Annotated in this window: 59 protein-coding genes, 2 pseudogenes and 1 riboswitch (2 of these 62 running past the window's edge); of the genes and pseudogenes, 30 read left to right on the top strand and 31 right to left on the bottom strand. The window is 69.3% G+C overall.

What is annotated here, in order from left to right; all coding sequences use genetic code 11:
* From AC5592_RS12920 to AC5592_RS12930, 3 genes are all read left to right on the top strand, one after another.
* Window positions 1-468, top strand: partial view of a TetR/AcrR family transcriptional regulator gene (locus AC5592_RS12920; RefSeq protein ID WP_036510773.1) — the 3' portion only. The gene continues 126 nt to the left of window position 1, outside the view; only the last 468 of its 594 coding nucleotides appear in the window; its start codon lies off the left edge, out of view; the stop codon is at window positions 466-468.
* On the top strand, window positions 465-1,298 hold the full coding sequence (locus AC5592_RS12925; RefSeq protein ID WP_063064308.1) for an alpha/beta fold hydrolase: 834 nt from the start codon (window positions 465-467) through the stop codon (window positions 1,296-1,298). The genes AC5592_RS12920 and AC5592_RS12925 overlap by 4 nt, the downstream gene beginning before the upstream one ends.
* A gap of 105 nt (window positions 1,299-1,403) precedes the next feature.
* Entirely contained in the window at window positions 1,404-1,832 is a 429-nt protein-coding gene (locus tag AC5592_RS12930) for a hypothetical protein (RefSeq protein WP_063064309.1), read from the top strand.
* 20 nt (window positions 1,833-1,852) lie between these two features.
* On the opposite strand, the gene AC5592_RS12935 is transcribed toward AC5592_RS12930, so the two are convergent.
* Both AC5592_RS12935 and AC5592_RS12940 read right to left on the bottom strand, forming a co-directional pair.
* Window positions 1,853-2,482, bottom strand: a complete 630-nt coding sequence (locus AC5592_RS12935; RefSeq protein WP_063064310.1) for a VOC family protein — start codon at window positions 2,480-2,482, stop codon at window positions 1,853-1,855.
* Window positions 2,479-3,687, bottom strand: a complete 1,209-nt coding sequence (locus AC5592_RS12940; RefSeq protein WP_084506619.1) for an MFS transporter — start codon at window positions 3,685-3,687, stop codon at window positions 2,479-2,481. The genes AC5592_RS12935 and AC5592_RS12940 overlap by 4 nt, the downstream gene beginning before the upstream one ends.
* An 84-nt stretch (window positions 3,688-3,771) precedes the next feature.
* Here AC5592_RS12940 and AC5592_RS12945 point away from each other — a divergent pair, with 84 nt between their 5' ends.
* From AC5592_RS12945 to AC5592_RS12975, 7 genes are all read left to right on the top strand, one after another.
* Window positions 3,772-4,224 (top strand): winged helix-turn-helix transcriptional regulator, encoded by a 453-nt coding sequence (locus tag AC5592_RS12945; RefSeq protein WP_036510786.1) that lies wholly within the window; start codon window positions 3,772-3,774, stop codon window positions 4,222-4,224.
* Between the two features lie 93 nt (window positions 4,225-4,317).
* On the top strand, window positions 4,318-4,563 hold the full coding sequence (gene mbp1 / locus AC5592_RS12950; protein ID WP_036510789.1) for a microaggregate-binding protein 1: 246 nt from the start codon (window positions 4,318-4,320) through the stop codon (window positions 4,561-4,563).
* A 41-nt stretch (window positions 4,564-4,604) separates the two neighbouring features.
* Entirely contained in the window at window positions 4,605-4,763 is a 159-nt protein-coding gene (locus AC5592_RS12955; protein ID WP_157121807.1) for a hypothetical protein, read from the top strand.
* Between the two features lie 31 nt (window positions 4,764-4,794).
* Entirely contained in the window at window positions 4,795-5,259 is a 465-nt protein-coding gene (locus AC5592_RS12960) for a CinA family protein (protein WP_063064311.1), read from the top strand.
* 152 nt (window positions 5,260-5,411) lie between these two features.
* Window positions 5,412-6,917: a 2-methylcitrate dehydratase PrpD gene (gene prpD, locus AC5592_RS12965; protein WP_063064312.1), complete on the top strand. Its 1,506-nt coding sequence runs from the start codon at window positions 5,412-5,414 to the stop codon at window positions 6,915-6,917.
* Window positions 6,914-7,828 carry a methylisocitrate lyase gene (prpB, locus tag AC5592_RS12970; protein ID WP_063064313.1) on the top strand — a complete coding sequence of 305 codons (915 nt, stop codon included), beginning with the start codon at window positions 6,914-6,916 and terminating at the stop codon, window positions 7,826-7,828. Before prpD ends, prpB begins: the two co-directional genes overlap by 4 nt.
* Window positions 7,828-8,952, top strand: a complete 1,125-nt coding sequence (locus AC5592_RS12975; RefSeq protein WP_063064314.1) for a bifunctional 2-methylcitrate synthase/citrate synthase — start codon at window positions 7,828-7,830, stop codon at window positions 8,950-8,952. The genes prpB and AC5592_RS12975 overlap by 1 nt, the downstream gene beginning before the upstream one ends.
* A 20-nt stretch (window positions 8,953-8,972) precedes the next feature.
* Here the strand turns inward: AC5592_RS12975 and AC5592_RS12980 are convergent, their stop codons facing one another.
* Genes AC5592_RS12980 through AC5592_RS12990 form a run of 3 tightly spaced genes read right to left on the bottom strand, consistent with a single transcriptional unit; the run spans window position 8,973 to window position 11,963 of the window.
* Window positions 8,973-10,418: a lipase maturation factor family protein gene (locus AC5592_RS12980; protein WP_063064315.1), complete on the bottom strand. Its 1,446-nt coding sequence runs from the start codon at window positions 10,416-10,418 to the stop codon at window positions 8,973-8,975.
* 40 nt (window positions 10,419-10,458) lie between these two features.
* A complete protein-coding gene (locus AC5592_RS12985) occupies window positions 10,459-11,283 on the bottom strand; it encodes an acyl-CoA thioesterase (RefSeq protein ID WP_036510806.1) in 825 nt (274 codons plus the stop codon).
* Window positions 11,280-11,963, bottom strand: a complete 684-nt coding sequence (locus AC5592_RS12990; RefSeq protein ID WP_084506621.1) for a TetR/AcrR family transcriptional regulator — start codon at window positions 11,961-11,963, stop codon at window positions 11,280-11,282. Before AC5592_RS12990 ends, AC5592_RS12985 begins: the two co-directional genes overlap by 4 nt.
* A gap of 56 nt (window positions 11,964-12,019) precedes the next feature.
* Between AC5592_RS12990 and AC5592_RS12995 the strand changes: the two genes are divergently transcribed.
* A complete protein-coding gene (locus AC5592_RS12995) occupies window positions 12,020-12,778 on the top strand; it encodes a DUF72 domain-containing protein (protein ID WP_063064316.1) in 759 nt (252 codons plus the stop codon).
* Between the two features lie 12 nt (window positions 12,779-12,790).
* Here AC5592_RS12995 and AC5592_RS13000 read toward each other — a convergent pair whose 3' ends face one another.
* The gene (locus AC5592_RS13000; RefSeq protein WP_232329333.1) at window positions 12,791-16,207 is read right to left on the bottom strand and encodes a serine/threonine-protein kinase; all 3,417 of its coding nucleotides are present in this window, start codon (window positions 16,205-16,207) and stop codon (window positions 12,791-12,793) included.
* A 229-nt stretch (window positions 16,208-16,436) separates the two neighbouring features.
* Here AC5592_RS13000 and AC5592_RS13005 point away from each other — a divergent pair, with 229 nt between their 5' ends.
* The 3 genes from AC5592_RS13005 to AC5592_RS13015 all read left to right on the top strand — a co-directional run bounded on the left by AC5592_RS13005 (window position 16,437) and on the right by AC5592_RS13015 (window position 20,212).
* A complete protein-coding gene (locus tag AC5592_RS13005; protein WP_036510815.1) occupies window positions 16,437-17,282 on the top strand; it encodes a crotonase/enoyl-CoA hydratase family protein in 846 nt (281 codons plus the stop codon).
* Window positions 17,283-17,308: 26 nt separating this feature from the next.
* A complete protein-coding gene (locus AC5592_RS13010; protein WP_063064392.1) occupies window positions 17,309-18,058 on the top strand; it encodes a VOC family protein in 750 nt (249 codons plus the stop codon).
* Window positions 18,059-18,205: 147 nt separating this feature from the next.
* Window positions 18,206-20,212, top strand: coding sequence for an aconitate hydratase (locus AC5592_RS13015; protein WP_063064318.1), 2,007 nt, complete (start codon window positions 18,206-18,208; stop codon window positions 20,210-20,212).
* A 6-nt stretch (window positions 20,213-20,218) separates the two neighbouring features.
* Here AC5592_RS13015 and AC5592_RS13020 read toward each other — a convergent pair whose 3' ends face one another.
* The 6 genes from AC5592_RS13020 to AC5592_RS13045 form a co-directional block, all read right to left on the bottom strand.
* On the bottom strand, window positions 20,219-21,196 hold the full coding sequence (locus AC5592_RS13020; RefSeq protein ID WP_036510821.1) for a glycine betaine ABC transporter substrate-binding protein: 978 nt from the start codon (window positions 21,194-21,196) through the stop codon (window positions 20,219-20,221).
* Window positions 21,193-21,930, bottom strand: a complete 738-nt coding sequence (locus AC5592_RS13025; RefSeq protein ID WP_036510824.1) for an ABC transporter permease — start codon at window positions 21,928-21,930, stop codon at window positions 21,193-21,195. Before AC5592_RS13025 ends, AC5592_RS13020 begins: the two co-directional genes overlap by 4 nt.
* Window positions 21,927-23,213 carry an ATP-binding cassette domain-containing protein gene (locus tag AC5592_RS13030; protein WP_063064319.1) on the bottom strand — a complete coding sequence of 429 codons (1,287 nt, stop codon included), beginning with the start codon at window positions 23,211-23,213 and terminating at the stop codon, window positions 21,927-21,929. The genes AC5592_RS13025 and AC5592_RS13030 overlap by 4 nt, the downstream gene beginning before the upstream one ends.
* Window positions 23,210-23,854, bottom strand: coding sequence for an ABC transporter permease (locus AC5592_RS13035; RefSeq protein WP_036510830.1), 645 nt, complete (start codon window positions 23,852-23,854; stop codon window positions 23,210-23,212). The genes AC5592_RS13030 and AC5592_RS13035 overlap by 4 nt, the downstream gene beginning before the upstream one ends.
* Before the next feature lie 120 nt (window positions 23,855-23,974).
* The gene (locus tag AC5592_RS13040) at window positions 23,975-24,907 is read right to left on the bottom strand and encodes a TauD/TfdA dioxygenase family protein (RefSeq protein WP_063064320.1); all 933 of its coding nucleotides are present in this window, start codon (window positions 24,905-24,907) and stop codon (window positions 23,975-23,977) included.
* 100 nt (window positions 24,908-25,007) lie between these two features.
* Window positions 25,008-25,679 carry a TetR/AcrR family transcriptional regulator gene (locus AC5592_RS13045; protein WP_036510836.1) on the bottom strand — a complete coding sequence of 224 codons (672 nt, stop codon included), beginning with the start codon at window positions 25,677-25,679 and terminating at the stop codon, window positions 25,008-25,010.
* Window positions 25,680-25,888: 209 nt separating this feature from the next.
* Between AC5592_RS13045 and AC5592_RS13050 the strand changes: the two genes are divergently transcribed.
* The gene (locus AC5592_RS13050) at window positions 25,889-26,488 is read left to right on the top strand and encodes a hypothetical protein (RefSeq protein ID WP_157121809.1); all 600 of its coding nucleotides are present in this window, start codon (window positions 25,889-25,891) and stop codon (window positions 26,486-26,488) included.
* Between the two features lie 6 nt (window positions 26,489-26,494).
* Here AC5592_RS13050 and AC5592_RS13055 read toward each other — a convergent pair whose 3' ends face one another.
* Window positions 26,495-27,256 (bottom strand): 1-acyl-sn-glycerol-3-phosphate acyltransferase, encoded by a 762-nt coding sequence (locus tag AC5592_RS13055; protein WP_063064321.1) that lies wholly within the window; start codon window positions 27,254-27,256, stop codon window positions 26,495-26,497.
* A gap of 170 nt (window positions 27,257-27,426) precedes the next feature.
* Here AC5592_RS13055 and AC5592_RS13060 point away from each other — a divergent pair, with 170 nt between their 5' ends.
* Window positions 27,427-27,807, top strand: a complete 381-nt coding sequence (locus AC5592_RS13060; protein WP_063064322.1) for a DUF488 domain-containing protein — start codon at window positions 27,427-27,429, stop codon at window positions 27,805-27,807.
* A 30-nt stretch (window positions 27,808-27,837) separates the two neighbouring features.
* On the opposite strand, the gene AC5592_RS13065 is transcribed toward AC5592_RS13060, so the two are convergent.
* Genes AC5592_RS13065 through AC5592_RS13075 form a run of 3 tightly spaced genes read right to left on the bottom strand, consistent with a single transcriptional unit; the run spans window position 27,838 to window position 29,483 of the window.
* Window positions 27,838-28,395: a histidine phosphatase family protein gene (locus tag AC5592_RS13065; RefSeq protein ID WP_063064323.1), complete on the bottom strand. Its 558-nt coding sequence runs from the start codon at window positions 28,393-28,395 to the stop codon at window positions 27,838-27,840.
* Complete coding sequence (locus AC5592_RS13070; protein ID WP_063064324.1) at window positions 28,392-29,246, bottom strand: CbtA family protein; 855 nt, start codon at window positions 29,244-29,246, stop codon at window positions 28,392-28,394. Before AC5592_RS13070 ends, AC5592_RS13065 begins: the two co-directional genes overlap by 4 nt.
* 21 nt (window positions 29,247-29,267) lie before the next feature.
* Window positions 29,268-29,483, bottom strand: coding sequence for a CbtB domain-containing protein (locus AC5592_RS13075; RefSeq protein ID WP_063064325.1), 216 nt, complete (start codon window positions 29,481-29,483; stop codon window positions 29,268-29,270).
* A 36-nt stretch (window positions 29,484-29,519) separates the two neighbouring features.
* Window positions 29,520-29,660, bottom strand: a riboswitch (cobalamin riboswitch).
* Window positions 29,661-29,774: 114 nt separating this feature from the next.
* On the opposite strand from AC5592_RS13075, the gene ligD reads away from it, so the two are divergent.
* On the top strand, window positions 29,775-30,719 hold the full coding sequence (gene ligD, locus AC5592_RS13080; protein WP_036510851.1) for a non-homologous end-joining DNA ligase: 945 nt from the start codon (window positions 29,775-29,777) through the stop codon (window positions 30,717-30,719).
* A 218-nt stretch (window positions 30,720-30,937) separates the two neighbouring features.
* Here ligD and AC5592_RS13085 read toward each other — a convergent pair whose 3' ends face one another.
* Window positions 30,938-32,017, bottom strand: a complete 1,080-nt coding sequence (locus tag AC5592_RS13085; RefSeq protein WP_036510960.1) for an NAD-dependent epimerase/dehydratase family protein — start codon at window positions 32,015-32,017, stop codon at window positions 30,938-30,940.
* A 5-nt stretch (window positions 32,018-32,022) separates the two neighbouring features.
* The gene (locus AC5592_RS13090; RefSeq protein WP_063064393.1) at window positions 32,023-33,375 is read right to left on the bottom strand and encodes a cytochrome P450; all 1,353 of its coding nucleotides are present in this window, start codon (window positions 33,373-33,375) and stop codon (window positions 32,023-32,025) included.
* Window positions 33,376-33,611: 236 nt separating this feature from the next.
* Between AC5592_RS13090 and AC5592_RS13095 the strand changes: the two genes are divergently transcribed.
* Complete coding sequence (locus AC5592_RS13095; protein ID WP_036510966.1) at window positions 33,612-33,962, top strand: hypothetical protein; 351 nt, start codon at window positions 33,612-33,614, stop codon at window positions 33,960-33,962.
* 93 nt (window positions 33,963-34,055) lie between these two features.
* Window positions 34,056-34,547: a Dps family protein gene (locus AC5592_RS13100; protein ID WP_036510855.1), complete on the top strand. Its 492-nt coding sequence runs from the start codon at window positions 34,056-34,058 to the stop codon at window positions 34,545-34,547.
* Between the two features lie 165 nt (window positions 34,548-34,712).
* Here the strand turns inward: AC5592_RS13100 and AC5592_RS13105 are convergent, their stop codons facing one another.
* Both AC5592_RS13105 and AC5592_RS13110 read right to left on the bottom strand, forming a co-directional pair.
* Entirely contained in the window at window positions 34,713-34,907 is a 195-nt protein-coding gene (locus AC5592_RS13105; protein ID WP_063064326.1) for a hypothetical protein, read from the bottom strand.
* A 65-nt stretch (window positions 34,908-34,972) separates the two neighbouring features.
* A pseudogene (locus AC5592_RS13110) lies at window positions 34,973-35,050 on the bottom strand (hypothetical protein); the annotation flags it as partial.
* 177 nt (window positions 35,051-35,227) lie between these two features.
* On the opposite strand from AC5592_RS13110, the gene AC5592_RS13115 reads away from it, so the two are divergent.
* Entirely contained in the window at window positions 35,228-35,458 is a 231-nt protein-coding gene (locus AC5592_RS13115; protein WP_036510863.1) for a DUF6480 family protein, read from the top strand.
* 668 nt (window positions 35,459-36,126) lie between these two features.
* Here AC5592_RS13115 and AC5592_RS13120 read toward each other — a convergent pair.
* A complete protein-coding gene (locus tag AC5592_RS13120) occupies window positions 36,127-36,333 on the bottom strand; it encodes a hypothetical protein (protein WP_063064394.1) in 207 nt (68 codons plus the stop codon).
* A gap of 19 nt (window positions 36,334-36,352) precedes the next feature.
* Entirely contained in the window at window positions 36,353-37,423 is a 1,071-nt protein-coding gene (locus AC5592_RS13125) for an Rv2629 family ribosome hibernation factor (protein WP_063064328.1), read from the bottom strand.
* A gap of 113 nt (window positions 37,424-37,536) precedes the next feature.
* Between AC5592_RS13125 and AC5592_RS13130 the strand changes: the two genes are divergently transcribed.
* Both AC5592_RS13130 and AC5592_RS13135 read left to right on the top strand, forming a co-directional pair.
* Window positions 37,537-38,643: a glutamate--cysteine ligase 2 gene (locus tag AC5592_RS13130; RefSeq protein WP_036510879.1), complete on the top strand. Its 1,107-nt coding sequence runs from the start codon at window positions 37,537-37,539 to the stop codon at window positions 38,641-38,643.
* Window positions 38,644-38,654: 11 nt separating this feature from the next.
* The gene (locus AC5592_RS13135) at window positions 38,655-39,719 is read left to right on the top strand and encodes an NAD-dependent epimerase/dehydratase family protein (RefSeq protein ID WP_063064329.1); all 1,065 of its coding nucleotides are present in this window, start codon (window positions 38,655-38,657) and stop codon (window positions 39,717-39,719) included.
* A 36-nt stretch (window positions 39,720-39,755) separates the two neighbouring features.
* Here the strand turns inward: AC5592_RS13135 and AC5592_RS13140 are convergent, their stop codons facing one another.
* The 8 genes from AC5592_RS13140 to AC5592_RS13175 all read right to left on the bottom strand — a co-directional run bounded on the left by AC5592_RS13140 (window position 39,756) and on the right by AC5592_RS13175 (window position 45,980).
* Window positions 39,756-40,211, bottom strand: a complete 456-nt coding sequence (locus AC5592_RS13140) for an SRPBCC family protein (RefSeq protein ID WP_036510969.1) — start codon at window positions 40,209-40,211, stop codon at window positions 39,756-39,758.
* The gene (locus AC5592_RS13145) at window positions 40,211-40,735 is read right to left on the bottom strand and encodes a DUF4142 domain-containing protein (protein ID WP_198163821.1); all 525 of its coding nucleotides are present in this window, start codon (window positions 40,733-40,735) and stop codon (window positions 40,211-40,213) included. The genes AC5592_RS13140 and AC5592_RS13145 overlap by 1 nt, the downstream gene beginning before the upstream one ends.
* 73 nt (window positions 40,736-40,808) lie before the next feature.
* A complete protein-coding gene (locus AC5592_RS13150) occupies window positions 40,809-41,027 on the bottom strand; it encodes a hypothetical protein (protein ID WP_198163822.1) in 219 nt (72 codons plus the stop codon).
* Window positions 41,028-41,044: 17 nt separating this feature from the next.
* The gene (locus tag AC5592_RS13155; RefSeq protein ID WP_036510885.1) at window positions 41,045-42,685 is read right to left on the bottom strand and encodes a phytoene desaturase family protein; all 1,641 of its coding nucleotides are present in this window, start codon (window positions 42,683-42,685) and stop codon (window positions 41,045-41,047) included.
* A gap of 3 nt (window positions 42,686-42,688) precedes the next feature.
* Window positions 42,689-43,150 carry an SRPBCC family protein gene (locus AC5592_RS13160; protein WP_036510888.1) on the bottom strand — a complete coding sequence of 154 codons (462 nt, stop codon included), beginning with the start codon at window positions 43,148-43,150 and terminating at the stop codon, window positions 42,689-42,691.
* Window positions 43,151-43,219: 69 nt separating this feature from the next.
* Window positions 43,220-44,221, bottom strand: a complete 1,002-nt coding sequence (locus AC5592_RS13165; RefSeq protein ID WP_157121811.1) for an FUSC family protein — start codon at window positions 44,219-44,221, stop codon at window positions 43,220-43,222.
* Between the two features lie 199 nt (window positions 44,222-44,420).
* Window positions 44,421-45,509 (bottom strand): NAD(P)-dependent alcohol dehydrogenase, encoded by a 1,089-nt coding sequence (locus AC5592_RS13170; protein ID WP_063064331.1) that lies wholly within the window; start codon window positions 45,507-45,509, stop codon window positions 44,421-44,423.
* A 3-nt stretch (window positions 45,510-45,512) separates the two neighbouring features.
* Entirely contained in the window at window positions 45,513-45,980 is a 468-nt protein-coding gene (locus AC5592_RS13175; protein WP_063064396.1) for a DUF4334 domain-containing protein, read from the bottom strand.
* Window positions 45,981-46,062: 82 nt separating this feature from the next.
* Between AC5592_RS13175 and AC5592_RS13180 the strand changes: the two genes are divergently transcribed.
* Both AC5592_RS13180 and AC5592_RS13185 read left to right on the top strand, forming a co-directional pair.
* On the top strand, window positions 46,063-46,611 hold the full coding sequence (locus AC5592_RS13180; RefSeq protein ID WP_036501193.1) for a TetR/AcrR family transcriptional regulator: 549 nt from the start codon (window positions 46,063-46,065) through the stop codon (window positions 46,609-46,611).
* Window positions 46,612-46,721: 110 nt separating this feature from the next.
* On the top strand, window positions 46,722-47,561 hold the full coding sequence (locus tag AC5592_RS13185) for an SDR family oxidoreductase (protein WP_036501191.1): 840 nt from the start codon (window positions 46,722-46,724) through the stop codon (window positions 47,559-47,561).
* 8 nt (window positions 47,562-47,569) lie between these two features.
* Here AC5592_RS13185 and AC5592_RS13190 read toward each other — a convergent pair whose 3' ends face one another.
* Window positions 47,570-48,094 carry a DUF4383 domain-containing protein gene (locus tag AC5592_RS13190; protein ID WP_063064332.1) on the bottom strand — a complete coding sequence of 175 codons (525 nt, stop codon included), beginning with the start codon at window positions 48,092-48,094 and terminating at the stop codon, window positions 47,570-47,572.
* 176 nt (window positions 48,095-48,270) lie between these two features.
* Here AC5592_RS13190 and AC5592_RS13195 point away from each other — a divergent pair.
* The 6 genes and pseudogenes from AC5592_RS13195 to AC5592_RS13220 form a co-directional block, all read left to right on the top strand.
* Window positions 48,271-50,696, top strand: a pseudogene (locus tag AC5592_RS13195) (molybdopterin oxidoreductase family protein).
* On the top strand, window positions 50,693-51,280 hold the full coding sequence (locus tag AC5592_RS13200) for a hypothetical protein (protein ID WP_063820367.1): 588 nt from the start codon (window positions 50,693-50,695) through the stop codon (window positions 51,278-51,280). The pseudogene AC5592_RS13195 and the gene AC5592_RS13200 overlap by 4 nt, the downstream one beginning before the upstream one ends.
* Window positions 51,213-52,037: a BON domain-containing protein gene (locus AC5592_RS13205; protein ID WP_036501189.1), complete on the top strand. Its 825-nt coding sequence runs from the start codon at window positions 51,213-51,215 to the stop codon at window positions 52,035-52,037. Before AC5592_RS13200 ends, AC5592_RS13205 begins: the two co-directional genes overlap by 68 nt.
* A 29-nt stretch (window positions 52,038-52,066) precedes the next feature.
* Entirely contained in the window at window positions 52,067-52,846 is a 780-nt protein-coding gene (locus AC5592_RS13210) for a metallophosphoesterase family protein (protein ID WP_063064397.1), read from the top strand.
* A gap of 574 nt (window positions 52,847-53,420) precedes the next feature.
* Complete coding sequence (locus AC5592_RS13215; protein ID WP_036505417.1) at window positions 53,421-54,578, top strand: AMP-binding protein; 1,158 nt, start codon at window positions 53,421-53,423, stop codon at window positions 54,576-54,578.
* A 170-nt stretch (window positions 54,579-54,748) separates the two neighbouring features.
* Window positions 54,749-55,118, top strand: partial view of a rhomboid-like protein gene (locus AC5592_RS13220; RefSeq protein WP_063064333.1) — the 5' portion only. Its footprint extends 296 nt past the window's final position; the window shows 370 of its 666 coding nt (coding positions 1-370); the start codon lies at window positions 54,749-54,751; its stop codon lies beyond the right edge, outside the window.

Here is a 55,118-nt window from a genome sequence, read left to right on the forward strand (position 1 = left end):
AGTCTCTACACCCACGTGCGCAACCTGCGGGACCTGCAGGTGCAGGTGGGATTGCTGGCGGGGGCGGAGATGAACGAGCGGATCGGCGCGGCGGTGGCCGGTCGGTCCGGACGCGACGCGCTGTTCGCCTTCGCCGACGCGTATCGCTCCTACGCCCTCGACCATCCGGGCCGGTACGCGGCAACGCAGATCCGCATGAATCCCGACGAGGTCGCCGGAGAGCCGGCCCTGCTGCGTGGGATCGAGCTCACCGCGGCGCTGCTGCGCGGTTACGGGTTGAGTGAACCCGGCTCGACCGACGCAGGACGCCTGCTGCGCAGCACATTTCACGGTTTCGCCACCCTGGAGGCGGCCGGCGGATTCGCTCACTCCAGGCCGGTCGACGCCAGCTGGCACCACATTCTCGACGCCCTGCATCGCACCCTGACGCAGTGGCCGAGCCCCACCGAAGAGAAAGCAGCGCAATGAGATCCGACACTCTGGCCGTCCCCGGCGCCACCCTGTACTACGAAATGCGCGGCGACGGGCCACTACTGCTGTCAATTCCCGGTGGCGGCGGTGACGCGGGCGTCTTCGACGAGATGGCCGAGGTCCTGCAGCGCCACTTCACCGTCGTGGCGCTCGACCCGCGCGGATATTCGCGCAGCGTTCTCGACAACGGGCCCGAGCGGCAACATGTGGCGGTGCAGTCCGGCGACGTGGCCCGGCTGCTCGCGCATCTGACCGACGAGCCGGCCTTCGTCTTCGGCACGAGCAACGGCGCGATCGTCGGACTCGACCTGCTGGCGAGACACCCAGGCCGGGTGCGCGCACTGGTAGCCCACGAACCACCGTGCTTCGCGGTCCTACCGGACGCCGACCGGCACCTCGCGATGGTCGAGGAGGTGCATGCGCTGCTGCACACCGAGGGAGTCGCCGCGGCCGGGGCGAGATTCCTGGCGGGTATCGGTCCCGCGATGAAACCGGCGCCCGAGGTGTCGCAGCTGTCGGAGCGTGCCGCGCAGACGTGGGCTCGCCTCGCGGCCAACGGCCCGCTCATGATCGAACACGAGTTACGTGAATTCACCTCGTACACACCGGATTACAGTGCGCTGGACCCGGTGTCCGAGCGGCTGGTGCTCGCGGTCGGCCGGGAGACCCGAGGGTGCCTGCCCTATCGTCCGGCGGTCGAGATCGCGGCCCGGCTCGGACTCGCGGTGGTCGAGTTCCCCGGGGCGCACAACGGCATACGCACCGAGGCGAAGGAATTCGCGAACCAGCTGATGGAGGTTCTGTCGGCGGAGATTACGTCAACGTAGCGTCATCCGACGGATTCGTAGCGGCACCGGTGGCGGCCATGCTCGATGAGTGTCCGGCACCGCGAACCCGCGGGCCGGCGGCCCCACCGGTTTCGAGGAGTTCTCATGACCACAGTCCGTTTTCATCTCATCTCCGCGCTGACTCCCGCCGAGGTCGTGGGTGTCCTCACCGATTTCGGCCCGTCCCGAGCGGAGGTGTGGCCGACGATCGATGCCGAGCACTTCGTCGTGCACGAGCAGGGCGAGGGCTGGGCCGAGGTGACCGAGGGTACGGAGGCCGCCTGGGAGCGTGCCCGCTACGAGTGGGATCCGGCGGGTGACACGGTGACCGTCACCACCCGGGATTCCAAACTCTTCGGCGCCGGTGGTGGCTGGGTGTTCCGTGCCACGCCCGCACCGGAGGGCAGCCGCGTCGAGGTCGAACTGACTCGGACGCCGCGGGCCTTCAAGGGGAAGCTCCTCGCCGCGCTGCTTCCCCTGGTCGGCCCGTCGTCGCTGCGCAAATCCTTCCGAGTTCCGTTGCGGGCGGCCTGATTTCGGCCGCGCCACCCGGCTCAGCCCTCGACCTCCCACACGAATCCGTCGGGATCGGTGAAGGAACCGAGCGGGCTGGTGACGGCGATCCGATGCGACCCGGAGCCTTCGGCCGGGACGCCGGCGTCCTTCGCGGCGGCCTTGCGCCCGTAGAGCGCGAGCTTGACCGACCCGGCCGGCGACTCGAATTCGGCGTACTTGCCGCCGAAGCTCTTCGCCACGGTCAAGCCGCGTTCGACGTAGAACTGCTTGGTGGCCTTGACGCTGTCGACCCCGAGCAGCAGGACGAAATCGTCGACGTCGCGGGTGGCCGGTCCGGTGTCCTTCTTCGCGGAGGTCGCGATCTTCCAGACCGCGCCGTCGGGAGCCTGCACGACGCCGCCGTAGCCCCAGAAACTCTTCTTGGCCGGCTTCACCGTCGTCGCGCCCGCCGCGACCGCGGAACCGATGAAGCTGTCCACGGTGCTCGGCTGGGATACCACGAGGGAGAGGATGTATCCGCGGAAGCCGGTGGTCTCCGCGTCCGACTTACGGACCCGCAGCCGGTCGCCGAGACCGAACGCGGATTCGTAGAAGGCCGCGGCGGCAGCCGGGTCCGGGGTCTCGACGACGACCGATGCGATGGTGCTCTGAGCAGTGGTGATGTTCATGTCGAAGACGTTATCGGCGATCGCGGGTCGGTCGCTTCTCGATTCCTGATCACTCCGGGAGCTCTCGCGATCGCCCAGACCGCGACGCCGCCGACCGCGAAGGCGGCGCCGAGAATGCTCGACCCGGTCCATCCGGCGGCGGAGTACGCGGCGGTCGTGCCCGCCGCGCCGAGGGCCGAACCGACCGAATAGAAGAGCATGTAGTTGCCGATGATGCTGCTGGTCCGGTCGGGGTGGGCGGCGGTGAGCAGATGCTGATTGCCGACATGCACGGCCTGGACGGCGAAATCGAGGACGACCACGCCTGCGACGAGCAGCCACAGCGACCACGATCCTTGTGCCGTGGCCAGCCATGAGACGGCCAGCAGTACCAGTGCCGCCCCGGTGACCGGGTGCGCGAAACCGCGGTCGGCCCAGCGTCCGGCCCGGCCCGCACCCAGGGCGCCCGCCAGCCCCGCGAGCCCGAACAAGCCGATCCGCGCGGTGTCGAGCTGCCACGGCGAGGCCGCGAGCGGGAGTGCCAGGCCGCTCCAGAGTGTGCCGAAGGAGGCGAACAGGAAGAAGGCGATCAGGCCGCGCGAGAGGAGGAGTCGGTCACCGAACAGCGTGCGCGAGGTGTGCAGCACCTGCCGGTAGCGAGTGCGGCCGGTGCGGGTGTCGGCAGGTAGGAGCATGAGGACGAGGCATGTCAGCGCGACGAGGAGGACGGCCCAGGCGGCGTATACGCTGCGCCAGCCCCAGGCGGTGGCCAGAGCGCCCGCGACGATGCGCGCACCGAGAATGCCGACGACGACGCCGGAGGTCACCATGCCCAGGGTGCGTCCGCGCTGCTGCGGTGCCGACACGGCCGCCGCGTAGGCGACCGTCGTCTGCACCACGACCGCGAACAGGCCGGCCAGCGCCAGTCCGGTGAGCAGCACCCACGTGCGCGTGGCGGTCGCGGCGATAGCGACCCCCACCGCGGTGAGCGACAGATGTGCGGCGATGAGCTTGCGCCGGTCGATCGTGTCGCCCAGGGGAACGAGGAAGACCAATCCGGCCAGGTACCCGAGCTGCCCGACCGTGACGATCCAGCCCAGGTCGCCGGCCGGCACGCCCAGGTCGTCGCCGATCTGCGTGAGTATCGGCTGGGCGGAGTAGACGGTCGCGACCGACACCGCGCAGATCGCGGCGAACAGTAGGCGCCGCCCGAGAGGTAGGAACACCGAGACTCCAAATCAGTAGCGTTTTGCAACTGTTCGAACGGTACGTCACAATGGTTTCAATCAGCAACCGTTGAGGAGGGCGTGATGACGCAGCCGGTACTCGCCGACACCGAGTGGACCGATCCGGCGTGTCCGGTCGCGCGCACGCTCGACCTGGTCGGCGATCGGTGGAGCCTGCTGATCGTTCGCGACGCGATGGACGGCGCCCGGGCATTCCGAGATTTCCAGCAGGCCACCGGAATTGCGCGCAACATCCTCACCGACCGGCTCCGGAGACTGGTCGCGCGTGGCATCCTCGAACGCGCGCCGGGTCCGTCGGGCCGGCGGCACATCTACACCCTCACTCCGGCCGGCCGGGACCTGTTCACCGTCGTCGTCGCCTTGCGGCAGTGGGGTGAGCGGCACGCGTTCGGCCCGGCCGAGGAACACTCCGTGCTCGTCGACGAACGCGGTGTCCCGATTCCCGAGCTGCGGCCCGCGAGTTCGGGCGGCGGCGCCGTGGACTCGGAAACGACCTTCGTGCGCAAGGCGGGCTGAGCGCGTCGACTCCGTCACAGGTAATCGTCCGATTGAGCACCGCTGCGCTGGGTAGGCGTTGCATGTCAGGAAATTGCGACGGAAGGGGACTCCGTGTCCGACCACAACAGTGGCCCGCGTGAGGGCATCAAGGGCGTCGTCGAGGATGTGAAGGGTAAGGCCAAGGAGGCGGCCGGCATCGTCACCGGCAACAACGACCTCGAGTCGGAGGGCCGCGCGCAGCAGGACAAGGCCGAATCGCAACGCGAGGCGGCCGAGAAGGAGGCGCAGGCCGAAAGGGCCCGGGCCGAGGCCAAGGTGGACGAGGCGCGTCAGCAGTCCCACCAGCAGGGAAGCTAGTTTCCCGACCGCTCACCCGTTCCGTGCCGGAGGAGGTTCTCGTGGTTTCACACGACGTCATCGCCCAGCTTCGCCAGGACATCACCACTGCGTCCGATGCCGGAGACGAGGCCGAAGTGCAACGGCTGCAACGTGAACTCGACACCGCGCTGCAGGCGTACCGCGAAAACGGAGACGACGCGGAACGGGAAGCGGAATGAACGACACCGTGGCCGCCCGGGAGGCGGGGCGATGACCGAGGATGCCGCCGAGCGGATCGCCGAACTGGCCGCAGCGGCCGGTTCGACGATCGCGGTCGCGGAATCACTGACCTCGGGCAAGATCGCCGCCGCCCTCGGCGCGGCACCGGATGCGGGACAGTGGTTTCGCGGCGGGGTCGTCGCCTACAGTCCGGAGGTCAAACGCTCCGTCCTGGACATGCCCGATGTCCCCGTGGTGTCGCGGCCGGCCGCGGAGGCGTTGGCGGCGAATGTGCGGAAACTGCTCGGCGCGAGCTATTCGGTCGCGGTCACCGGTGTCGGTGGCCCCGAACCGAGTGACGGCGAAGCGCCCGGCACGGTGTGGTTCGCTACCGCCTCCGAGACCGCGGTCACCGCGTGCCGAGCCGAATTCGACGGTGAACCGGAAGAGGTCCTCGAGCAGACGGTGCGCTTCGCGCTGAGCTGTCTGCTGGACCGTCTGACCGCGGATCGATAAACGGTCCGAGGACGACGACACCGTCCGCAAGGTTCGCAACTTCGCCGGATCGCTTACGCAGAACTAGGCAGTTGCAACGTATTTCGACGGGTATCCGTCCTGAGTAGCGTCCGAATCATGCGATTCGACGATGTACTCGGGAGGTCCCGGCTGTGAAGAATCACCTCGTTCGCACGCACCGCTCGGCGGAGGTGTTTCCGCGGACGGAACATCTCGCGTGGCGGATCGCGGAGGTCGCCACGGATCCGGTCGCGGTGGCGCCGGACACCGAAGAGATGATCGTCAACCGGATCATCGACAACGCCGCGGTCGCCGCCGCGTCGATCACCCGGCGCCCGGTGGCGCACGCCCGGGCGCAGGCCTTGGCGCACCCGTATCGACCGGGCTCCTCGGTGTTCGGTGTGCCCGGCACGTATTCGCCGGAGTGGGCGGCCTGGGCCAACGGTGTCGCGGTGCGCGAACTGGATTTCCACGACACATTTCTCGCCGCCGAATACTCCCATCCGGGCGACAACATCCCGCCGATTCTGGCCGCCGCCCAACATGCCGGACGCAGCGGCCGCGACCTCGTTCGCGGTCTGGCCACCGGCTACGAGATCCAGATCGATCTGGTGCGGGCGATCTGCCTGCACGAACACAAGATCGACCACGTCGCCCATCTGGGCCCTTCGGCCGCCGCCGGCATCGGTACGGCGCTCGGCCTCGACACCGAAACCATCTATCAGGCCATCGGTCAGGCATTGCACACCACGACCGCGACCCGGCAGTCCCGCAAGGGGGAGATCTCCAGCTGGAAGGCCTATGCGCCGGCCTTCGCGGGAAAGATGGCCATCGAAGCCGTCGACCGGGCCATGCGCGGCGAGGGTGCGCCCGCCCCCATCTGGGAGGGCGAGGACGGGGTGATCGCCCGATTGCTGTCCGGCCCCGACGCCGAATATTCGGTGCCGCTGCCGGGTCCGGGCGAACCGAAGCGAGCGATCCTCGACTCCTACACCAAGGAGCATTCGGCCGAATATCAGAGCCAGGCGCCGATCGATCTGGCCCGGCGCATGCGCGCCCGCATCGGCGACCTCGAGGAAGTGGCCTCGATCGTGTTGCACACCAGTCACCACACTCACGTGGTGATCGGCACCGGCTCCGGCGATCCACAGAAATTCGACCCCGAGGCCTCGCGGGAAACGCTCGACCACTCGGTCATGTACATCTTCGCGGTCGCGCTGCAGGACGGGACCTGGCATCACGAGCGGTCCTACGCACCCGAGCGTGCCCGCCGGCCCGACACGGTCGCGCTGTGGCACAAGATCTCCACCGCCGAGGACCCGGAATGGACCCGGCGCTACCACTCCACCGATCCCGCCGAGAAGGCGTTCGGTGCGCGCGCGGAGGTGACGCTGACCAGCGGTGAGGTGATCGTCGACGAACTCGCGCTCGCCGATGCCCATCCGCTCGGCGCGCGGCCGTTCGCCCGCGAGCAGTACATCGCCAAATTCCGCACCCTCGCCGAAGGAGTCGTCGACGCGGCCGAGCAGGACCGCTTCCTCGACGCCGCGCAGCGGGCGAGCTCGCTCGCGCCGGGTGAACTGGCGCAGCTGACCTTCGCGGTGTCCGACGAGGTGCTCGCCCGCGCCCCGAAATCGCCGAAGGGATTGTTCCGATGACCGGATTGCTCGCCGCTACCACCTCCGCCGCCGACAAACGCGTCGCCTTCCGCGCCGGACTCGCCTCGGGGACGATCCAGCGGTTTCCCGGTGCCTTCAATCCGTTGGTGGCCACGCTGATTCAGGAAATCGGTTTCGAAGGCGTCTACGTCTCGGGTGCGGTGGTGTCGGCGGAACTGGGGCTGCCCGATATCGGGCTGACCACGCTGACCGAGGTCGCGGGCCGCGGTGGACAGGTCGCCCGGGTGACCGATCTGCCGGTGCTCATCGACGCCGACACCGGCTTCGGGGAGCCGATGAACGCGGCCCGCACCGTGGCGCTGCTCGAGGACGCCGGACTCGCGGGCTGCCACCTGGAGGATCAGGTGAATCCCAAGCGCTGCGGTCACCTCGACGGCAAGGCCGTCGTACCTGCCGACGAGATGGTGCGTCGCCTGCGCGCGGCCGTCTCTGCCCGGCGCGACCCGAATTTCGTGATCTGCGCCCGCACCGACGCCGCCGGAATCGAGGGCATCGACGCGGCGATCGACCGCGCCCGCGCCTACGCCGACGCGGGGGCCGACCTGATCTTCACCGAAGCACTCGGCGGCGCAGCCGATTTCGAGAAATTCCGGGCCGCGGTCTCGATTCCGCTGCTGGCCAATATGACCGAGTTCGGCAAATCCGACTTGTTGCCGGCGCGGACACTGGAATCCATCGGCTACAACGCGGTGATCTATCCGGTGTCCACCCTGCGCCTGGCGATGTGGGCGGCCGAGACCGGGCTGCGCGAAATCCACGAGACCGGAACCCAGGCGGGACTGCTGGATCGGATGCAACATCGCAGCCGCCTCTACGACCTGTTGCAGTACGAGCGCTACAACGAATTCGATTCCGACATCTTCACATTCACCCTGGGAAGGAACCAGTGATGACGATGGCCGCGACTCCGGCGATCAACAAGGGCCTGGCGGGCGTCGTCGTCGACACCACCGCGATTTCGAAGGTGGTGCCGGAAACGAATTCGCTGACCTACCGGGGCTATGCCGTCCAGGATCTGGCGGCGCACTGCACGTTCGAGCAGGTCGCCTACCTGCTGTGGTACGGCGAACTGCCGAACGACGCCCAGCTGGAACGGTTCTGCCAGCAGGAACGCGCGGCCCGGCGAGTCGATCGGTCGCTGCTGTCGCTGGTGGCGAAACTGCCCGACACCTGCCATCCGATGGATGTGGTCCGCACCGCGATCAGCTATCTCGGCGCCGAGGATCCGCTCGAGGAGGACAATTCGCCGAAAGCCAACCGCGCCAAGGCGTTACGCATGCTGGCGGTGCTGCCGACCATCGTGGCCGCCGACCATCGCCGCCGGCACGGGCTGGACCCGACCGCCCCGCATTCGCACCTGGGATACGCGCAGAACTTCCTGAACATGTGTTTCGGGACGGTGCCGGCGCCGGAACTGGTGCGGGCCTTCGAAGTCTCGCTGATTCTCTACGCGGAGCACAGTTTCAACGCCTCCACGTTCGCCGCGCGAGTGGTGACGTCGACGCAGTCGGATATCTACAGCGCGGTCACCGCCGCCATCGGCGCGCTGAAGGGACCGCTGCACGGTGGGGCGAACGAGGCGGTCATGCGTGACATGCTCGACATCGGCGAGCCCGAGCGAGCCGAGGAGTGGTTGCGGAAGAAACTGGCGGACAAGCAGAAAGTGATGGGCTTCGGCCACCGGGTCTACAAGAACGGCGATTCCCGGGTGCCGACGATGAAGCGGGCGTTGCTCGATATCGCCGCCGCCACCGACGGCGGCCGGTGGGTGCGGATGTACGAGATACTCGAACGCACGATGTCCGAGGCCACCGGGATCGCGCCGAATCTCGACTTCCCCACCGGCCCCGCGTATTACCTGCTCGGCTTCGACATCGAAACCTTCACCCCGATCTTCGTCATGAGCCGGATCACCGGCTGGGCCGCCCACATCATCGAACAGGGCGCCTCGAACGCGCTGATCCGCCCGCTCAGCGAATACGTCGGCGTCGAGCAGCGGTCGGTCCTGGCGTGACCGGCTCCAGGCCGGGCGGATCAGCCGTGCCGGATGCGAGGGGAGGCGAGGGCGGTCGGTGGGACGTAATCGCCGACCGCGTCGCGGTGCCACCACACGTGGTCGCGGCGGAGTTCTTCGCGGGTGCTGAATCGGTAGAGGTAGTGCCGGACTCGCACGTGGGCGGGCGGGGTGTCCGGAAAAGGGTTGTGCCGCAACAGATGCAGGGTGGCCGGGTCGTTGGTCAGCAGTCGCCGCAGGAACGGGCCCAGCCAGGAGCGGGCGTAGACCGGGGAGATGGCGGCGAACCACATCAGCCAGTCCAGGCGCAGATGGTAGGGCGCCCACTGGCGCGGCAGCCGGTGCGGATCACCGGGCTTGCCCTTGAAATCGTATTCCTCCCAGTGGGTTTGCTCGGTGATGTGCCGGTCGCGGGTGCCCTCCACCACCAGTTCCCAGCGCCGGCGCTCGATCCGCCCGAACGCGCCGTAGGTGTTCACCAGGTGGTACCGATTGAAGCTGGCGTTCATCTGCTGGTGCCCGGACAACAGGTTCCGGACCGGCCAATAGCTGAGCACGACCACCGCGGCGGTGAAGGCGAGGACCACCGCGACGAACCACGTGGGCGGGTCCGTGAACGCGGGCCGGTCGGGCAGCGGCAGGACGGTCGCGGCCGAGCGGGCGTCGATCGCGGTGCAGGCCAGCAGGATCGTCAACCAGTTGAGCCAGGCGAAATTGCCGGACAGGACCAGCCACAGCTGGGTGACGACGACGACCGCGGCGGCGATGCTCGCGACCGGCTGCGGAGTGAACAGCGCGAACGGCACGACCAGCTGCGCGATATGGTTCGCTGCTACCTCCACCCGGTGCAGCGGTCTGGGCAGGTGGTGGAACAGCCAGCTCAGCGGGCCGGGCATGGGCTGGGTTTCGTGGTGGTAGTACAGGCAGGTCAGATCGCGCCAGCAAGGGTCGCCGCGCAGTTTGATCAACCCCGCGCCGAACTCCACCCGGAACAGCAGCCAGCGCGCCAGCCACAGCACGAGAATCGGTGGCGCGATGTCGTCGTTGCCGAGAAAGATCGCCAGGAATCCCGTCTCCAGCAGCAGCGATTCCCAGCCGAACGAATACCAGGCCTGGCCCACGTTGACGATCGACAGATACAGCACCCACGCCGCGAACCACAGCAGCATCGCCGCCCACAGCGGCACTCGATCGTCGGCCCCGGCTGCCAGGGCCACCGCCAGCGCCGCCCCGGCCCAGGCGACACCGGCGAAGAACCGGTCCGAATAGTGCAGATGGAACAGGCTCGGCGAACCCCGGAACGAGGAGCGGGCCAGGAACGCGGGCACCGGCAGCATGCCGTCGGCGCCGATGAGCGCGCGGAACTGCCGCGCGGCGCCCACGAACGCGATCAGATAGACGACCGCGAGGCCGCGTTGGAACACCTCGCGCGCGAACCAGTAGCCGGGCGCCGTGAACCACTGCATGTTCGGGGCATACCCGCTGCGGCCGGTCGCGATGCCGGGTTCAGTCCTTGAAGTACACCAGTTGATGGGAGGTGGCCAGCGGCCTGCCGTCGGCGCCCCACAGCTGTGCGGACTGATCGAAGTAGCCGCCGCCGAAATGCTGGCCCCGGGCGGTGGCGAGCAGCGGACGGTCGCCCTGGGCGGCGAGCGCGGCGGCATCGGCGTGGAAGTAGACGGTGAGCGAGACGGTACCGGCGGCGACCATCCGGCCCTGCCGCACCATCACCCGCGGAATGAACACATCCGCCAGGGCCGTCAGCGCGGGAAAATCCAGCGGGCGAGCCGGGAGGTCCCGCACCCACAGCGTGGTCGTGGAGGTCGGCTGTTCCCGCGGCTCCGGAGTGATCGGCCCGCCGCCCTCGACGAACCGCATCTCGTAGTTGCGCATCCACACCGGGAATTCCGGCGGTTGTGCCACGGGCACCGACTCGGCGGGCGGTGCGGCGGGCGGTTCGATCTCGGTATCGGACCAGGTGGGCCGCCGGGCACCGCAGACGACGGTGGCGGTGGTGGTCACCGCGTCGTCCTGACTCAGCGTCAGCATCCAGTGCTGGGTGCTGCGATTGGTGCGCACCGGCCGGCTGTCGATCGTGAACGGGCCGTCGGCGATCGGGCCCGCGTAGTTGACGGTGATCGACACCGGTTCTGCCGCGCACCGCGGATCGTCGAGGACAGCGCGCACGGCGGTGGCCGCGGTGACGCCGCCGAAGGGGCCCACCATATTCGAATACGACGCCGCGGTACGGGCCAGGTAGCGGCCCGCGCCGGCGGGCTCCGGCGCGGTGGCGAGATCGAACGGGTGGGTGCCGAGATCGGTCCGATTCACGAGCGGGTACTCCTTGTCCGGGACGGTGGGGTCGTGGCGGGGGCCGGGATCGCGGCCTTCAGCAACGATTCGAGCTGGTCGCCGATGCGGTCCAGGGCGGTGGTGCTGCGTTCGGCCCGGCACATCGCCACGCTGCCCTCGAACGCAGCGATGATCAGGGTGGCGGTGCGTTCGGCCACCGCCTGCTCGGCGCCGTCGTCGCGCAGGGATTGCGCCAGCAGATCGGTCCATCGGGCGAAGGCGGCCGCCGCCGCCTCGCGGGGGTTGCCCTCGGCATCCGGCACGTCCTCCACCGATACCGCCAGCACGGGACATCCGGCGCGAAAATCGCTGTCCAGCAAATTTTTTCGCCAGCGACGCAGGAACGAGTGCAGGCCCTCGGCCGAGCCCTTGCGCAATTCGCGCGACAGCGTCGCCGCGGTCAGATCGCCGGCGAGGGCGACGGCTTCGGTGGCGAGTTCGGCCTTGCCGCCGGGGAAGTAGTGGTAGGTCGAGCCGAGCGGAGCGTCCGCGAATTTGGCGAGATCGCGCACACTCGTGGCGGCGAGACCGCGCCGGCGAATCATCTCGGCCGCGCCCGCCACCAATTTCGCGCGCGAATCATCCGGTGTGCCGCTCAGATCTTCCACCTCCCTATAACGGTCGTCATAGCGTAGCTCGCCGCTTATAACGACCGTCATAGGGGTGTCCGGCGAGGTCCCAGCGGAGCCGGGGCGAGTCTGGTTCGATGGACGATGTGACCCTGTTCGTCGGGACTTCCGGCTGGCAGTACCGGGACTGGCGCGCCGTGCTCTATCCGCCGGGCGTACCGCAGCGGCTGTGGCTGGAACGGTATGCGGCCGCCTTCGCGACCGTCGAGAGCAACAACGCCTTCTATCGGCTGCCCAGTCGCGAGGTCTTCGCCGCCTGGCGGGAACGCACGCCGGACGATTTCGTCGTGGCGGTGAAGGCCAGCCGCTTCCTCACCCATGTCAAACGACTACGCGAGCCGGCCGAGCCGGTGCAGCGGCTGCTCGAGCACGCCGCCGGCCTGGGCGACCGGCTGGGTCCGATCCTGGTACAGCTGCCGCCGACCCTGCGGGCGGACGCGACGCTGCTCGACGACTGTCTGCGACAGTTCCCCTCGACGGTGCGCGTGGCCGTCGAACCACGCCACGAATCGTGGTGGACACCGCGCATCCGCGCCGTGCTGGAGGAACGCGGCGCCGCGCTGTGCTGGGCGGATGCGCGCTCGCGCCCGGTGACGCCGTTGTGGCGCACCACCGACTGGTCGTATCTGCGTCTGCATTCCGGGCTGGCGCGACCGCAACCTCGGTACGGCCGGCGCGCGCTGACCGCATGGGCGCATCGGCTGGCGGACACCTTCGGTCCCGCCGACGGGTACGTGTACTTCAACAACGACCCGGGCGGCGCGGCCGTCCACGACGCCGTGGTGTTCGCCGGGCTGGCGCGAGACGCCGGGCTGACGGTGACCCGCACCGACGTGTCCTCCTGACGGACCGGCGGATCACCCGAGCTGGTCGAGGAAGGTCCGCGGAAGCGCGATGGCGGGAGTGCCCGCGGAATGTCGCCCCGCCTCGCCCGAGAGCCGCCTGACGACGGCGATCAGTGCCGGACCCTCGTCGATCAGCGGGCGTACCAGTCCCGCTTCGACGCAGCGGCGCAGCGCCGGCGCGAGCACCGCCTCGGCCTCCGCCGACCGGCCCACGGTCTCGAGGCAATGCGCGAACAACAGCGCGGCGCACAGGGCGGCGCGCGGGCGCGCGGCGGCGTCGATCGACTCACGCAGAGCGCGGGCGCGGGGGAGCGCCCGTTCGGGATCCGCGCGCAACAGCCACCGGACCGCCGCTTCCTCGGTGAGGTCGTGAATCGTGGTCGCCACGCCGTCCCGTGCCCCGCGGGGCGCGGGCGGCTCATCGGGGCCGGATTCGATGAACCCCAGCCGGATTCGCTCGAGTTCGATGCGCGCCGACAGCCGCGGCAGGGTGTGTGCGGTGGCGACCGCGGTGCCGTCGGCGAGTAGTCGCCGCGCTGCCTCACGGTCCCCGCGCAGCGCCTCGATGCGCGCACCCGTGCCGTAGACCGCGGTCAGGAAATCGACTGTGCCGCCGTCGAATCCGAATTCCACCGCCACGCCGAGCAGATGGTGCGCCTCCGCGATCTCGCCGCGGTCGTAGAGGAAATCGCCGAGTGCGGCCGAGGCCAGGCGAGCGGTGAGGGAACTTTCCCCGGTCGTGGTGCGCGCCAGATGCAGCGCCGTGCGGAAGTGTTCCTCGGCCGCCTCGCTGTCGAGTTGTTCACGCGCAGCCATCCCCGCGAAACAGTGGCTGTACATGATGCTCAGCGCCCCGGTGATGTGCCGGAAATAGGTCCGGCCCCATCGGTGCCATTCGTGGACGCGGTCGAAGTCGAACCGGTGCAGGGCGGTGAAGGCGCCCAGGTTGGCCGCCGCCGACAGCACGAACGGCGCCAGCGAATCCGCGCGGGCGCAACCCTGTTCGACGATGTCCTCCAGTCCGCCGAGGTGATCGGCGAGCGCCGCCTCCACCCCGCACAGAATCGACGCCTCGACCGCGAGATCGGATTTCCGGTGTCCCGGAGGCTGTTTCGCCGAATCGGCGGCCAGCGCCAGCTGCAGCGCGGTGTGCATGCGGCTCGGCCGCCGCAACAACACCGCCGCCCAGGCCAGCGCGATCTGCAGGGTCGGATCGGCCGCGGCGTCGGTGACGGGCAGTTTCGCCGCCAGCGCCGCCAGGGTGGCCAGATGCGAATGCTGCACGAGTTCGCGGGCGTGCGCGGAGACCAGCGCCACCGCGCGTCCGGGGTCGCCCGCCGCCATCGCGTGGTCGATCGCCTCGCTGAGCATGTCGTGGGCGGCGAACCATTCGGCGGCGCGGCGGTGCAGGTGCGGTACGCGTTCGGGGTGGTCGCGCTCGAGCCGCTGGCGCAGGAAATCCGAGAACAGCGTGTGATAGCGGAACCATTCGCCGTCGTCGTCGAGGCGGCGCAGGAACAGGTCCCGCCGCTCGATGTCCTCGAGCAGCGCGCGCCCCTGCGGCCGTCCGGTCAGTTCCGAGGCGAGCGAGCCGCACACCTTGTCCGTGACAGCGGTGTCCAGCAGTGCGGTCAGCACATCGGGTTCGAGTGCGTCGAGCACGTTGTCGGTCAGATATTCGCTGATCGCCTGATGCCGCCCGGACATGGTGGCGATGGCGCTGCCCGGATCCTCGCGCCCGCGCAGCGAGATCGATGCCAGTTGCAGCCCGGCGACCCAGCCGTCGGTGCCGGTCCGCAGCCGGTCGATTTCGGCCGCGTCCAATGTCAGCCCGCCCACCCGGGTCAGGAAGTCCGCGGTCTCGTCCTGGTCGAATCGCAAGGCGCCGGAGTCTATTTCGATCAGATCGTCGCGAACGCGGATGGCCGAGAGCGGAAGTCCGATCATCTCGCGGCTGGTGATCAGCAGTTGCAGATGGTGGCAGGCGTTGTCGAGCAGGAAACGCAGTGCGGCGGTGGTATCGGCGTCGGTGACGCGATGCCAGTCCTCGATGATCATCACGATCCGTTCGCGGTCGGCGTGGATGCGGTTGATCAGTGTGGTCAGCACATAGCGCATCACATCGTTGCCGTGTTCCTCGACGACGCGCAGCAGTTCGGTGGTCAGGGCGGGCCGTGCCCGGCCGACGGCTTCGATGAGGTGCAGCAGGAACCACACCGGATTGTTGTCGTCGTCATCGATGTTGAGCCAGCAGGTGGCGACCCCACGGCCCACCATCCGCTGCCCCCACTGGGCGGCGAGCGTGCTCTTGCCGAAACCGGCCGGCGCGTGGACGACGATCAGGCGCGGCCAGCGATCGCGATCCATCGAATCCAGCAGGCGGGGACGGCGCACCAGCGGGCGCGCGGGGAGCGCGGGATGGAATTTCGTCTCGGCGGTCGGCGGTGTCGTCACCGGGTCGGCCGGGGGAAGCAGGCCGAGCCGGGTCGGTTCGCCGACGCGATCGGCGGCGGCTGCCGGTTCGGCCGCGGGAGGTTCCGGCGCCGGGATCGCCATCTCGTCCACGCGGAGACCGCGGTGACGCTGCAACTGCTGCGCCCGCTCGCCGAACTCCACCGCGGAGACCGGGCGCTGCGCCGGGTCGGCGGCCATACTGTCCTCGATCAGCGCGCAGATGTCGTCGGGAATGCCGCCGGGACGCAGATCGGGAATCGGTTCCTCGGTGATGCGCACGAATTGGGCGACCAGCCGCTCACCGGAGCGGCGCTGGAAGGCGGCGTGGCCGGTGAGCATGCAGAACAGGGTGGCGCCCAGGCTGTAGATGTCGGAGGCGACCGTCGGGGTGCCGTCACGCAGCACCTCGGGAGCGGTGAACGCCGGTGACGCCGTCACCACGCCGGTGGTGGTGCGGAAACCGCCCTCCACCCGGGCGATACCGAAATCGGTCAGCTGCGGTTCGCCGTAGTCGCTGAGAAGTACGTTGCCCGGCTTGATGTCTCGATGCAGGATGCCGGCGCGATGCACGGTTTCCAGCGCACCGGACAGCTTCACCGACATGCGCAGCGCGGCAGTGACATCCAGGGGCCCGCCGTGCTGGATCCGCTGTTCCAGCGAGCCCTTCGGGTGATACGGCATCACCAGATAGGGCCGCCCGTCGCCGGTCGTGCCGACCTGCAGGATCGCGACGATGTTCGGATGTTCCGGGAGCCCGCCCATGGCCCGCTGCTCGCGCAGGAATCGTTCGAGATTCTCATCGCCGAATTCGGATGTGGCGGTGAGTACCTTCACCGCGACGGTGCGTCCCAGTGCGAGTTCGCGGCAGCGATAGACGACGCCGAATCCGCCCCGCCCGATGATGTGCGCATCGGCGAACCCGGCCGCCCGCAGATCGTCATCGATCACCAGGGAGCGGTCGCGCTGGATTGCCATGGAATCCTTGTCGGCCATCGGCACCGTTTCCGTCTGTACTGCTTTCGCGGAGCCCGTCGCGCTGGCATGTCAAGTATAGGCGCGGCCTGCGCGTATGCCGTGGCCGCGACCCGTTCGCCGACCCGGCGGCCGAACCCGCGGGCGACGCAACGGGATTCGCGTGCCGGGCCGGGGCGGGATCGGCCACGGGGGATGGTCACCGTCGGGAGGCTGCTGGCATGCTGTCGATATGTCCGACATCCGCTGGGAAATCTCCGACTCCATCGCCACCGTCACGCTCGATCGTCCGCAGCAGCTCAACGCCTTCACCACCGCGATGGGTGCGGAACTGATCGCCGCCTTCGAGGAGTTCGACCGCGACGACCGGGTGCGCGCGATCATCGTCACCGGGGCGGGCCGTGCGTTCTGCGCGGGCGCGGATCTGTCGGCCGGAGCCGAAACCTTCGCCGCCGAGTCGACCGATACCTTCCGCGACGGCGGTGGTGAGGTGGCGCTGCGGATGTTCGAATCGCAGAAGCCGATCATCGCCGCGATCAACGGCCCCGCCGTCGGCGTCGGCATCACCATGACCCTGGCCGCGGACTTCCGGCTCGCCGCCGACACCGCGCGCATCGGATTCGTGTTCAATCGGCGCGGCATCGTGCCGGAATCGTGCTCCAGCTGGTTCCTGCCCCGCCTGGTGCCCTTGCAGACCGCGCTGGACTGGGTGTACTCCGGCCGGCTGGTCGAGGCCGAGGAGGCGTTGGACGCGGGCCTGTTCTACGCCCTGCATCCGGCCGGCGATCTGCTGGACCAGGCCCGGGCGCTGGCGCGACGGCTCACCGAACACTCGGCGCCGGTGTCGGTGGCGTTGTCGCGGCAGATGCTGTGGCGCGGCCTCGGCGCCGACCATCCGATGATCTCGCATCGCGTCGAATCGCGCGGTATCAACCAGCGCGGCGCCAGTGCCGACGCCCGCGAAGGCGTGTCGGCCTTCCTCGAGAAGCGGCCCGCGCGATTCCCCGACAGCGTCGAGCGCGACCTGCCCGATGTGTTCGCCGGCGACCTCGCGACTCCGCCCTTCCGACCCGCCTGAACCGACCGGTGCCCCTGGAGGAACGCATGATTCGCTGGAGCTGGATGTACATCGACCGGCCCGCCGCACGTTTCGACGACGCCTTCGCCTTCTGGACGGCGGTGACCGGCACCGGGCTGTCGGCCCGCCGGGGTGAACACGGCGAGTTCGCGACTCTCGACCCGGCGACGGGTGACGCCTACCAGGCGGCGCAGGCGGTCGGCGGGGACGGTGGCGCCCATCTCGACATCGATGTCGCCGATCTCGACCGCGCCCGCCGCGTGGCGCGTGATCTCGGCGCGACCCTGGTCGCCGATCACGACACCTGGTCGCTCGCGCGGTCCCCGCACGGCCTGCCGTTCTGCCTGACCACCGGCAACGGGCGGCATATCCCCGCGCCGGTGACCGGACCCGACGGCAGCCTCAGCCGGGTCGATCAGCTCTGTTTCGACATCCCGCCGTCCGGCTACGACGGCGAGGTCGAATTCTGGGCCGCGCTCACCGGCTGGCCCGTGCGGCGCACCGGTCGCGCCGAGTTCACCCGGCTGCTCGTCCCCGCACACCTGCCGGTCCGGATACTGATTCAGCGCCTGGACAGCGAACAGGAGCCGGGCGCCCATATCGATATCGCCTGCGCCGATGTCGAGGCGGTGGCGACCTGGCACGAATCGCTGGGCGCCCGGCGCGCGCACCGCGGCGCACAGTGGCTGGTGATGAACGATCCGGTGGGCGGGGTGTACTGCCTCACCGAACGAGACCCGTTGACCGGCAAGGTGTTTCGGCGCGGCTCGCGCTGAGCGGGTCCGCTGCGGGCGGGCGGCGGGGTGCCGGTCCCCGGACCGGTTGCGGCGCGCCGGCGTGGATCGGCGCATCCTGGAAGGGACTGGCGCACCGACGACGCGCCCGGCCCCGGCGAGCCCGCGGACTCGGGCAGAGGAGGGCAGATGACCGGCCAGCAGCCGCACACGGACGGCCCGCGCACTGTCGCCCAGAAGTTGATCGAGTCCCATCTGGTGTCGGGCCGGATGCGCCCGGGGGAGGAGATCGCGTTGCGCATCGACCAGACGCTGACCCAGGACGCCACCGGCACCCTGGTGATGCAGGAACTCGAGGCGCTCGGGCTCGACCGGGTGCGCACCGAACTCAGCGCGCAATATGTCGACCACAATCTGTTGCAGACCGACGACAAGAACGCCCAGGACCACGAATTCTTGCTGTCGGCCTGCCGCCGGTACGGGCTGTGGTTCTCGAAACCGGGCAACGGGGTCTCGCACCCGACCCATATGCAGCGTTTCGGCAGACCCGGTGTGACGATGGTCGGCTCGGATTCGCATACGCCGGCCGGCGGATCGCTGGGCATGCTCGCGATCGGCGTCGGCGGTCTCGAGGTGGCGCTCGCCATGGCCGGTGAGCCGCTCTACATCACCATGCCGCAGATCTGGGGCGTCGAACTGACCGGTGAACTGCCGCCCTGGTGTTCGGCCAAGGATGTGATCCTGGAGATGTTGCGCCGCCACGGCGTCAAGGGCGGCGTGAACCGGATCATCGAATATCACGGTCCCGGCCTGGCGGGACTCACGGCGATGGATCGGCACGTGATCGCCAATATGGGCGCCGAACTCGGCGCCACCACCACGGTCTTTCCGGCCGACGACGCGGTGCGCGAATTTTTGCGCGCCGAGGATCGCGTCGCCGACTTCACCGAACTGCGGGCCGACCAGGGCGCGACCTACGACCTCGACGAGCACATCGACCTGTCCGCGATCGAGCCGCTGATCGCCCGGCCGTCCTCACCCGGGGACGTGGTTCCGGTGCGGGAGGTCGCCGGGGAACCGGTCGCGCAGGTGGTGATCGGGTCGTCGGCCAACCCCGGGCTGCGGGATTTCGCGATGGCCGCTGCCATCGTCTCCGGCCGGCAGACCCACAGCGACGTCAGCTTCGACGTCAATCCGTCCTCGCGGGAAATTCTCGAGGATCTGACCAGGATGGGCGCCACGTTCGAACTGATCCGCGCCGGGGCTCGCCTCCACCAGTCCGGATGTATGGGCTGTATCGGCATGGGGCAGGCGCCGGCCGTCGGCCGCAATTCCCTGCGCACCATGCCGCGCAATTTTCCGGGACGCTCGGGCACCGACGAGGACTCGGTGTGGTTGTGTTCGCCGGAGACCGCCGCCGCGTCCGCGCTGACCGCGACGATCACCGATCCGCGCGATCTCGCCGACGAGCTGGGCCTCGATTATCCGGTGCTGGAGCTGCCCGCGCACGCGTCGGTCAACACGGCGATGCTGGTGCCGCCGCTGCCGGTGGCCGAGGCGCGCACGGTGGAATTGGTGAAGGGCCCCAACATCTCCGGCCTGCCGGATTTCGATCCGCTGCCGGATGTGATCGAGGCGCCGGTCCTGCTCGTGGTCGGCGACAACATCTCCACCGACGACATCTCCCCGGCCGGAGCGCGGGCACTGCCGTTCCGCTCGAACATCCCCAAACTCGCCGAATTCGCTTTCACCCGAATCGATCCGGACTATCCCCGGCACGCGGCCGAGATCTCCGGCACCACCGGACATGTCGTCGTGGGCGGAGACAACTACGGACAGGGCTCCTCGCGCGAACATGCCGCGATCGCACCGCGATATCTGGGGCTGCGGGCGGTGATCGCGAAATCGTATGCGCGCATCCACTGGCAGAATCTGGCCAATTTCGGCATCGTCGCCCTCGAATTCGCCGATCCCGCCGATTACGGCCGCATCGGGGTGGGTGACGTACTGCGCATCGAGGGGCTGCGGGCCGCCCTCGCCGCCGGTCCTACGATCACTGCCCACAATGTCACCGCGAACGTGGATATTCGCCTGCGCCACCGGCTTTCGGAGCGTCAGGTGGAAACGGTACTGGCCGGCGGCATCATTCCGCGGCTCGCGGCAGCGCAGGCGGCGCGTGAGATGTCGGATCGCTGAGCGTTTCTACTCGATGAGTTTTTCGCTCTTCAACCAGTCGTAGGCGACGTCGGCGGGATCCTCGCCGTCGATATCGACACGGCCGTTGAGTTCCTGCATCAGATCATTGGTCAGCCGCTCGGAAATCGTGCCCAGCAGCTGACGCAACTGCGGATAGCGGTCCAGGATCTCCCCGCGCACGACGGCGGCGCCGCTGTAGGGCAGGAAGAATTTCTTGTCGTCGTCGAGCACGACGAGATTCAGATTCTTCACCCGGCCGTCGGTGGTGTAGATCATGCCGAAATTGCACGGCGCGCTCTTGGCCGTCGCGGTGTAGACGACGCCGGCGTCCATCCGGGTGACGTTGCCGGTGGGCACGCCGTTCGGATCGTTGTAGGGGATACCGTACTTCTGCAGCATCGGAATGAAACCGTCGGCGCGGCTGAAGAATTCGTCGTCGACGCAGAACGTGCGATCGCGCACCGGCAACGCCGCCACATCCGACAGCGACTTCACCCCGAGCCGTTGCGCGGTCGGCGTCGACACACCGAAGGCGTAGGTGTCGTTGAAATTCGCCGGCGGCAGCCACTCCAGGTTGTGCTCACGCTTCTCGATATCGTGCACACGCTGCCAGAGTTCCTGCGGATCGGAGATGGTCTCGGTTTCGTTGTGGTAGTTGACCCATCCGGTACCGGTGTACTCCCACAGGATGTCGGCGTCACCGTTGAGCTGAGCCTGCCGCGACGACGCCGAACCCGGTGCGCCGGTCAGATCGGTGATCTTCGCGCCGGCCGCGGCCAGATAGGTCGCGGTGATCTTGCCCAGCAGTACGCCCTCGGTGAAACTCTTCGACGTCACCACGAGTTTCGCGCCGTCGAGCGGTCGCTGCCCGCCGGGCAGGCTCGCATCGTGGAAGGTGCCCGACGAGCTGACCAGCCCGCAGCCGGCGAGCATCGATACCGTGAGGACGACCGCGCACAGTGCCAGGGCCCGAACCGACCTCATGACACACCTCGCGGAGTCGCGGCCAGTTCGACGAGTCTGCCCAGCCAGTCGATGATCAACGCCAGCAGTCCGACCAGAATCGCCCCGGACACGAGCAGTTTCGGCAGGAACAGCGTGACGCCCGTCGTGATCAGGGTGCCGAGACTGGTAGCGCCGATGAAGGTGCTCAGGGTGGCGGTGCCGACCAGGATCACCAGGGCGGTGCGCACCCCGTTGAGGATCACCGGCACCGCGAGCGGCAGCTCCACCCGTACCAGGGTGCGGGTGGCGGAGAACCCGATCCCGCGCGAGGCCTCGATGGTGCGCTGATCCACCTGCCGCAGGCCGACGATGGTGTTCTGCAGGATCGGCAGAATCGCGTACACCACCAGACCGACGACCGCCGTGCGGAATCCGGTGCCCAGCCAGAAGGTGAACAACACCAGCAGCCCGACCGCCGGCGCTGCCTGGCCGATATTGGCGATGTTGACCGCGAGCGGCTCCAGACGTTTCAGCGCCGGCCGGGTCAGCGCGATACCCAGCGGAATCGCGACCACGACCACGATCACGGTGGCCACCACGGTCAGTTCGATATGCGACCAGATCGTGGTCTGCAGGTTGGACCAGGCCAGCGAGGCCTGCTCGGTCGGGGTGAACGTCGTCGACCGATACCAGACGATGTAGCCGATGCCGATGACGAGGATAATCAACGGCTCGAACCAGACGTCCATCGGCAGGCGGCGCAGGCGGGTCATGACTGCCCGGCCGATTCGTGCTCGTCGTCGTCGGCCGCGACCACCGGGGTGGGCGCGGGATCGGTTCCGTCGACGTAGGTTTCATAGGAGGTGTCGTGTTCCTCGGAGCGTACGTCGGCGAGTGCGGCCTGGATGGTCTCGGTCACCGCGCCGATGCCGATCGAGCCGACGACCGCACCGCGCCCGTCGGTCACCAGGGCCGCACCCTGACTGGCCGCCAGCATCGCGTCGAGGGCGTCGTTGAGCGTCGAGGAGCGCGCGACGACCGGCAACCGCCGATCGAGGTAGTCCGACACCTCCGGTTTGCTCGCCAGTTCGGAGAGCGAGGGCCACGACCGCGGCCGCCCGGCGGCGTCGACGACCACCACCCAGGTCTGGCCGGCGGCCCGCGCGCGCTGGATCACCGCCTGTGACGGCTCACCGATGCGGGCGGTGACCACGTCGTCGAACTCCACATCGCGCACCCGCTGCACGGTCAGATAGGCGAGTTTGGCGCCGGAGCCGACGAATTCCTCCACGAAGGGGGTGGCCGGTGCGGTGAGGATTTCCTCGGGCCGCGCGTACTGTTCGACATGCCCGCCCTCGGACAGGATCAGCACCTTGTCGCCGAGTTTGGTGGCCTCCTCGAAATCGTGGGTGACGACGACGATCGTCTTGCCGAGTTCGTGCTGAATCCCGATCAGGCTGTCCTGCAGGCGAACTCGGGTGATCGGGTCGACGGCGCCGAACGGCTCGTCCATCAGCAGCACCGGGGGATCGGCGGCCAGCGCCCGCGCGACTCCGACGCGCTGCTGCTGGCCGCCGGACATGTCCTTGGGCAGCCGGTCGGCGAATATTCCGGGATCCAGACCGACGAGTTCGAGCAGATATTCGGTGCGTTCGGCGATCCGCTTCTTGTCCCAGCCGAGCACCCGCGGGATCGCGCCCACGTTCTTGCGCACCGACCAGTGCGGGAACAGACCACCGGATTGGATGACGTACCCGATCGACTGCCGCAGTTTGTCCGGGTCCTCGCGGGTGACGTCGCGCCCGCCGATGAAGATGCGGCCCTCGGTCGGCTCGATCAGGCGGTTGATCATCTTGAGGGTGGTCGTCTTCCCGCACCCGGAAGGGCCGACGAAGGCGACGATCTGTCCCGCCTCGATCTCGAGGTCGAGGCGGGCGACGGCCGGCTTGTCCTGGCCCTTGTACCTCTTGACGACCGAGTCGAGGACGATGGACGCCCCGGTGACATTGCGTTCCGGCGTCGCCGGTCCGGGCCGGTCGGTCACAGCGTCGGTCATGAGAGTCCTTCGGCGATGGTGAGGCGGCCCAGCAGAACGAGTAGCGCGTCGAACACCAGCGCCACGATGACGATGAGGATGGTGCCCGTGGCCGCGGTCTCCAGCGCGTTCGCGCCGCCCAGTCGCGACAGGCCGTTGAAGATCAGCGATCCCAGGCCCGGCCCGAGAACATAGGCGACGATGGCGGCGACACCGACGATCATCTGGGTGGAGACCCGGATACCGGTCAGGATCACCGGCCACGCGATCGGCAACTCGACGGTGAGCAGGATGCGGGTGCGGGAAAATCCGATTCCGCGTGCGGATTCCACCACCGAGGCCGGTACCGAGCGCAACCCTACGATCGCGTTGCCGATCACCGGCAGGGCCGCGAAGAACGCCAGCATGATGAACGACGGGACCACACCCAGCCCGAACGGGACCAGCAGCAGGGCCAGCAGCGCCAGCGACGGGATGGTCAGCGCGACCCGGCTCGAGGTGAGCGAGAGCTGGGACAGCAGCGGCAGCCGGTAGACCGCCATCGCGATGAGGACGGCGACGATCGTGCCGACCAGAACCGTCTGAAACGCCAGTGACGCATGCTGATAGGTGAGGAAGGCCAGAGTGTCACCCCGCCCTCGGATGTAGTTCCACAGGTTCACGGGACTCCCATCGTCAGCCCTCTGCCGGCACCTGTCCGCGCGCCGCCACCGGGCGCAGGTTGGTCAAAGACTAAATGACAGTACGGCTCCGGTTCCGCACGCCGCGCTGGCCACTAGCCTTCATGCCGCCCGCGGCAGCGACTGCGGGCGGGCATAGGCCGCGGCGTCACCGGAGATCACCGTACTCGGGCGGCCGTCGACGCCGACGGGTACGGCACCGGCCAGCGTGATGCGGGTGAGCCGGCGGTGTTCGGCGCCGTCGTAGTCGTCGATCGCGTAGTGCTGGGTGGCGTGGTTGTCCCAGATCGCCACATCGCCGGGCGCCCAATCCCAGCGCGTGGTGTGCTCGAGCCGGGTCACCCGATCCTGGAACAGGCGGAACAGGGCCCGTGATTCGGCGGTGGAGAGGCCGACGATCTCGGAGACGAAGCAGCCCAGCAGCAGCGCGCGTTCCCCGGTCTCCGGATGGACGTGCACCACCGGATGTTCGGTCTCGAAGTAGCGGGACTCGAATTCGGTTCGGTACGAACGGGTTCCGGCATCGGGCCGGTCGTCGGCCTCGGCGGCGTAGTCGTAGCGGTTGGTGTGGCGGGCGCGCAGATTCTCGGCCAGCACGCGCAGTGGTTGCGGCAGCGAGTCGTAGGCGGCGACGGTGGAGGCCCAGGTGGTGGATCCGCCGTAGGACGGCAGGGACACCGCACGCAGGATCGAGGTTTTCGGCACGCGGTCGACGAAGGTGACGTCGGTGTGCCAGACGTTGGAGCGGCCGTGCTGCGAATCGATGGCCAGACTCTTCACCCCGGCGGAGGTGAGTGTCGGATGCGGCGTGGTGGGCGTGCCGAGCAGTTGCGCGAACTCGTACTGTCCGTCTTCGGTGAGGTGGTCCTGGCCGCGGAAGAAGATCACCTTGTGCCGGTGCAGGGCCGCGCGGATCGTGGCGATTGTGCCGGTGTCCAGCGAGCCGCCGAGGCGAACCCCCTCGATCCGGGCTCCGATGTGGTTACCCAGCCGGACCACTCGCACCGCGGTATCGGTTGCCTCGTCGACGGACATCGCACGACCTCTCTTCTGGCCTGTCGGACGTGCGGTAGGTAACCACCCGCCGACCGGGGCCGGCCAGCGTTACGGTCACCGGGATCGAAATCCGGTGGTCTCAGGCCCGGCCGCGGGCCTCGAGCTTGCGTTCCAGCCCGGCGATCACGAGGTCGACGTCGAATTCGAACTGCTCGCCGACCCGCCCGGCGCTCTCGCGTGTGGTCGCCACCTGCCGCAGAAGTGGGAACTCTTCTCCCACTTCCGAATTCAGTGTCCGCGCGACGTGTTCGGCCTGCAGGTCCACATGGCCCCGGTTCGCCTCCGCGGATTCGCGCGCCGCCGAGTACGCGATATCGGCGAGCAGCCGCAGGGTGCGCCCGGCCTCCATCGGCTCGAATCCGGCGGAAACCAGCGATTGGAAGATCCGCTCGATCTCCGCCAGCGTCGACAGTCCGCCTCGGCCGCGGAATCGCACATGGTAGATCAGCACCCCGACCTGGGTGAGGGCTTCGGCGACCGCGGCGGCGAACAGGTGCAGCAGCTGCCGCCAGTCACCGTCGGCGGACAGGTCGAGGCGGCGGATCTCGGTTTCGAAGGCGTCGAGTGCGACCAGTTCCAGTAACCCGTCGCGGTCGCTGACGTAGTAGTTCAGTGATTTGCGATCCACGCCCAGCGCGTCGGCGACCGCCTTCATGGTGAGTGTTTCCGGCGGCAGCGCGCGTGCGGCGGCGACGATGCCATCCCGGCTCAGCCGGGGCGGCCGCCCGCGCCCGCGCCGCGATGTCCGCACGATTCCAGTCCCGGATTCGGTTGTATTCCCGCCGCTCACCCCTCTCAGGCTACGGATGTCGTCGGCGGGTCCGGACAACCCGCCCGCTGGATGGATGCGAGTTTGGCCAATATTTTCTCCCGTTGGGGGAAAATAAACTAGTCTCTGCTCGGGCGATGTGGGCCGTCCGAGGGGAAGGCAGTGGTGGTTGTGATCGGAACGGAAGTGCTATGTCTGCTGTGTCGCACCGGTATCCAACGAACGTCCACGCGGCGGAATCTCCGCGCGAATGCGCCGTCGCCGAATCCGGCCGGCGCTCGCTTCGATATCAGCTGATCGTGATCGCGGACAACCCGGTCGAGGTCGTCTCGCGTGCCGGCGGGTGGCTGTTCGACCGCGCCGTCGCCGGCTGGGAGGTCGCCGTCGCGGTCGATTCACCCGGCGATATCCGGCCACTGACCATCCTTGGGCTGGGCGTGCTCGACCTCGGCTGTGTGCTGCGCTGCCGGCGGCAGGTGCCCATACCGCACGCCTTCGCCGTTGCCGGGGACCTGTCCGCACTGGGCGCACCAGCGCGCGAATGGGCCCACCGGTATATCGGCAGCGCGCGCACCGACGTCCGGTTCTGGGGCGAAACCGATGGCGGCGAGACATCTTTCGCGCAGGCCTCGCCGACGCCGTATGTGCCGAGCCGGGCGGCGCGAGCCTTCAAGGCCTATGCGCTGGAGGCCGTGGGCATGCGGCCACCGGCCCGTGATGTCGAATCCTTTCGCGCGGTGGTCGGTGCGGTGGCCGCCGGGTCGGGTGTGCGCACGTTGCCCGCCGGTTGACGCGCGTTACCGGACGGCCGCGATCGCCCCGTCGAGGGCGCGCTGCATCCGGGTGCCGACGACCCGGGTGATCTGGGCCGGTCGCTCCGGGAAATCCGGCAGCGGCTCGTCGAGGTAGAACGTGGCGCGGCCATCGGGGCCGTAGGTCAGGCCGAGGAAGACGAAAACCGGTGCCGCCCCGGCGTTCCGGGCGCGCGCGGCGATGTGGCCGATGCCGGTGCCGATGGTCTGCACCCGGGCCGGATCGGTCTCGTTGCAGGTCCCTTCGGGGAACAGCGCGAGGTCGTCGCCGTCGACCATGCGCCCGACGCAGACGTCCATCAGCTGCTGACCGGCGGCGTAGGCGGCGCGCGCGCCGTGATCCTTGCCGCGGAACACCGGGATGGCGCCCATGACGTCGATGCGCGAGCGCTGTCCCGGCTCGATGAACAGTTCGTCCTTGGCCAGCACCCGGATGTGGCCGATCCGCGGCCGGAACACGCTGCGCCAGGCGAAGGCGGCGACGGTGCGCGGATCTTCCACGCTCACATGGTTGATCGCGATGATCATGCGGCGGTCGTCCCGGATCAACTGCCGGATCGCCGCGCGGGCGCCGTCCGCATAGCGGACCGCCGGGCGTTTGCGATAGGCCGTGATCGCGTAGAACAGGCGCGCGCGGGTGCGGGGCGCCCGGTGGGTGCGGTAGTACTCGTAGACGGCGTCGCGATTGTCGAATTCGACCGACGGGGGTAGGGCTACGGGATCGGCGGTCGAGATCGGGGCGTTCATTCAACCTACGCTACCGTAACCTACGGCTACGTAGGTAGGGGTGCGCGGACGCGTTCTCGGCGAGCGGGCGAAAGCGGTCGCGCGCGTGATTACCCTCGGATGCGGGAAGGGGACCGGCCATCCCGCGTTGTGGGTGCCGGGCGAGAGGGCCGACCGAAGGGAGCAGCGCGATGGTGAGGACACGACCGCGAGTCCAGGTCCGGCGGATCTGCGACGATCCCGATCCCGACGACGGGATGCGCGTGCTGGTCGATCGCCTGTGGCCGCGCGGGATGAGCAAGGAGAATGCCCACCTCGACGAATGGTGCAAAACGATCGCGCCCTCCACCGAACTGCGCACCTGGTACGGCCATGACCCCGCCAAATTCGACGAATTCGGTCGCCGCTACCGGGAGGAACTGCACGATCCGGAACGCGCCGCCGACCTGGATCATCTTCGCGAACTCGCCGGGCGCGGCATGCTCACTCTGCTGTCGGCCACCAAGCGGATCGACATCAGCGAGGCAGCGGTGCTCGCCGATCTGGTCGAGAAGAAGTCGGCGCCCCATTGAGGCGGACCCGCATGGCCGGGCCGCACGATCTCACAGCGGATTCGCGGTGTGCCGCACGGTCCAGGCCGGGCCGCGGCTGTGCAGTGTGGTGGCGCTGAGCGGCGGAATGTCGATGCGCCAGAACGATTCCGGTGGCGCGGCGAGGGCGAGCAGGACGCTCGCGCGGACGACGGCGGGATGGGTGATCGCGACGATGCGGCGTCGGTCCGCGACCACCGTGCCGAGCCAGTCGCGTACCCGGTCGAGCAGGTCGATGAGCGCTTCACCGCCGTGGCCGCGGTAGGCGGGATTCGTCATCCAGGCCATGAGGTCGGCCGGGGCCAGGGTGTCCATCGGCCTGCCCGCCCAGTCGCCGCAGTCGAGGTCGCGCAGGGCGGGCTCGGTGGTTGCGCGCAGGGACAGCAGGGTGGCGGTCGCGGTCGCCCGCAGTTCCGGAGCCGCCACTACCCGGTCGGCCCGCGGCACCGCCGGGGAGGCGGTGCCGCGGTGCGGCTCGTCGAGCGGTTCGTCGACCGGGAAACGGGCCGACCGCATCGCCGCGGTCATGCCGTGGCTGATCAGCGTGAGCCGGGTGACGGTCGTGCTCATACCGCCGCTGCCGGCGCGGCCGCGGCGGAGTCGTCCGCGCGCCGGAACAGCCGCGGCGCCAGCGTCGCGAAACCCACACCGATGACCGACCACAGAATGACCTGTGCGGCAAGGGAATAGAAGCGGAAGTAGTACAGATCGTCGGCGGGGAAGCCCGGATAAACGATCCGGCCGCTCGAATCGGTCAGCGGCCGCGGCGTTTCGGTGGCCGCGTCGCCCAGGGCCCGGTTGGCGGCCAGATGCCCGAGTGAGGGCAGCAGCGCCGCGATCGCGGTCACCACCACGACGAAGGCCAGGCCCGCGGCGATGGTCGCCGTCCAATTGCCCAGGCGCGCTTGCAGCGTGCGGCCCAGCCATACGGCGCCCACCGCGCAGGCCGCGGCGATCGCCACCATCAGCAGGTACAGGCCGGTGCGTTGCCCGATCGTGTCGGGGTTGCCGATCGAGGGCGGATTGGCCGGATACTTGAAGAACGGCACGGCGTACAGCACGGCGAACATGCCGCCCGCCACGCACAGCGCGAGATTGCGCGGGCTCAACGAGCCGACGCGGCCCACGAACAGGCAGTACACGACCGCGAACAGCGCACCCATCGCGGCGCCGAACACGATCATGCCGAAGCCGACGCCGATACTCGCCTGCACCGACCGGGTGAACAGTTCGCCCGCTTCCATGCCGGCCATCGTGTGACCGGCGGCCTGTTCCAGTGTCGTATGCGCCTCGTCGCGTCCGCCCTCGTAGGCGATGGCGCGATCGATGATCGGTTCGGCGAGGATCCGGGCGAACACGAAGGCAAGCAGCCCGCCGATGGCGCCGACCAGTACGCCGCGGGCGATGATTCGTTTTTCCATTGTGGGGGCTCGATCCTGCGGTCAGTGGCAGGGGTAGCCGAGGAAATGCCGTGCGTCGTGGACGAATTCGTGCACGTGCATATCGTCGCCGAAGATCGAGACCGCGCCCTGATCGAAACCGATGAAATAGAGGGCGAGCAGCGCCAGGACGGTGGTGCCGCCCAGCCACAGGGCCGTCGTGGGAATGGAGAGTCGCATCGACTCCAGGCCGGACCGGGGAACGTAGGACGTCGCCATGTGACTCTCCTCCGGGGATTGCGCGTCCCCGCTCGATGGTGGTTACCACGCGATCCGAGTGTCTGACTCGCTTTCCGCCCGGCGGAAGGCTCACAGTGGCGCGACCGTCCCGGATTTTCGCCGGGTTCCTCGAATCGTCGCTCGCACAACCATACGAAATCGCGGTCCGGCCGGTCAATCGGGCGGTTGCGAGATCGGGTCGTGACCGAAATGTCAGCGTCGTCATCGCTGTAAGAGGAGGATTCCAGGGTAGTAACCGAAAAATAGCCATCGATCGAAGGGTGGGCTCTCATGAGCGGATTGCCGCGGTATGCGGCGATGCTGGCGACGGCCGGCGCTCTGCCCGCCGACAGCGCGGCGTGGGCGTACGAGGTGAAATTCGACGGTATCCGCGCCATCGGTTACGTGGATCGGGACCTGCGGCTGATCTCGCGCAACGGCAACGACGTGACCGCTGCCTGGCCGGAACTCGCCGACCTCGCCCCGGCGGCGCCGCCGATCGTCGTCGACGGTGAAATCGTCGCCTTCGCCGCGGACGGGCGTACCTCCTTCGCCGCACTGCAACCGCGCATGCACCAGCGCAATCCGGCCATGATCCGCGCACTGACCCGCTCGGTTCCCGCCACCTACCTCATCTTCGATCTGCTGCACATCGGCGACCGGCCGCTGATCGATCTGCCCTACGAGCAACGCCGCCGATTGCTGGAACAACTCGGCCTGCGCGGCCCGAACTGGCGCATCCCACCCCGGCTGACCGGCACCGGTGCCGACGTCCTCGCCGAATCGGCGCGGCTGGGACTCGAGGGCATCGTGTGCAAGCGGCTGGACAGCCCGTATCTGCCCGGCCGGCGCAGTCCGCTGTGGACGAAGGTCAAGAACGTCAACGATCAGGAGATCGTCATCGTCGGGTGGCGGCCCGGCGCGGGCCGGCGCGCGGGACGCATCGGCTCACTGCTCATGGGCGTGCACGACGAGGCCGGGGAATTGGTCTACATCGGCAATGTGGGCACCGGCTTCACCCAGGCCATGCTCGATGATCTCCAAGCCAAGCTGCGGCCGCTGCGGCGGCAGACCCCCACGGTCACGGCGCCGGTGAAGGACGCGATCTGGGTGGAACCGGAACTGGTGGGCGAGGTGTCGTTCACAGAGCGGACCGGGGACGGGCGCTTGCGTCACCCGTCCTGGCGCGGGTTGCGGCCGGACAAGACGCCGGACGAGGTCAACGCTCCCGGGTAGCACGACGCCGACGACGATCCGGCGTGGTTCGATCTCTCGTCGTCCGGATTACATGGGCATCATCGGGAACATCATGTTCCACATGTTGCGCAGCATCCCCATCATCTGCATGCACATCGTCGCTCACCTCCTGCCCTGCCCGCGGTGTGAAACCCCCACAGATCTCACGCGGTGGGGAAACGCGTGGTTCAGCATGCGGCAGGGGCGACCGGGGACACTCACAGGTCCGCGCCCCAGCGGTCGACCGGGTCGCTGCCACCGACACCGGAGGCGAACTCCCGCACCCGCAGACGCCCACCGGCGTCGGACGCCAACGGCGGTGTGGCACCGCCGGATCCGTGACTCATACCGGTCAGGACCTCGCGCAGGGCGGAGACGGCGTCGACGCGTGGTGCCCAGCCGAGATCGCGCCTGGCGCGGGTGGTGTCCATGATCGGCAGGCGCATCATCGCGTCGAACAGTTCGGGCGGGGCGGGGACCAGGCGCAGGCGCCAGCCGACGGCCAACGCGGCGCGCACGGCCCCGGGCGGTACGGAAACCGTCGGCGCATCGAACAATGCGCCGAGTTTCGCGCGATCGATCACCGGGTCGGCGGCCAGGTTGAACGCGCCGTGCACGCTCGGGTCGACGACGGCGAGACTGTAGGCGCTGCCGATGTCGTCGGCGTGCACCGCCTGCAGCCGCAGACCCGCCGGCACGGGCAGCACCGGGATCAGGGGAGGGCGCAGCACACTGCCGGGCACCAGCGGGCCCGCGAACAGGCGGCGCTGCTGGCTGGCGGAGGCCTCCTGGAAGGTGAAGGCGGGGCGCATCCGCACCACCCGCCGGTCCGGATGTTCGTTCTCGAACAGGTCGAGCAATCGCTCGACATAGGCCTTCTCACGCATGTACCCGGCCGGCGGCCAGCCTTCCGTGGACCAGTCCTCGCCGACCGGATCATCATGGTGCACAGGGGAATACGCGCCGACCGACGACGCGTACACCAGCGACGGAACGCCGGCCTGCGCGACCGCGCGCAAGACCCGTTCGGTTCCCTGGACGTTCGCACGCCAGGTTTCGAGCGGGCGATGCGTCGGCTGAAACACCCACGCGAGATGAACCACCACATCGGCGCCGCGGAATTCGGTGAGCAGATCGTCGCAGCGCATATCGGCGCGCGCCCACCGCACTCCCTCGGCCGGCTGCCGCGGCAGCCGCCGGGCCAGTCCGACGATCGCGTCGATCTCCGGGCGCCGGGCCAGTGCGGACACGACCGCGGTGCCGACGTTCCCGGTGGCTCCGACCACGACCACGCGCATGTCCGTCACCTCCCCGCCGGCGAAGGCGACTGTGCGGCTTGGAGTGCGCGCGCCCGCGCGGTGAAGTCGATGCGGAAGTTGTCGAAGGTGATCGGCAGCGCCGCCCCGGGGGTGGGCCGCGGGTGCGAGCGCAGCTCCAGATCCAGTTCGTCGATCAGATGCGCCAGCACGCTCGTGGTGAGAAACAGGACCAGATCGCGACCGGGACACCGGGCCGGCCCGGCGCTGAACGGCACCAGCTGCGGGTACCGCTCGGCGCGTCCGTCGAGCCAGATATCGGGTTCGAAGGTGTGCGCGAACGGCAGGGTGTCGGGGTCGCGGTGGAAGGCCGGTACCGGGATGAGCAGGGCCGCGCCCGCCGCCATGGTGAACCGGTCGTCGCCGCGGCCCCATGCGGTGTCCTCGGTGGTGTCGCGCAATATTGCCGGGGTGGTGGGCCACAGCCGCAGCGACTCCAGAATGCAGGCACGCAGATACGGCCGCGGCATGGCGCGCTCGGGCTCCTGCGCGTCCAGCCGTGCGCGGGCGAGCTGCTCGGGATGCGTGGACAGTACGGCGAGGGCGCGGATGGTCGCCGTACCGGCGGCGTCGAAGGCGAACAGCCAATGCGGGATCTGGCCGACCGGATCGACCGTGCCCGCGGCCGGCAGTTGCGTCAATGCGCCTGCGAGACTGTCGGTTTCGGCCGACTGCACGTAATCGTAGAGTTGCTCGTAGAAGCGCTCGCGCAGCCGTCGATGCGGCCGCGCGAAGTAGGACCAGTTGCCCGCCGCGCGCAGCCGCCACAGCCGATCCGTGATCGAGTCGTCCTCGCGGGCGCGGCGGCCCAGCACGATCCGGCGCACGAGTCGCCACCAATCGGTGGTGAAGTGCGCCGCGTCCAGCCCGCCGCGCTGCATCGCGGTGCGGATCTGCTCGCGGGCGGCATCGGCGACCACCCCGGCGAACGGATCGGCCAGATGGTGCAGCGGCCGGTCGGTGTCGAGCGCCTGTTCGTTCAGGCGGCGGCGCTGTTCGCGGGCCGCGCCCTCGGAGATGAGCACCCCGTGCGGCTGGAAGGTACGCAGTGCGGCGATCTTCTCCCGATTGGCGGGATGGAACGGAGTCGGCGCGCCGTCGAGTATCCGCGAGACGTCGGCGGGATCCAGCGGCACCAGCACCCGCCGCCCCGGCAGCGCCAGTTCGACCGGCCCGCTGCCGAATTCGCGGCGCAGCCGGTGCATCCGGCGGACCGCGCGGTCGTCGGCGCCGAGGCGTTCCAGCACCGCCATCATGCCGCGGCGCCGGGCGATCACCCCGGCGGCGACCGGTGTCAGGCCCAGATCGGCCAGTGCCGCCGCGGCGCGCGCTCCGGTCAGCCGGTGGGCGGCTCGGCCGGGGGCCGGTGTGGGGTCGGCAGGGTCGGCTGGGCTGCGCGAATCGGTGTCGCCGTGCGGGTCGGGTTCGCGGTGCACATCGGCCTCCTTCGGTCCTCAGCGACCGCCTACCCGGGAGGGATCGGGCGAAACGAGCGCCTGGGCACCGATCGAATATTCGCGGAGGGGCCGGGTAGTGCCGGGGTGACGAGTGCACGACGAACGGGCCGGAGGTGACGATGGCACGCGAGGTCAATCCCCGCTGGAGTGACCCGCCGAGTTTCCGGCGGGCCGTGCGGTACGTGGTCGGTGTGCTGGTGGTGGCGGCGATCGTCGCCGGGGTGGCGCTGGGCTGGGCGGCCTCGCGGGAGCAGTGCGCCGACGCCGATCACGTGGCCTGCGATACCGCGTCGCGGCTGGCCGTCGGTCTGGTGCCCGGAATCGTGTTGCTACTGGGCGGCATCGGCGCGTTCGTCATCACCGTGCGGCAGTGGCGTGGCGGGCGGCCGTGGCCGGTATGGCAGGGCGCGGGCTGGTTCCTGTTCGCGGTGATGGTGGTGTATCTGGCGATGGCGATGGCCGCCGGCTGAACCGCGCCGCTCGTTTGGAGTCGCCGGCAGCGGGTAGGTCGTGCACGCAAGCAGTCGCCTAGGTGATGACTGTCAGCGAGGAAGGAGACCATCGTGGCCAAGACCTCCACGACCACCGATCCGATCGCGACGGTGCTGGAGCCGGAACAGCAACGGATCGCCGGTGACGCACTGCGCGCCACCGTCGTCGATCTGATCGATCTGAGCCTGATCGGCAAGCAGGCGCACTGGAATGTGATCGGCCCCCGGTTCCGCACCGTCCATCTGGCATTGGACGAACTGGTCGAGACCGCGCGCGGCTTCACCGACGCGGCGGCCGAACGGGCCACCGCCATCGGTGTCAGCCCGGACGGGCGCGCCCGCACGGTCGCGGAGAGTTCCAGCGCCGAATCGTTCCCCTCGGGGTGGCAGCAGGACGGTGACGTGATCGCGGCGATCGTCGCCTCCCTGGCCGCGGTCGTGCGCCGGCTGCGTGAGCGGATCGATGCCTCCGAGAAGGCCGATCCGGTCACTCAGGATCTGCTCATCGATATCGCCGGCCGGTTGGAGCAACTGCATTGGATGTGGCAGGCCCAGGCCGCCTGACGCGCGCCCCGCGCCGATATCTGGTTCCGGCGGCGGCCGTTCCGGCCGTCGCCGGTTGCTCCGCGCCGGGGTTGCGACTGGAAGCGCCCGGTGGGCGCTGGTCAGCGCCACGGATCGGCAGGCCGTGGCCTCGGGGAGGGTCGACAGCGGCGTAACGGTCCACGATCAGCGGCCCGAGATGATCTGTCCCGCTTTGGCTTTCAGCGCATCGGGGACGACCCGGCCAACCAGGCCCAGCACCTTCGTGGGCAGCGAGGCGGCGACGACCTTCTGCTCGCCCGCCAGCAGCGCGTCGACCCCCTGGCGGGCGACCTCGGCCGGATCGTCCTTGGGGCCGCGGCCGATGCGGGTGTCCAGCATCTTCGCGCGCCGGAAGAAATCGGTGTCGTGCCCTCGGCGGCGATGACCACCTCGTAACCGCGTTCGGCGAATTGTCTGGCGAGCTCGAACCCGATACCGCTGGACGCGCCGGTCACCAGGGCCAGGGGAGGTGTGTCGGTCATACCTCCCGCCTACCCGGACAGTGCGAACACATACCTGCGCGTGGTCGACGCGCCACCGACGTAGGTTTCGCCCGATTTCCCCGTACCGGCGTGGTTGCCCCCGCCGGTGCGGGGTAGGGCTGCAGTGAGAAGCCGACGACGATCAGGGGCGCGCTCGCCCCGGACAGGACGCCCGACATGTCTGCAATGGATCCGGACCCGGCCAAGACTCCGGACCTGGAACCCGGTGGTGGTGTAGCCCCCGGTTCCACTCCGCCCGATACCGCACAGACCTCGGGTCTCTCGGCGCCCGAGCCGAGCACCCGGCATCACTTCCCGGCCAGCGGGGCGTTGCTGATCGTCATCGTGGCGGCGATCGTGGTGGTGTTCGTCGTCGTCGCGATCGCGCTGATCGTCTCCATGGCCTGACAAGATGGCCTGACAAGCTCGCGGCCCGACGGTTCTCGCCCCGGCGTTCGGCCGTAACCGAAACTATATCCGGCTCAATCGAATTCGCGGTTTCGCTGCGCTCGTGCGCGGGTACTCGTGCTGGTATCGCGTGGGCGCGCGCCGGTGGGAGGTCGCGAGATGTCGGTCGAGCAGAGGGAATACGACGACGACCCGGTGATCGAGAACCCGCGGCCCGATGGCTCGGAAGCCGATGACCGGCCCGGCCGGGAGCGGATCGTGGGGCTCTCACAGGGCGGATCATGCGGGGCGGCCGGATGTCGTGAGCGCGGCTATCGACCGTATGCGACGCATCGCCCGACACATGCGGCGCCACCCGGTTCCGGTGGGATGACATCCCGAAAAATCTTCTGGCACAACATCATCGGAGAAATCGGCCGGCACCGGCCGTGAAGCCGGTACCGGCCGCGCGGCAGTCGGCCGGTCGTGCTGGAACTACCGCCCCGTCCGGAGAGACGATTCGTCGTAGGCCTCGCACCGGCGCACTCCGTTGTGCGGGACCGAAATTGCGGGTATCCGTCGCCGTTGACGGATAGGGCGCTACGTCGAATCGTTCTCGGTACGGGAGAGATACCCCGCCTGCTCGACCGTAACCGGCGCGGAATCGCCGATTCGCGAATCGGATGCGATCAGTCGACTTCGCCGGTCCGGTCGTGTTCGGCGCCCTCCGGCGTCGTGGTTCGCGGGGGTGTCAGCTGCGGGTCGTCGTCGGCGGGTGGTTCGGGATCCCGCCACTCCTCGGCGCGGCTGGAGCGGTTGCCACGCAGGGTCCCCTGGAGGTCGTGACGTAATTGATCATCTTCGCGCGCACCGTGTTTGGTGTTTCCTCGGTCCATCGTCCTCTCCTTTCGCGGATCAGCGGTGCCGGAGCAGAGCGGCGACACCGTCGGTCGGAGCCGGATCCCGATCGATGGTCACGATGTCGGCCCCCGCGGCGAGCGCGGCCAGCGGCAGCGCCTCGTCGGCGCGGCGTACGACGCCGGAGCCCGAGGGCAGATTCGACGCCTGCACCGCGGTCGGATCCTGCCCCACGTGCACGGCCCGGTCGCCGATGACGGCGGGGTCGATCAGCAGGGTCTCGACATTGCGTTCGGTGAGCGCCGCGGCGACACCGGGCAGGCCCTGCACGGCGAGTTCGTGCGCGCGGCGTTGCTCGAATCCGTCGAGCACGTCGCGAACTCGGGTCCGCTCCCGGTCCCGCAGCAGTTGGCCGACCCGCCGGTCGAGGTCGGCCCGGTCGTCGCTCGGCTGCCGGGTGAAGCCGTCGATCTGCGCGACTCGGCGGTGATGCGAGGCCAGCGCGCCGACCAGCGCGGTGCGCGCGCTGATCTCACCGGCCACCACGATCAGGCCCGCGCCCGCCTCGTCGGCCAGGCGCACCACCTCCTCCGCGGTGGCATCGATGGTCCGGCGCACCGTCTCCTCGACCCGGCTCTGCATCGAGCGATGCGACCATCCGCCCCCGTGCGCCTTGTGCACCGGATGCCGTGCGCCCTCGGTCCGGTGATCGGTGCGGTGACCGTCGCCGTCGACCGTGTACAGGTCGGCGCCGCGATCGTCGACCACCGCGACCACGTGGGCCAGGGCCGGTGAACGCAACTGCAGCAACGGCAGCAGATAAGGCATCGACGAGAGCCGGACCGTGGTGCGGGCGGGCGGTTCCGGCAGGGCCTCGGTGAGCAGGACGCCGTCGGCATCGGCGATGACGGCCTGTCCCGCATGCCCCGGCGGCGGATCGGACAGCCCTCGCTCGACAGCGTCGAGGACGGCGCTGTCCGCGCCGTCCCCGTCCAGGGCCTCCCGCACGGCACGGCTGCGCAGTCGTCGCTGGTGCCCGGCGTCCTCGGTATCGCTGACGGTCTCGATGTAGACCGAGGCGAAAGGTCCCGGATGCTCGGTCAACTCGCGTAGTCCTGAGATGGTCACATGCGGCGGCTACCCGCACCCGGCAAGTGAAACCTCGATCCGCACCGGAATGCGTTTGCCGTTCCGGCCGCCGGGCATCACCGAGCCATGGACTGTGCCGGGCGGGTGAGCCGATGGATGCCGCCGATGTGACGTTCGGGGTCGAGGAGGAATTCCTGCTGGTCGATCCGGTCTCCGGCGCGCCGGTCCCGAAGAATTGTGAGGTCGCGCGGTCGGCCGGCGATGCCGGTATCGATCTGCAGCTGGAACTGACCAGCTGTCAGGTGGAGACCAGCAGCTCCGTGCACACGCACGTGGACGACCTGCTGCGGGAGCTGCGGCAGTTGCGCGGCGCCGTGGTCCGTGCCGCGGCCGACAACTCCGCCCGGCTGCTCGCCACCGGGGTGCCGCCGACGGTGCCCGACGCCTATCCGGTCACCGACACGCCGCGCTACCGCCGCATCGAGGAGCAATTCGGGATGCTCGCGCACGAACAGGGGCTGTGCGGCTGCCATGTCCACGTCTCGGTGGACGATCCGGAGACCGCGGTGCAGATCAGCAATCATCTGCGGCCGTGGTTGCCGGTATTCCTTTCGCTCACAGCCAATTCCGCGGTCTACCGCGGAATCGACACCGGCTACGCGAGCTGGCGCAACGTGTTGTGGCGGCGCTGGCCGAGTGCCGGCCCGCCGCCGTATTTCGACTCCCGCGCCGACTACGACGCCGCGGTCGAGCTGATGCTGACCTGCGGCAGCATCCTCGACACCGGGATGGTCTATTGGGATATCCGCCGCTCGGTGCATTTCCCGACGCTGGAGATCCGGATCAGCGACGTCCCCGTCACGGCCGAGGAATCGGCATTGCTGGCCAGTCTGGTGCGCGCCGCCGCGGTGGTCGGCCGTGCGGAGGTACGTCGTGGTCGACGGGCGCCCGCGGTGCCGGCCGCCACCCTGCGCGCCGCCTACTGGAAGGCCGCGCGCGAAGGACTCGACGGCGACGGAATCGATCCGCTGGTCGGGCGGGTGGAACCGGCGCGCATCCGGCTGGCCCGGCTCGTCGAGCACGTCACCCCGGCCTTGCGAGAACTCGAGGAGGAGCAGTTCGTGACCGAGACGATCGCCGCGGTGACGGCCCGCGGCAACGGCGCCCGGCGGCAGGCGGCGGCATTGCACCGGCGCGGAGCGATCGCCGACGTGGTGGACGAACTGGCCGAGGCGACCGCGGCGGGCTGTTCGCTGTAGGGGAGGGGCGCATGCGCATCGCGATCACGGGCGCGAGCGGCAATGTCGGCACGGCGCTGTTGCGGGCGCTGCCCGATGCCGAGGTGGTCGCCGTCGCCCGGCGGCCGCCGCCCACCGACCGGGCACCGTACGCGCGGGCACGATGGGTCGCCTGCGATATCGGGCACCCCGCGGCCCGTCCCACGCTGGCGGCGGCCTTCGACGGGGTGGACGCGGTGGTGCACCTGGCCTGGGCCGTGCATCCGCGACGTACCGATCCGCCGCTGGAACGCACGAACCGGATCGGCACCGACCACGTGCTGGGCGCGGTGGCCGACTGCGGCGTCGCGCATCTGACGGTCGCGTCGTCGGTGGCCGCCTATTCTCCCGCGCCACGCTGGACCCGCGTCGATGAGCAGCAGTCCCGCGACGGCGTACCCGGTGGTGCCTACAGTCTGGGCAAGGCCGAACTGGAACGGCGGCTCGACGCCTTCGCCGGCGAACACCCGGCGGTGGGCCTCGCTCGGATCCGGCCGTGCGGCATCGCCCAATCCGATGCGGCCGCCGAACTCGGCGACTGGCTACTCGGGCCCTGGCTGCCGCGTTCGCCGGTCGGCCGCGTGTGGCTGCCGGTACCGCTGTGGCCGCGGCTTCGCCTGCAACTCGTGCACGCCGAGGATGTGGCCGCGGCGATCCGGGCCATTCTGGTGCGCCGGGCCACCGGCGCGTTCGACCTGGCCGCCGAACCGGTACTCACCGCGCCCGCGCTGACCGAGATCTTCGGCGGATTCCGGGTTCCCGTCCCGCGCCCTGCGCTGGCCGCCGCGGCCTTGGCGGGCTGGCGACTCGGACTGCTGCCGTTGCACCCGGCCTGGCTCGAGCTGGCCGATCGGGCATGTCTGGTGCGGGCGGAGCGAGCGCGGCGTGAACTCGATTGGCGGCCCGCCCATTCCGCGGTCGACGTGGCGACGGAGCTGGCCGCCGGACTGCGCGCACGAACGTCCGGCGGCAGCGCCGTGCTGCACCCGGAGCCGATACGCCTTCGGCCGGGACGCCCGACGCACCAGGATCAGCGGCCGGAGCACCGCAGGCGATGAACGCCGACGACCGATGCCCGCGGCCGATACCGAGCACTAGGGTTTGCGGGTCTCGACGTAGTGTGCGGCCACCAGATCGCAGAGCCGGGTCAGCGATTGTTTGTTGCGGGGCTTGAGGGCCATGGTCTGCACCACGCCGGGGATGAGCCGGCCCGGTCCGCGGATGATCTCCTCGCTCATGCTCACCTCGGTGGTGTCGGCGTCGATGGGCGTCATCGCCAGCCGGATCCACGCCACCCCCACCGGCCACAACTCCGCCTCCAGTTCGATGCTGTTCGGCGGATCCACGGCCACCACCCGGGTGGCCTGCTGAGCCATCAGCGGCCAGGCGCCGACGCTGTGATGGATCCGGGAGCCGATCCGCGGCCAGTCCTGGTCCACGTCGCGCATGTGGGTGGACCCCACCACCCAGTGGCCGTAGGACCAGCCGTCGGACAGTACGGCGAACACCTGTTCGGCCGAGCCGGGAACTCCCATCGTGACCTCGCCCATCAGCACACCGCCAAGGCGTCGCGAATCATGTCCAGATGGTGCTGGACCACGGGCGCGGCGTTCTGTGCCAGCGCCGTGACCTGCGGGCTGCTGCCCTGCGCGGTCTCGGTGGCGCCCGCCTGCAGTGTCTGGACGTGGAATCCCTCCTGCATGTGCAGCCAGGCCAGGTCGTAATCGCGGCCGGTCTTCATCGCCGTCTCACGCATCTGCTGCGTCTGGTCGGCGGACGGCATCAACGGCAGGGCCACGCCGTTCGGGAGCGCGACCGCGGCGCCCATCGCCTCGAGCCGGGTGTGGTCGGTGACCAGAACGGGGCCGAGGTCGCGCACCTGCTGACAGGTGCCCATGGCCGCCGCGCCCGCGCCGGACAGCATCTCGGTCAGATTCCCCTGGTGGACGGCGACGAGAAAATCGCTGTCCTGCGCCGACAGTGCGGCCGGTTGAGCCGCTCCGACGCCGGTCGCGCCGAGCCCGAGGCCGACCGCGGCGGCGGTAACGACCAGCAGACGATGCGGTGATCTCATGATGTGCTCCTGTTCGCTGGGTGTTTGCAGCCCGAATGCCCAGCGCGGCGCGTCGTACACGTGCCGCCGGCGCTCACAGCCCCACGGTTTCGCGGCGCGGGATTTCCGCGATGCGATCGGCCATCCGCGCTGCCGCAGCCGCAGCAGGTCCACCAGCCCGGCGCCCTGCGCGCCGTCCATCGTGACGGTGAGGCCGAAGGGCAGTCGCGGCCCGGCGGTAAGGGGGGTTGCGAATCTCGCCGAAGGAAAGCAGCGTCGCGGCGTTGCCGACGAAGGTGATCGACAGGTCCACGAGCTGGCTCCGTCCGGTCAGCGGTCGGTGTCGTAGAGCGCGGAGTGCAAGCGGGACAACAACTTTCGCCGCGGCCAGCCGGTCGGACGGGAGTCGGCCAGCGCGGCGCGGGCGGCGTTGGCGCCGCAGGTGCCGTGCACACCGCCGCCCGGATGTGCCGAGGACGAGCCGAGATACAGTCCCGGCACCACGGTTTCGGGCCGCCCGAGTCCCGGGACCGGCCGGAACACCAACTGCTGGTGCAGCTGGGAGGTGCCGCCGTTGACCGCGCCGCCGACGAGATTGCCGTCGGCGCTGTGCAAATCGCTGGGCCGCTGCACGATCCGCGCGTGAATCCGGCTGCCGAAGCCGGGCGCGTGGGCTTCGAGGACCGCATCGACCCGTTCGGCCAGCAGGTCGGCCGAGGCGTCGTCGGTGACCCCGCGCGGCAGATGGGTGTATGCCCACGCCGATTCGGTGCCGGGCGCCGACCGGCTGGGATCGGCCGTGGTCATCTGACCGAACAGCATGAACGGCGTGTGCGGTACCACGCCGGTGCCGATATCGGTGGTCCACCGCGCCAGCCCCGCCCGGTCGGCGCCCAGATGCACCGTGCCCGCCTCCCGCAGCTGCTTCGACCGCCACGGAATCGGTTCGGAGAGTGCGTAATTCACCTTGACGGTCGGAGCGTCCCAGGTGAATCGTTCCAGATCGGCGCGCAACCGCCGCGGCAGATCCGCGTCGGCGAGCAGCCGGGTGTAGAGGGTCGGCGCGTCGATATCGGCGATGACCGCCTTACGGGCCCGCACGAGCTGACCCGCGGCCGTGATCACACCGTCGGCGCGCCCGTTGCGAATGACGACGCGTTCCACCGGCTGCCCGCAGTGCACCCGGGCCCCCGCCGATTCGGCGCGGTGCACCAGGGCTTCGCTCAATGCCCCGGCCCCGCCCACCGGAACCGGGAATCCGCCCTCCTGGGCCAGCATGCTCAGCAGATAGCCATAGACGCCGCTGCCGGGCGCGTCCACCGGGACATCGGCATGCATCGCGTTGCCCATGATCAGCAATTTGGCGGCTTCGTCGTGGAACAGTTCGTCGACCATCCGCCCGACCGGCAGGATCAGGAACCGCAGATACCGGAACAGCTCGGCGGATCCGAGATCGCGCCACAGCCCGGCCGCCCCGCGCACGGGCGGGAACGGGCCGAGGAACGACCCGAGCAGATGTTCGCGTACCTGCCGCCACTGCTCGACCAGCCGCATCCAGGTGCGGCCGTCGCGACTGTCGCGCCGGGCCAGCGCCTCGGCCGTGATCTCGGCATCCGGATGTACGACGGCGGCGTCCGTGTCCTCGGGACTGCAAGGGTGGCCGTACACGATGGGCGCTCGGCTCCACCGCAATCCGTGATCTTCCAGACCGAGGCCGCGCAGCGCCGGCGAGGCGCCGGCCATCGGATAGAACGCGCTGAACAGATCCATCCGATAGCCGGGCACCAGCTCGGCGCTGCGCACGGCGCCCCCGGCGGTGTCCTGAGCTTCCAGCACCACCACATCCCAGCCGTGATCGGCGAGCAGCGCGGCGCTCACCAGGCCGTTGTGCCCGCCGCCGATGATCACGGCGTCGACGGGCTCGGCATCGAGCGGCGCCGAACCACCGGGAGTGGGCGAGGACGCGGGCATGCGCTACGGCCGGGGCCGGTCGACGTCGCCGCGCCAGGCACCGGATTCCCGTGGGCGCGATTCGATGAAGTCGCGGAAACGCTCGAGGTCACCCTTGACGCGACGATCGAGTATGCCGAGCTTGTCGGCGACGTTCTCCACGAACCCGTCGGGATCGATATCCATCTGCGCGGTCACGCGCGTGGTGTCCTCGTCGAGTCGATGGAAAGTGATCACTCCGGCATGCCGGGGACCGGCCTCCGAGGTCCACGACACCCGCTCGTCGGGGTGCTGCTCGGTGATCTTCGCGTCGAATTCGCGCGTCGCGCCGGCCACGTGCACCGTCCAGTGGGTGTGCGTGTCGTCGCGCTGCTCGACCCGCTCGACGCCCTGCATGAACTGCGGGAACGATTCGAACTGGGTCCACTGGTTGTAGGCGGTGGTCACCGGTACGTGCACATCGACCGATTCGGTGACTGTTGTCATGCTGCGACCTCCCCATGGTCTCGGTGGGCAACGCTGACGCCATACCCGCGCCGCGCGCTCGTACACGGATCACTCGGTCCCGGCGTCGAGTGAGTACATCGAGCGGACCACCGCGAGCAGCGCGGCCTGCTGGGCGTGGCCGGGGATGTGCCGCTCCGACAGCTCCCGCACGGCGGCCGCGGTGTCGGCATGCGCCGTGCGCAGTTCGTCGAGGTAGGCGTCCAATCGCGCCGGATGGGCATGGGCGGCATCGAGGCAGGCGACGGCGTCGGCCAGAACCTCGACCAGGTGGGCGAGCCGGGGTGCGAACACCTCGCCGAATTCGTCGTATTCGGCGCCGGTAGCCACTGCCTCGGTCAATCGCTTGACCTGTTCGGACACCTCGCTCAGCGTCCGGAACGGGGATTCGGAGACCGCGGGATGCCAGTCGCGGCGACGACGGACCAGCCAGCGCGGATTCCAGCGCAGGCTCTCGCGGCCCTGTCCGAGCGCGTCGTCGGCGCGCCGCACGGTCGCATCGAGCAGCCGCGCCTGATGCTGCCAGTGCGCTGCGGTCGGGGGATCGACGTGCTCGGTCAGGCCCGCGGCGATCGAGGCGAGCAGTTCGCGCAGTTCGCCGGCGAGGGCGTCGACGGCCTCGCGGGTGCGGCGCAGATGCATGGGCGGCAGCACGATCATGTTCACCGCGACTCCGATGGCCGACCCCAGCAGGATTTCGGCCATCCAATACGCCAGATAGGTCAGATTCTGCGCGGTGCCGTAACAGACCATCAGCAGTGCGGTCACCCCGGTCCAGATACCGCTGGTGCCGAACCGATGCCATTGCCCCACAATCATTCCCACGAATACCGCGACGCCGAGCGTCAGCACCGGCTGCGGGAAGACGAGTGTGGTGAGGTAGGCGACCGCCAGCCCGGCCAGCAGTGCGCACGTCTGCTGCGCGGCGCCGGTGAGTGAGCGGTACACCGTGGTCGTCATCAGGAAGACCGCCGCGTAGGGCGCCATGAACGACTGCGGCGCCGGTATCGCAGCCCGGGCGATGGTCCAGGCCGCGACGGCGGCCGCGGCCATTTTCGCGGCCTGGATCAGTGCCTCACGTTCGCGCCCGGAACGAGTGCAGGCGCGCCCCGGCCACGTCGTGGTCAGCCGTCGCGCCGCTCGTGCGCGATATCCGACAGGCGGAATGAACAGTCCCTTCGTCGCGGGTGGGCCGGCATCTACTCGCCGAGCTACCCGCGACGTTTCCGGCGAAACGCGGCGCCGGCCGCGGTCACCAGGCCAGAACCGGTTTGACGACACGTCCCGCGTGGTGGTCGGCCAGGGCGGCGCCGATCTCGGTGTACGGGTAGGACCGGACCAGCCGGTCGAGTGGCAGCCGGCCGGCCGTGTAGAGCTCGAGCAGCTGCGGGATGAATCGCCGCGGCACCGCGTCGCCCTCCAGGCAGCCGTGAATGGTCTTGCCGCCCAGCACGATATCGCGCATGTCGAGCTGCGGGACGCCGATGCCGAGGCCGACCACCGCCACCGCGCCGCCGGTGGCCAGCCCCGTTACCGCCGCCGCGAGCACGTCGGGACGACCGGTGGTGTCGAGGGCGTGGGTGGCGCCGCCGCCGGTGAGTTTGTCTATGGTCGCGGCGGTCTCGTCGCCCGGGGCCAGGGCGGCGGCCGCGCCGAGTTCGAGGGCGAGCGCACGGCGATCGGCGGACGGTTCGACCACCAGCACCGTGGTGCCGGGACGTGTCCGTGCGGCCAGCAGCCCGGCCATGCCGACCGCACCCGCGCCGTAGATCACGATCTGCGAATCCGGTTCGGGGGCGAGCACATTCAGTACCGCGCCCGCGCCGGTCTGGAAGCCGCAGCCCAGCGCGGCGGCGACGACGAGATCGGTGTCGCCGGGGACGACGACCGTATTGTCCGCGGTGCTGAGCGCGTATCCGGCGAAACTCGACTGCCCGAAGAAGCCGTCGCGCACGCGCGTGCCATCGACGGTGATGCGGGGCGAGCGATCGGCACGGCCGCCGAACTGGTTCAACGCGGTGGAATGAGCGCAGTAGGGCAGGCGGCCGAGCCGGCAGTTGCGGCAGGTGCCGCAGTGCCGGAACGTCAGCACGACCCGGTCGCCGGGCCGCACGCCCGCCACCTCGGCGCCGACCGCGGCCACCACACCCGCGCCCTCGTGGCCGAGCAGGATCGGGCGGTCGGCGGCGCCGGCGGCGCGGGAGACCAGATCGGTGTGACAGATTCCCGACGCCTCGATCCGGACCAGGATCTCATCGGCACGCGGTTCGTCGATCGTGACGGATTCCAGGCTGAAGGCGGCCCGTGGATCGCGCGACAGCGCGGCAGTGGTCACCGGCACGGCTCAGACCCGCTCGAGCAGGAAGTAGAAGTATTCGCCGCCGGCCAGCACCAGTTCGGGGCGTCCGTTCATGATGCCCATCAGCGTGTTGTCGTCGAGGCGTTTGAAGTGGTCGAACACCGCGCGGCCGTCGTAGACCATGGTCGCGGTGACCTCGCCGCGGAATTCGATATTCCACAGCGTGGCCTCGCCGCCGCCCAGTTCGACATCGGAGTACAGCGCGCCGTCCTCGGCGCGGCAGATCAGCGGTTTCGCATCCATCGTCGAATGGAAGGTCTTGCCGTACCAGCCGCTCTTGTCCAGTGCGCGGCACAGCGGGTGGCCGGTTCGGAAGGCGGCGCCCTTCCATTCGCCGAGGATGTCCTCGGCGCGCACGACCGCGAGTTCGGCCCACAGCCGGTCCAGCTCGTCGGTAGATACTCCGCTCGATTGCGCCGCCAGCTCGCGCCAGCGCTCGGTTGTCCCGGTCATCGCATCCTCCACAGTTTCCCGAACCAGCTGGTTCGGGAAACTACACCCGAACCGACTGGTTCGGCAAGATAGGATCCGCGGCATGCGCGCAGCAGGCCATGCCACCAGGGAGCGAATCCTCGCCGCGGCCAAGGCGGAGTTCGCCCGCTACGGCATCGCCGGGGCCCGGATCAACCGGATCGCGGAGGCGGCCAATGCCAGCAAGGACCGCCTGTACGCCTACTTCACCGGCAAGGACGACCTCTACGCGGCGGTGACCGAGCAGTGGGCGACCGAGACCACCGCCGAGACCGCGCTGGACGCGGACGATCTGCCGTCCTATGTCGGCAGGCTCTTCGATCACTATCTGCACCACCCCGACAACGCCCGGCTGCAGGCGTGGGCGGAGATCGAGCGCACCCATATCCCGGACGCCGACGAGGCGATCCGGCGCGCGGTCGCACCCAAGATCGCCGAGATTCGCCGCGGTCAGCGCGCCGGGCTGATCACCGCCACCTTTCAACCGCTGACCCTGCTGACATTGCTGACCGATCTCGCCCGCACCTCCGCGGTCCACGCCCTGCACGACGACGACGCCGAGGACCGGCGCGCCGCCACCGTCCTCGCGGCCCGGCGGTTGATCGCGCCCTGAGCGCGGCGCTGGTTTGCCCGAAGCGGGTGCGGGTAGCGCGAGTGCTGAGAATACCCGGGCTCCACCGACCGTAGGGGCCTCCACCGCCGCCACGTCGACAGGAGATCGCGATGGGTTTTCCGGAGCAGCAACAACAGGTCCCCGGGGTGCAGCAGCGGATGACCCCGCAACCGGACTGCGGGGAGGACAGCTATCGGGGGTCGGGCAAACTCACCGGGAAGGCGGCGGTGATCACCGGCGCCGACAGCGGAATCGGGCGCGCCGTGGCCATCGCCTTCGCCCGTGAGGGCGCCGACGTGCTGATCTCCTACCTCGACGAACACGAGGACGCGCAACAGGTCGTCGCGCTGGTGGAGCAGGCCGGCCGCAAGGCGGTCGCGGTGCCGGGCGACCTGTCCGATCCCGAACACTGCAAGGTCGTCATCGACCGCGCCGCAACGGAATTCGGCAAGATCGATGTGCTGGTCAGCAACGCCGCGTATCAGATGACGCACGAAAGCCTCGATGAGATCTCCGGCGACGAATGGGATTACACGTTCAAGCTCAACGTCGGTGCGCTGTTCCATCTGGTGAAGGCGGCCGTCCCGCATATGCCGGCGGGCGGCTCGGTCATCGGCAGCTCCTCGGTGAACTCGGATATGCCCTCACCGACGCTGGCGCCCTACGCGGCCACCAAGGCCGCCATCGCCAACTTCTGCGCCAGCCTCGCACAGCTGCTGGGGGAGAAGGGGATTCGCGTCAACAGCGTCGCGCCGGGCCCGATCTGGACGCCGCTGATCCCGTCCACCATGCCGGTGGAGAAGGTCCGCAACTTCGGCGACGACGTCCCGCTCGGGCGGGCCGGACAGCCCGCCGAGCTGGCCGCCTCCTACGTGCTGCTGGCCTCCGACGACGGCAGCTACATCTCCGGTGCGCGGCTCGCCGTCACCGGTGGCCGGCCGATTCTCTGATCGGCCCGTCAATCGGTCCGCCCGTGGCCGGTGCCGGGTGGAGCGGACTCCGGCCGTCCCGGCTGCGGCGATCCCTCGAACAGGATGGGACGGTCGCCGGCCGGACCGAGGAACAGCCCGAGCAGCAACATCGCCGCGCCGAGGCCCAGATGCAGCCAGTTGTCCGCGGTGTTGACCGGAATGACGTTCGCGGTCGACTCCTTGTCCACGACCAGGCCGTACACCCAGAGCGCGAGGTAGACGACGCCGCCGGCGATGAGATAGGTCCGCGCGGTCATCGTCGTGCGGCCCATCGCCAGGCCCGCGACGCCGAACACCAGATGCACGATGTTGTGCAGCGCCGAGACCTGGAACACGCCGAACAACTCGGCGCCGGAATGATGCCCGGTCCAGGTGAGCATGTCGTAGTTCGTGGTCACGCCCGGGATGAACCCGAGCACCCCGACCACCAGGAACGCCGCCCCGACCGCATAGGCCGCGGCCTGCACCGGGGAAACCCGCGCCCGATGCCGAGATACAGATGCGGTGGCCATCGCTGCTCCCTTCGAATGCCGAAGATTCGCCCGTGACTTCGACGGTAGCCGCACCGGACCGCCGCGAACAGCGCGAACCCGTTACAACCCGGTCGGCGCGGGTATCGCGCACACAGACCGGGCTGTCGCCAGGACCGGATCCGCGCCATCCGCCACCCTTCGTCTCCGAGGTGACCATGCATATCCGATCCGGTGCCCACACGGCCGGGGCGAGCGAACACGACCGCATCGCACACCCGTGGGGGACGCGCACTCCGTACGGGCCCGGGCAACCGTGGCCGGAACGCGTGGATATGTTCCTGGCCGAAGGTGTGCGCGAGGACATGGTGGAACGCTGGGTGCCGACCGCCTCGGTGCTGCATTCCAATGGCGACGCGATGGATATCGCCGTGCACGAGGGCCGCATCGTGGGGGTCCGCGGCCGCGCCGGGGACCGGGTCAATCGCGGGCGGCTGGGCCCGAAGGACCTGTTCGGCTGGCAGGCCAACAATTCTCCCGACCGGCTGACGGCCCCGCTCGTGCGCCGCCGCGGCAAACTGGTCGAAACCGATTGGGACACAGCCATGTCGATGGTGGCCGAGCGAACCCGGGAGCTGCTGGGCGAGCGCGGGCCGGGATCGATCGGCTTCTACACCACCGGCCAACTCTTCCTGGAGGAGTATTACGCGCTCACCGTCCTGGCTCGCGGCGGCATCGGCACCGATCATCTCGACGGCAACACCCGGCTGTGCACCGCCACCGCCGGTGAGGCGCTGAAGGAGTCGTTCGGCTCCGACGGGCAGCCCGGCAGCTACTCCGACGTCGACCACGCCGACGTGATCGCGCTCTACGGCCACAACGTCGCCGAAACCCGGACCGTGCTGTGGTCGCGCATGCTCGATCGCCTGCGCGGCCCGAATCCGCCCGTCCTCGTCTGCGTCGACCCCCGCACCACGCAGGTCGCGCGCGCAGCCACCATCCATCTGGCGCCGCGCCCGGGCACCAACGTGATGGTGATGAACGCGTTGTTGCACGGGCTGATCCGCAACGACTGGATCGATTGCGACTACATCGACGCGCACACCGTCGGCTTCGACGAATTGCGTCAACAGGTCGCCGGCTGCACGCCCGACCGCGCGGCGGAGATCTGCGGCGTGCCGGCGGCCGATCTGCGGGCCGCGGCGAGGATGATCGGCACCGGCGAGCGGGTGCTGTCGACGGTGCTGCAGGGCTTCTACCAGTCCCACCAGGCCACCGCGGCGGCGGTGCAGGTCAACAACATTCATCTGATTCGCGGCATGCTGGGCAGGCCCGGCTGCGGGGTCCTGCAGATGAACGGCCAGCCCACCGCGCAGAACACCCGCGAATGCGGCGCCAACGGCGATCTGCCGGGATTCCGCAACTGGGCCAACGATTCTCACGTCGAGGAACTGGCGCGGCTGTGGAATATCGACCCGCAACGCATACCGCACTTCAGCGCGCCGACGCATCTGATGCAGATCCTGCGCTTCGTCGAGGACGGCTCGATCCGCTTCCTGTACGTCAACGGCACCAATCCGGCGGTGTCGCTGCCCGAACTCGCGCGCGTGCGTGCCCTGCTGTCGCAGCGGCGGCTGTTTCTCGTCGTACAGGACATCTTCCTGTCCGAGACGGCGCACTTGGCGGATGTGGTGCTGCCCGCGGCGACCTGGGGCGAGAAGACCGGCACCTTCACCAACGCCGACCGCACCGTGCACCTGTCGGAGAAGGCGGTCGAGCCCCCCCGCGCTGCCCGGCCGGATCTGGACATCTTCCTCGACTACGCCCGCCGCCTGGATCTGCGCGACGCCGACGGCGCACCGCTGCTGCCGTGGCGGACGCCGGAAGAGGTGTTCGAGCAGTGGAAGCGGTGCAGTGCGGGACGCCTGTGCGACTACTCGGCCATGAGCTACGCGAAACTCCGCGCGCGGGGAGGTATCCAGTGGCCGTGCACCGAGGAGTATCCGGAGGGCACCGAGCGCTTGTACGTCGACGCGAAATTCCGTGCGGCGCCGCAGGATTGCGAAACCTACGGTCGCGAGCTGATCACCGGAGCGCCGTTGGAGCCGACCGAATATCGCGCGCTGAACCCCGAGGGCCGCGCGGTCATCAAGGCGGCGGAGTATCTTCCGCGGCACGAGTCGCCGAGTGCGGACTATCCGTATGCGCTGATCACCGGTCGCACGCTCTACCATTTCCACACCCGCACCAAAACCGGCCGGGCCCCGCAACTGCGGGCCGCCGCGCCGGAGGTGTGGGTGGAGATGGCCGCCCAGGACGCCCGGCGCGAGGGGGGGACGACGGCGACCTGGTCCGCGTGCGCACCACGCGCGGGCAGGTGACGGCCCGGCTGCGCACCGGCGACATCCGTCCCGGCGTGGTGTTCCTCCCGTTCCACTACGGCTACTGGGACACCGCGGTCGGCGATCGCCCCGCCGGGAAGGACGGCACCGCCGCCAACGAGCTCACGCCCACCGAATGGGATCCGGTGTCCAAACAACCGCTGTTCAAATCGGGCGCGGCAGCGATGGAACTCGTGCGCTCCGGCCGGCGATCGGAACGAACCACCACACCGGCGGTCGAACCGGAGCGGAGCGCGCGATGAACGACCTGGACGCCATGCTCGCCGAAATACACCGCAGCGAAACCCATCTCGGCAAACTGCTGATCCGCACCGCCGATCGTCACCGCACCGACCACGAGGTCCACCACGTGTGCCGGGATCTGCTGTTCTGGACCGACGAGCATCGCCGCAAACTGGCCCACACCGGAGAACGGCGCGGCCTGCGCCTGGACGCGTCGCCGTTGTCGGTCGCCGGACCGGTGGAATCGGCGCGCCGGGCGCTCGGCACTCTGGTCGGCCGGCGGCACGCGCCCGCGCTGTTGTTGCTGCGCGATCTGCGCACGCTCCACAGCCACGCCGCGGTGGTGTCGGTGAACTGGGAAATCCTGGCCCAGGCGGCGCAGGCGGCGAGAGACAGCGAACTGCTGGATCTGGCCTCCGACTGCCATCCGGAGACGTTGCGACAGATGCGCTGGGCCGATGCCGAGATCAAGGAGCCGCTCCCCAGGCTGTCGCGACGCCGTGAATACCGCTGCCGACGGCGGGTATGCGCCCGCTATGACTGCCTCGATAGAGCAGTTGCTGCACACGCTCACCAAGGTGGTGAACGCGCTGCTGGCCCATGAGATCGACTTCGCGGTCGGTGGCGGCTGCGCGGTGTACGCGCGCGGGGGTCCCGCGAGCGATCACGATGTCGACATCTACGTCAAACCGGCCGACGCCTTCCGTGCCCGCGACATCCTGACCGCGTCCGGGCTGCACGCCGTCGACCCGCCCGAGGACTGGCTGACCAAGGTGTACGACGGAGATACGCTGGTGGACTTGATCTTCCGGCCCAACTACCGCAACGTCGACGACGATCTGCTGGGCCGCGCGACCTGGATGCGGATAGGCCCGGCGGCGGCTCCGGTGCTCAGCGGCACCGATCTGATGGTGGACAAATTGATGGTCCTCGACCCGCACCGGCTCGATTTCACCCGGCTGCTGGCGGTCGCCCGGGATCTGCGGGAACAGGTCGACTGGCGGCGCGCCCGGGACGAAACCGCGGTCTCGCCGTACGCACGGGCGTTTCTGGCGCTGGTCGAGGATCTCGGAATCGGAGGTGAGGTCATGGCTCAGGACTCGGGCGACGAGGTGTTGCCGCAATATCTGGTCGCGAATCTGCGGCGGGCGTTCGCGGAGGACCCGCGCACCGCCGAACTCGGCGTGCAAGTGACCATCCGCGGCGCCGTGGTGGTGCTGTGCGGGGAGGTCGGCAGTGAACAGCAGCGCAGCGACCTGGAGGACATCGTGCGCGAGCACGCGCCGAAACTGCGCATTCACAACGATATTCGGGTGTCCTCCACGCACTCGCCCATCGTCGATCACGAACGGCTCAGCTGATGACGGGCCCGGAACGGACGACAGACGGGGTGGTGCGCATCGCGGCGGTGGCCGATATCCACCTCGGCGCGGAGTCACAGGGAACGCTGCGCCCGGCATGGGAGCGACTGCCCGAGGAGGCCGACGTGCTGCTGGTCGGTGGCGATCTCACCCGGCACGGCACCCTCGACGAGGCGCGGGTGGTCGCCGCCGAACTGGAGGACCCCGGCGTGCCGGTGATCGCGGTGCTCGGCAACCACGACCACCATTCCGATCTGCAGGACGACATCACGGCCCTGCTGTGCGATCACGGGATCCGGGTGCTGGAAGGAAGCTCCACCACGGTGACCGTCGGTCCGTATTCGCTGGGCGTGGCGGGGACGAAGGGCTTCGGCGGTGGCTTCGCCGGCAAGTGCGCGAGCGTGTTCGGTGAGCGCATCATGCGCGACTTCGCCTCGTACACCGTCGATCTCGCCGACGCGCTGCATGTCGCACTGTGCGGGCTGGACACCGATGTGAAGGTCGCGCTCACGCACTATTCCCCCTGCGGGGACACCCTGCACGGCGAGCCGCCCGAGATCTATCCGTTCCTGGGCTCGTACCTGCTCGGCGAGGCGATCGACACCTGCGGAGGCGCCGATCTGGCGATCCACGGGCACGCGCACGCCGGATACGAGCGCGGCACCACACCCGGCGGGGTCCGGGTGCGCAATGTGGCCCAGCCGGTGATCCGCGCGGCCTATACGGTCTACGATCTCTCGGTGCCGGAGCGGGCGGACGGTTCCGGTGTGCCGAGCGAGTCGCACGAGGCCGCGCGGACCCCGGCCTGACAACGAATTGCCGGAATATCCGGCCGAGGAAGTGCCGCCGAAGTTCTGGTAATTCCCGCCGGGCTGCGGAATCATTTGTGGAGAATACCCGAGGACGGGTGCGGGAAGGATTGTTCCGAGCCGTCGTGACGCGAAATTGCGCGGCCGCCCGGTCCGGGGAGACGTCGGCGCCTCGCTCGGTCAGGTGCTGCGACGGGCCCCGGGGTGCGACAGGAACGATCGGTGCCGCAGGAGGATTCGCGGTGTCGATGAGCTCGGCGGACGGTACCTGATGAAGATCGCCGAGCGGCCCGGCGTACGCACAGAATCGCGTACATTCAACCGTGCAAATGTGCTTGCATCCGTAAATGCTTTCGCACACCACGTGACAATGCGTGCGGTTGCGCATTGTTGTTGTTCTGGCTAATGTGTCCGCATCCCGATGGCGTACATGTGACGTTTCCTTCGCAGGCGATGCGTTGCTGCCTGTGTCCACATGTGATCGGGTGCGAGCGTGTACTGCGGGGAGGAATGCGGTAGATATCGGACAAGGGGGAACAAAGATTGGTATTCGATGACAATAAATTCTGCATCGGTGAATATTCGAGGATATCGGGGCCGGGATATCGCGACCGGTGCCGGTAGGCCCGCGCTGTTGTTCAGCGCGGTCACGACCGCCATGCGGATGCGCCCGTACGCGACGGTGTCGAGCATGCACGACAGCCGGACCTTCGGTGACCTGCTCGCCGAGGTCTCCGACAAGGCCGCGCGATTCGATACGGTGTTGCGCCGTCCGCGTGCGAGAGTCCTTGTGGCGCTCGGCAATTCCCCCGGATACATCTCGACGATGCTGTCGTTGCTCGCCCGCGGCGACATCCCCGTCCTGGCCAATCCGGCACTGCCGCTCACCGCGATGCGGGAGCTGATCGAGGAGTGCGGCATCGACGCCGTCGTCGCCTCCGGGCAGGCCGGTGGAATCCGGCTCGACGAACGATCCTGGGCGCAGCGTACCGATTTCGACGGCGACCGCCCGGCCCTGCACCGCGACACCGAACTGTGCCGCGTCGCCTCGGCGCCGTCGCGGCGACTGGTCTGTCTCGAGTACTCCGCGACCGCGGTGCTCAACGCGGCCACCGCGTGGGTGGGGGCGAGCAAACTGCGCGAATCCGATCGGACGCTGTGTTTCGCAGGTCTGTTCGGGCGCTTCGGATTCCACACCGCCACCGTCGCCAATCTCGTCGCCGGCGCCGATCTGGTGCTGCCGGCCGGAACCCACGCGCCGGGCAATATCCATCGCCACCTCGCCGCGGAGTCTCCGACCGTGCTGGTGGCCGAACCGGCCGTCTATCAGGCGATGGTGCAGGGCACCCGGGAGGACCTGTCGGTCGACGTCGCGGCGGCGCTGCGCCGGATCCGGCTGCGGCTGTCGCCGCATTCGGTCGCCTCCTCGGTGGCGGCACGGGTGCGGGCCGTGTCGGGCCCGATCACCATCTGCTACGGCCTCGACGAAACCGGCCCGGTCGCCTACGGTTTCGACGCCGCCGACGGTGCGCCCGGTGTCCACCTGCTGTCCGGAGTCCGTATGGAGAACCGCTCCACCGACGGCGAGCAGTACGCGCGCGTGCACACCAAATCGCTGGCGACGACCTACCTCAACGACCCGCTCGAATTCGAACGCTCCCTCACCGGCGACGGCAGCTATCTGAGCCGCAGCCTGGCCGGTCTGCCCGCATCGGTCGTCGACGCCGGCTGACCGCGGCGGGGCAGTCCGGTGGCCGCCGCACCTCGGCGTTTCATCCGCGGTGGGTGATGCCGCCGTGGCGCAGGCGATACACAGTCGATGCGCCGGCGCTCGACGCCTCGTGAGCGCCGGGCCCGATCGGCCTGTGAGGAGCCACGGTGGCGAATCGACGATCTGAGCGGATGCGTGGTCGTGCCGCCGCGGCATGGCGTTACGTCCGCACGGCGCCGTGGACGTTCTCGTGGTTGGCGGTGCTCCTGGTGACCACGATCGTGCAGCATGCGGTGCCGCTGGACGACCTGAAGATCATTCTGGGCGAGCGCTCGACGAATCTGTCGAATCTGAAGAGCGATCCGCTCCACGTCCTGGTGACGAGCCTGCTGTGGGTCGCCGGCTACTTCTGGCTGCCGTATCTGGTGCTGTACTGCGTATTCCACGCGCCCGCCGAACGGTGGCTGGGCGCCCTGCGCTGGGCGATCGTCGGATTGCTCGCCCACGTGGGCGCCACCTACATCAGCGAGGGCCTGCTGGGCTGGGCGATCCGGCACGGAT

It is taken from the genome of Nocardia violaceofusca NBRC 14427 (assembly GCF_963869435.1).
GTDB classification, from domain to species: Bacteria; Actinomycetota; Actinomycetes; order Mycobacteriales; family Mycobacteriaceae; genus Nocardia; species Nocardia aobensis.

Bases quoted from the DNA above. Each gene is read 5' to 3' on its own strand.
- AC5592_RS12925 (WP_063064308.1), top strand. From the start codon at position 465: ATGAGATCCGACACTCTGGCCGTCCCCGGCGCCACCCTGTACTACGAA.
- AC5592_RS12930 (WP_063064309.1), top strand. From the start codon at position 1,404: ATGACCACAGTCCGTTTTCATCTCATCTCCGCGCTGACTCCCGCCGAG.
- AC5592_RS12935 (WP_063064310.1), bottom strand. From the start codon at position 2,482: ATGAACATCACCACTGCTCAGAGCACCATCGCATCGGTCGTCGTCGAG.
- AC5592_RS12945 (WP_036510786.1), top strand. From the start codon at position 3,772: ATGACGCAGCCGGTACTCGCCGACACCGAGTGGACCGATCCGGCGTGT.
- AC5592_RS12960 (WP_063064311.1), top strand. From the start codon at position 4,795: ATGACCGAGGATGCCGCCGAGCGGATCGCCGAACTGGCCGCAGCGGCC.
- prpB (WP_063064313.1), top strand. From the start codon at position 6,914: ATGACCGGATTGCTCGCCGCTACCACCTCCGCCGCCGACAAACGCGTC.
- AC5592_RS12975 (WP_063064314.1), top strand. From the start codon at position 7,828: ATGACGATGGCCGCGACTCCGGCGATCAACAAGGGCCTGGCGGGCGTC.
- AC5592_RS12980 (WP_063064315.1), bottom strand. From the start codon at position 10,418: ATGCAGTGGTTCACGGCGCCCGGCTACTGGTTCGCGCGCGAGGTGTTC.
- AC5592_RS12990 (WP_084506621.1), bottom strand. From the start codon at position 11,963: ATGACGGTCGTTATAAGCGGCGAGCTACGCTATGACGACCGTTATAGG.
- AC5592_RS13000 (WP_232329333.1), bottom strand. From the start codon at position 16,207: ATGGCAATCCAGCGCGACCGCTCCCTGGTGATCGATGACGATCTGCGG.
- AC5592_RS13005 (WP_036510815.1), top strand. From the start codon at position 16,437: ATGTCCGACATCCGCTGGGAAATCTCCGACTCCATCGCCACCGTCACG.
- AC5592_RS13010 (WP_063064392.1), top strand. From the start codon at position 17,309: ATGATTCGCTGGAGCTGGATGTACATCGACCGGCCCGCCGCACGTTTC.
- AC5592_RS13015 (WP_063064318.1), top strand. From the start codon at position 18,206: ATGACCGGCCAGCAGCCGCACACGGACGGCCCGCGCACTGTCGCCCAG.
- AC5592_RS13020 (WP_036510821.1), bottom strand. From the start codon at position 21,196: ATGAGGTCGGTTCGGGCCCTGGCACTGTGCGCGGTCGTCCTCACGGTA.
- AC5592_RS13025 (WP_036510824.1), bottom strand. From the start codon at position 21,930: ATGACCCGCCTGCGCCGCCTGCCGATGGACGTCTGGTTCGAGCCGTTG.
- AC5592_RS13030 (WP_063064319.1), bottom strand. From the start codon at position 23,213: ATGACCGACGCTGTGACCGACCGGCCCGGACCGGCGACGCCGGAACGC.
- AC5592_RS13040 (WP_063064320.1), bottom strand. From the start codon at position 24,907: ATGTCCGTCGACGAGGCAACCGATACCGCGGTGCGAGTGGTCCGGCTG.
- AC5592_RS13050 (WP_157121809.1), top strand. From the start codon at position 25,889: ATGTCTGCTGTGTCGCACCGGTATCCAACGAACGTCCACGCGGCGGAA.
- AC5592_RS13055 (WP_063064321.1), bottom strand. From the start codon at position 27,256: ATGAACGCCCCGATCTCGACCGCCGATCCCGTAGCCCTACCCCCGTCG.
- AC5592_RS13060 (WP_063064322.1), top strand. From the start codon at position 27,427: ATGGTGAGGACACGACCGCGAGTCCAGGTCCGGCGGATCTGCGACGAT.
- AC5592_RS13065 (WP_063064323.1), bottom strand. From the start codon at position 28,395: ATGAGCACGACCGTCACCCGGCTCACGCTGATCAGCCACGGCATGACC.
- AC5592_RS13070 (WP_063064324.1), bottom strand. From the start codon at position 29,246: ATGGAAAAACGAATCATCGCCCGCGGCGTACTGGTCGGCGCCATCGGC.
- AC5592_RS13075 (WP_063064325.1), bottom strand. From the start codon at position 29,483: ATGGCGACGTCCTACGTTCCCCGGTCCGGCCTGGAGTCGATGCGACTC.
- ligD (WP_036510851.1), top strand. From the start codon at position 29,775: ATGAGCGGATTGCCGCGGTATGCGGCGATGCTGGCGACGGCCGGCGCT.
- AC5592_RS13085 (WP_036510960.1), bottom strand. From the start codon at position 32,017: ATGCGCGTGGTCGTGGTCGGAGCCACCGGGAACGTCGGCACCGCGGTC.
- AC5592_RS13095 (WP_036510966.1), top strand. From the start codon at position 33,612: ATGGCACGCGAGGTCAATCCCCGCTGGAGTGACCCGCCGAGTTTCCGG.
- AC5592_RS13105 (WP_063064326.1), bottom strand. From the start codon at position 34,907: ATGCTGGACACCCGCATCGGCCGCGGCCCCAAGGACGATCCGGCCGAG.
- AC5592_RS13115 (WP_036510863.1), top strand. From the start codon at position 35,228: ATGTCTGCAATGGATCCGGACCCGGCCAAGACTCCGGACCTGGAACCC.
- AC5592_RS13120 (WP_063064394.1), bottom strand. From the start codon at position 36,333: ATGGACCGAGGAAACACCAAACACGGTGCGCGCGAAGATGATCAATTA.
- AC5592_RS13130 (WP_036510879.1), top strand. From the start codon at position 37,537: ATGGATGCCGCCGATGTGACGTTCGGGGTCGAGGAGGAATTCCTGCTG.
- AC5592_RS13135 (WP_063064329.1), top strand. From the start codon at position 38,655: ATGCGCATCGCGATCACGGGCGCGAGCGGCAATGTCGGCACGGCGCTG.
- AC5592_RS13140 (WP_036510969.1), bottom strand. From the start codon at position 40,211: ATGGGCGAGGTCACGATGGGAGTTCCCGGCTCGGCCGAACAGGTGTTC.
- AC5592_RS13145 (WP_198163821.1), bottom strand. From the start codon at position 40,735: ATGAGATCACCGCATCGTCTGCTGGTCGTTACCGCCGCCGCGGTCGGC.
- AC5592_RS13155 (WP_036510885.1), bottom strand. From the start codon at position 42,685: ATGCCCGCGTCCTCGCCCACTCCCGGTGGTTCGGCGCCGCTCGATGCC.
- AC5592_RS13160 (WP_036510888.1), bottom strand. From the start codon at position 43,150: ATGACAACAGTCACCGAATCGGTCGATGTGCACGTACCGGTGACCACC.
- AC5592_RS13165 (WP_157121811.1), bottom strand. From the start codon at position 44,221: ATGGCCGCGGCCGCCGTCGCGGCCTGGACCATCGCCCGGGCTGCGATA.
- AC5592_RS13175 (WP_063064396.1), bottom strand. From the start codon at position 45,980: ATGACCGGGACAACCGAGCGCTGGCGCGAGCTGGCGGCGCAATCGAGC.
- AC5592_RS13180 (WP_036501193.1), top strand. From the start codon at position 46,063: ATGCGCGCAGCAGGCCATGCCACCAGGGAGCGAATCCTCGCCGCGGCC.
- AC5592_RS13185 (WP_036501191.1), top strand. From the start codon at position 46,722: ATGGGTTTTCCGGAGCAGCAACAACAGGTCCCCGGGGTGCAGCAGCGG.
- AC5592_RS13190 (WP_063064332.1), bottom strand. From the start codon at position 48,094: ATGGCCACCGCATCTGTATCTCGGCATCGGGCGCGGGTTTCCCCGGTG.
- AC5592_RS13200 (WP_063820367.1), top strand. From the start codon at position 50,693: ATGAACGACCTGGACGCCATGCTCGCCGAAATACACCGCAGCGAAACC.
- AC5592_RS13205 (WP_036501189.1), top strand. From the start codon at position 51,213: ATGACTGCCTCGATAGAGCAGTTGCTGCACACGCTCACCAAGGTGGTG.